The organism is Moraxella sp. 179-F 1C4 NHS (assembly GCF_045370505.1).
In the GTDB taxonomy this organism is placed as follows: Bacteria; Pseudomonadota; Gammaproteobacteria; order Pseudomonadales; family Moraxellaceae; genus Faucicola; species Faucicola tetraodonis.
Window position 1 is genome coordinate 115,343 of the sequence record NZ_JBIQEC010000005.1, and the last position, 45,823, is coordinate 161,165.

Here is a 45,823-nt window from a genome sequence, read left to right on the forward strand (position 1 = left end):
TCAAGTCAACCTTGCGTGAACAAAAGCTGTATACGGTGTGTGAAGAAGCGGCCTGCCCCAACCTACCCCAATGTTTTGGTGATGGCACCGCGACCTTTATGATTATGGGTGATATTTGTACCCGTCGCTGCCCATTTTGCGATGTGGCGCATGGTCGCCCCAATGCGCTCGATGAGCTTGAGCCGATTCACACCGCTGAGACCATTGCCGGTCTAGGATTAAAATATGCGGTGATTACCTCGGTTGACCGAGATGATTTGCGTGACGGCGGCGCGGAACATTTTGCCAATGTCATTAAACAATCTCGTCAGTTAAGCCCTAATTGTTTGATTGAGATTTTAGTCCCTGATTTTCGCGGCCGTGAGCAAGTGGCACTTGATATCTTAAGTGACACAGCGCCTGACGTATTTAACCATAATATCGAAACCGTGCCACGTTTGTATAAAGCGTTTCGCCCAGGGTCAGATTATCAGCATTCATTACAATTGTTAAAAGATTACAAAGCGCGTCGCCCGGATATCGTCACCAAATGTGGTTTTATGGTGGGTCTTGGCGAGACTGAAGAAGAGGTTTACGCCTTACTGGATGATTTAAAGGCGCATGATGTCGATTTAATTACCATCGGTCAATATTTGCAGCCAAGCAAATCGCACGCCCCAGTTGATAGATTTGTACATCCTGATGAATTCGACCGTTATACTGCACACGGTAAAAAATTGGGCTTTGCGAATATTTGGGCAGGCCCGATGGTGCGCTCAAGCTATTTTGCCGATCGTCAATATTATGGTGAGCCTTGCCCACGTCCTACCCGTGGTGCCAATCCGTTATCAGAAGCGGACATGAAAAAATCAGGCTGTTGATTTGTGAATTTGTGCGTTGATTTAAAGCCGTCATTAGACGGCTTTTTTATGCTACCCTAATTATAAAATAACTCACAGGAAATCTGCGATGAATAATAACTACACATTCTATTTGCCTAAGGTGACGCCTGTTGCTACGTTACTAATTGTACATGGCATGGCAGAACACCAAAGGCGGTACCAACCCTTTGCGCAATTCTTAGCAAATCATGATATTGCGGTGTTGACGTTTGACCATTTAGGTCATGGACAGCAAGCTTATGACAAGGGTTGCTTAGGCTATATGGGTAACCCCAATCCTGCTGAGTTGATGATTGACAATGTGATGGACCATGCGCAGCTAATCGCTGAAAAATACCCTAATATCCCCCATTTTATCTTGGGTCATAGTATGGGGTCATTTATCGTTCGCTGTATTTTGCAGCGCTATGGTGAGCGATTTGCGGGCGCAGTGATTATGGGTACCTCAGATTTTAATCCATTGGCAAACTTGTTTGTGCCTGTAACCAAAAACCTTAATCACTTTACCACGCGCCGCACCAATCCGGTATTGGATAAGATTTTAAACCAATTTAATAACCTACCCTTTAGAAAAGAACCCGATTTACAAGGGTTTAATTGGCTCAATTCAGATCCCAAGCAAGTAAAAGCCTATATTGATGACAAGCTTTGCGGCTTTCAGTTTACCAACAATGGCTATTTTGCCCTCATGTCGTTGATGCAAGCAGGCACCAATAAGCATTGGTATCAACAAGTACCCCGGCAGTTACCGCTGCTATTTGTCAGCGGAAAAGATGACCCCGTTGGGCAGATGGGAAAAGGCATTCCGCGTATTGTCAAACGTTTGCAAAAAAATAAGTTTGCCTCGGTTAGCATGCAGCAATATGAAGCGATGCGCCATGAAATTTTGCTAGAGCCTAATCACCAACAAGTTTATGACGATATTTTGGCTTGGCTCACTCACCATATCAATTAGCTTAAAACCCCTGAGCCTTATTAATGAGTCTGACTGTTCAGTGTTTAAGCAGCGTTTTATATCTGTCATGATGAATAGACTATTAGCCTTGCTTTGACACGCCAGTTGCTTGTTAGAAATATCGATGTGATGTATTGAAAGATTCGAAAAAACAACCATTTAATCTAAAGTTATTCATGAAGTTAAGTTATAGGAAATGTCATTGAGTACAACTGATAAAATTAAAGTACGTTTAGATAAATGGCTATGGGCAGCAAGGTTTTATAAAACTCGCACCCTAGCCAAGGAAGCGATTGAATCGGGACGTGTACACCATTTTGGCAATCGCGTCAAAGTCAGTAAAGAAATAGCGGTGGGTGATGAATTGACGATTCGTCAAGGGTCAGCCAATCATTACACCCAAAAGACGGTCAAGGTGCTAGCGCTGTCTGAAGTGCGCGGTAATGCCACTGCCGCCAGTGTGCTTTATCAAGAGACCGATGCCAGTATCAGTCAACGAGAATTTTTCACCGAACAAAAAAAACTTGCCAATCTTGCCCGCCCCGATCATCGCCCAAATAAAAAACAGCGTCGTCAGCTAAGCCGTTTTAGGGATATTAACCATTTTGGCAGTGATGAAGAAGGTTTTTAATTGGCTGTCATGGGGTCATAAAAATCCCGATTTTCCCTGTCATATTTCGTTATAATAAGCACTTTATCATTGCACTAGTCATTGCACTGGCGATGAGCAACTCTGCCAATTATTAACGATATTTTATGACCAATTTTTTTGAACCTAACCCTGTGCAGGCTAATGCTAGCTATGTGGATATTAGCGCATACAATACCATGGCATTAGCCTGTCAAGCCAAACAATTCATTCGCCTAACTGACCTGTCTGATATTGAGCCCACTTTTAAACAACTGGCAGCCCATCAACAAGCGTTTGTTGTGCTATCTAATGGCAGTAATATCATTTTGCCCGAAGTGTTGGACGCGGTTGTCGTGTCACCTAGTCTTAAAGGTAAAACCATCCTGTCTGAAGATAGCCAAACAATAACACTTGAGGTGATGGCTGGCGAGGATTGGCATACGCTCGTGGTAGACACGGTCAATCAAGGTTGGTATGGACTGGAAAATTTGGCGTTAATCCCAAGCTGGGTCGGTGGTAGTCCCGTACAAAACATCGGTGCGTATGGGGTACAAGCTGAAGATGTGATAGACAGCGTGAAAGCGTTTCACATACCGAGTTTAACGTGGCATCATTTAAGCAAAGCTGATTGCGAGTTTAGCTACCGTGACAGCCTGTTTAAACAGCAAGCAGGACAGTGGCTCATTACCAGCGTGATTTTTACCCTCAGTAAAATCGCCAAACCCAATACCCAGTATGGGGATGTGGCAAAAGTTGCACAGCACTATGCTAGCCTGGCGGGTCGTGATGAAGTCACACCCGTGGATACCATGAATGCCATCATCGACATTCGTCAAAGTAAACTGCCCGATACCAACGACTTGCCCAATTGTGGCAGCTTTTTTAAAAACCCAATCGTCGCCAAATCTCAAGTTGACCAGTTACTACAGAGCCATCCCAATCTGGTGCATTATCCTGTCAAAGATGCCCAAGGCAATTTGACCGATTACTGTAAAGTTGCAGCGGGCTGGCTTATTGACCAATCAGGGCTTAAAGGCAAAGGCATTGCCCCAATTTTAACGCATGTAAAACAAGCCCTAGTATTGACTAACCATGCGCCAAAAGTTGCAACGCAACGTGATGTTGCCAAAACTATGCAATTTATACAGAATACAGTGCTTGAGAAATTTGGGATAAAATTGGAAGCTGAACCGGTTTGGATTGAATCTGATGGTAGCATTCGCCAAACTCATTAACTACCTTGAGCGATTTTTTTCAATCATCAAACGGATTTTGACTGTTGTTGTATTGGTGGGGTGTTTGGTCACGCTCAGTTTTTTCACACCCCTTTTTTCTACCATTGTATTGTTTATCTTAGATTGCTATCGCCTGCCAGAATCGGCGGTAAGCGTCAATCCTGCAACGGCGATTGTGGTGTTAGGTGGCGGATTAACCAATAACCAGCAAAATGAGATTGTGATTAATCAATTTACCGAAAGTCGATTAATTAAAGCCAGTCAAGTTTATCAGCAGACTGACTTACCCATCATCGTCAGTGGTAAGGAGGCGCCATGGATGGCAAAGTGGCTGCAAAAAAAAGGTATTATGTGGGTCGTGGCAGAAAAAAATAGCTTTAATACCTGTCAAAATGCAAAATATACCGCAGAAATGGTCAATGTCAAACAGGTAATTTTGGTAACCGATGCGTATCACATGAACCGCTCACGCAGGCAGTTTGCCCTCAATGGTGTGGCTACCATTGCAAGTGTCGCGCCATTACCAAAGGCAAATGATTGGCAGCATTTTGATCAGAATCTGCAGCATTCAAGACGTGCCTTGTATGAATTGTTGGCATTCGCTCGCGATCTTGTTAAACCCCAATACGACTGCCAACCCACCAATAAATGAGTTATTTTTGAATTTCCACATTGGTATAGCCAGCTGATTGTAAGGCAGACTTGGCTTGTTCGGCACGACCGCCTCCACGACTATACACTTTAATAGTATCTGATTTTGCAATGCCTTGCGCCGTTATTTTGGCAAGTAATTCATTGTGTGGAATATTAATCGCACCCGTTGGATGATTCACAGAATACTCTTCTGGGGTACGTACATCAATGACCACTGTCGCAGCGTTTGCTGTTGGCATCAATAATGCGCCCACCATGACAGCCGCGCCTAAGGCAAGCAACTGTTTTTTTGAAAGCTTCAGGTTCTTTGAAAGCTTAAAGATTTTAGGCATCAACATCATAATTTCCTTGTAGAATTTTGAGTTTTAAAACCAAGTTAAACCTCAATGTTTAACCCACTATGATTATAGCATTCATTGTTCGCACTCAAATCACTGAGTTGCTTTGATTTGCAACCCATGTGTTTATTTTGTAAGCATACATTCGGCTATTGGATGACTCTTTGATTACTCATGAATTACTCAGGCCACGCTGCGACATTTTGCCGCATTTATTTATATCAAAATAAGCGTATAATAGTTTTTTTAACTTAATTCGTTTGTTTACGCCAAGTAATGGGGATGCACGATGCAAAGCATGTATTTTTTGATTCCTATTAGTCTAGTGCTATTTGTATTGGGTATTTTTGCGATTTATTACGCCATCAAATCACGCCAATTTGACGATTTGGACAATGAATCTCAGCGGGTCATTTTGGATGACAGACAATTTCGCCGCGAACAATTGGGGCAACATCCCGCTAAGCATTCATCTTCTCACCCCCCAAAAATACAAGACCCTACTGACGAGCAAAAATAACGCGTTGGTGTTATCTTTCTTCCTGCTGATTTCTTTCTATTGATTTATTTACTTTTTTTGAAAAATTTTTAGACTTTTTTGGAGCATTTTATGACCTGGGCATTATTTTTGGCAGCCTTTAGCATGGGATTGTTTGGCTCACCGCACTGTCTGGGGATGTGCGGTGGCATTGTGACGGCTTTTGGGCTGTCTATGCAGCATGTATCGGACAGCAAAAAAAATGGCTTGATTTTGACTTATCATTTGGGACGCCTCATCAGTTATGCCTTGCTTGGATTGATTGCCAGTCTTGTTGGTGTGGCAATCTTTCAGTCCATTATGAGTAACAGTGCGCCAAGAATTGTACTGGGTGCGGTCTTGGTGTTGATTGGGCTTGCGATGCTTGGGTTACCGCTTTTTAATCAGTTAGAAAAAGTAGGGATGCGCTTTTGGCAATCGCTCGCCCCGATACGCAAAAAAGTTTTTCCGATTGATAGCTTTGGTAAAGCCTTGGTTGCTGGCTTGCTTTGGGGATTTTTGCCGTGTGGATTGGTGTATGGTGCGCTCATGATGGCGATAGCTGGCAATAACATCGCTACAGGAGCGGCTCTGATGTTTGTATTTGGACTGGGTACGATGCCGATGTTGATTGCCACGCAAAAAACTGTGGGAATGCTACAGTCGAGTATTAAAAATTTTCGCCTTCGCCAAATTAATGGGGTGATTATGATGTTGTCTGGGCTTGCGGTGATTTTTATTCCGATGATGATGCACCATAATCATAATCATGGTTCACACAGTCATGCCAGTCATAGCATGAATGAGATGAGTATGAACCACGATATGTCGACAATGAATCATTCGGCGTCTAATCCTGCTTCTATGACAGCTTCGACTACCATGCCGACTAGTATGCCTATGAACCATAGTATGAGCCATAACATGAATCACGACATGCATAATATGGAGGATATGAACGATAAGCACCATGAGGTGGCGATGCCTGCCAGTACCAGTCATAATCACTAGTCACTAATCATTCATTTCTATTGCCCAAAAAAAACAAACCTCTTAATCGGTATATTAAGAGGTTATCGGTTGCGAATTTTTACGTTTTACGCTTAACTTATAATTTACATTTCTACCGCATCATCGCCTTCGTCAAGATAGATGATATCGGTTTCATATTCAAACGCTTCATTTAACATATCTAACATTTTTTACTCCTATCTTTCTTTATCCAATATCCCATAGTGGTGGATTTTTTATTCATTTTAAGGCTTTTGCCATTTTTTAGTTGTTTACTTACTATTTTACGTTATCAATGCAACTTCATAACGTTATGATATTTAACGTGAGTTTGATGACATTAGCATGAAATTCCTGTGACAGGAATATGAATTTACAAAAAATTACTTTTATTGAGGAATCCTCCCGTTACTGTGAAGGTTTGTCGGTGTCGCAAGTAGTTTTAGGCATGTTTTTGAGTCGCTGTTGCTGTTCTTCATAGGCTTGTTTTTGAACGCGGTAAATTTCATACACGCATAGTTCTTCGCAGCCGTTGTTGCAACATTCCCAATCTTCAGGATAAGTAGGTTCTTCAATCAGGCGCTCGCCATTAGGTAATTGATTTTCCATCATTTTATAAATCTTCTTTTTCGCTATAACACGCTTATGATGAGTCAATAATTATTTATTATCAGGTCATTATCACGCTTTTAAAGATAATTTCTCTATGAGATTTTTCACCGCGTCAATCCGTCCTTCTGCTGTAGCAAGGGCTTTGTCATCCATCATTTTTAGCCCTGTCGCGCCATTCATTTTAAATTTTTTCGGATTCGACTGAATAAGCCCAATAATGGTAATGGCTTCTACAGGGGTGCTGGGTGAAAACTCAAAGGTGACTTGCCGCTCATTGCCATCAATTTTGCTAATCTCCAGCGCTTCAGCCATTAAGCGGATTTGGTGAATGGCAAATAGATTTTTGGTCGGCTCGGGCAAACTGCCAAAACGGTCTAGCATTTCGCTGCGGATACTAATTAGGCTGTCATAGTCTTCAGCATTGGCGATTTTTTTATAAAACAATAGCCGCTGATGGACATCACCCAGATAATCTTCAGGGATGAGTGCCGACAAATGCAGATTAATGTCACTGGTTAGTGATAATGGGGTGTTCAAATCAGGTTGTTTACCTGCTTTGATGGCTTTGGTGGCACGGTTTAACATATCCATATACAGGTTAAAACCAACCGCTTGCATATTGCCGCTTTGGTTTTTGCCCAGCAGCTCGCCCGCCCCACGAATCTCAAGGTCTTCACTGGCAAGCATAAAGCCTGCCCCCAATGTATTGGCACGGCTAATGGCATCTAGGCGCTTTTGGGCGTCGCTGGTCAAGCCTTTAATAGACGGTACAAGCAGATAACAGTAAGCTTGGTGGTGACTACGCCCGACTCGACCCCGCAGTTGGTGAAGCTGGGCTAGCCCAAATTTATCGGCACGGTTGATGATAATGGTGTTGGCATTGGGGATATCAATGCCTGTTTCGATAATGGTGGTACACACCAGCACATTGTGTTTTTTGTGGTAAAACGATTGCATGATTTGCTCAAGCTCACGTTCTTTCATCTGACCGTGAGCCACTGCCACCCGAGATTCGGGCACAAGCTCTCGCACGGTTTCTGCCATGCGCTCAATGCTTGCCACATCGTTATGCAGTAAAAACACCTGTCCGCCACGCAATAATTCACGCAAAATCGCTTCTTTGAGTAAGTTATCAGACTTTTGCATGACAAAGGTTTTAATTGCCAACCGCCTTGCCGGGGGCGTGGCGATAATCGACATATTTCTCATACCCGATAACGCCATGTTCAGCGTGCGCGGTATGGGTGTTGCGGTCATCGATAGTACATCCACATCCGATTGCATGGCTTTGATACGCTCTTTATCTCGCACGCCAAAACGGTGTTCTTCATCGACAATCATCAGACCTAAGTTGGCAAACTTGACATCTTCTTGCAAAATACGGTGCGTACCGATGACGATATCAATTTTACCTTCGGCTAAGCCTTTGAGAATCGCATCGTGTTGTTTTTTGGTGCCAAACCGAGAAAGCGACTCAATACGAATCGGCCAATCGGCAAATCGATCCAAAAAGTTGTCTTCGTGTTGCCCAGCAAGCAGCGTCGTCGGTACTAGCACTGCCACTTGATACCCTGCTTGCACTGCAATAAAAGCGGCACGCATTGCCACTTCGGTTTTACCAAAACCGACATCACCGCACACCAGCCTGTCCATGGGTTTATTTTGCTTCATATCAAACTTAACCGCCTCAATAGCATTGGCTTGATCAGGCGTTTCTTCAAACGCAAATTGACTGGCAAATAAGTCATATTGGATTTGGTCAATTGGGAAGTTAATGCCCACTTTGGCATCACGGCGGGCTTGCACGTTGAGCAGTTCCGCCGCCACATCATGAATTTGGCTGAGTGCTTTGGCTTTGGCTTTATCCCATTTACCGCTACCTATGGTATGAAGCGGTGCGGTTGACGAGTCGCCACCCGCATAACGGCTGATAAGCTGCAGATTTGCCACAGGCACATACACACTGGCATCATCTGCATAGGTAAGATGGATGAATTCTTGCAGTTGTCTATCAATCTCAAGCGTAATCAAGCCTTGATAACGCCCAACACCAAAATCAATATGCACCACAGGGTCGCCGATGTTAAGCTCACTGACTGATTTAACCAAAAACTCATCAGATACATCGCTTTGGCGACGGCGGCGAGTCTGTAACACCTGCCGTCCAAACAACTGGGTTTCTGAGAGAATCGCAAACTTATCGGGAAGTAACGCGCCTCGTTCAATCGGTGCAATGGTCAAGGCAATCGCAGTACTATGTGCCTCATCCATGTTTGCAAGAAAATCGGTCAATCCTGAAACACTTTGTAAATTAAAGCGTTTTTGCAACAGCTCCGATAAAATCTCCCGGCGACCCGCAGTTTCGGCAACCAATAATATCGGTTTAGCAAACTGATCGCGAAATGCCATTAGTCTTTGCAGTGGCTCAGCAAGTTTATGGTCAACGGTTAAATCAGGGGGTGTGTCAACCAATGCATTGATTGCCCCAGCTTTGGTGTCATCAATTGGCTGTTCGCTGGTGATAATGCGAGGATATTGGGCAATTTTTTCGTTAAAGATATGTTCTGCTAGATACAAATCTTGCGGTGCCACAATCGGTTTTTCGATATCGTGCCTGCGGTCATTGTAGCGAGTTTGGATTTGTTGCCAAAAATTTTGGTAAGCCGTCTCTATTTGGTTATCGACGATAAACAAGCTATCTTTGGGCAAATAACTAAAAAAATCCGAGCCATTTTGCCAAGTATCCGTTTCAAAAAATAACGGCTGATAATACTCCACTCCCGCTGGTGCAATGCCGTTCATCACATCGTTAAACAGCTCAAAACGGCGGGCGGATGTGTTGGCAAAGGTGCTGGCAAAATTGGCGCGAAACGTTTCTTTACCCTCATCCAGGGGAAATTCTCGCGCCGGTAAAATTTGAAAACTGGTGATTTTACCGATAGTTTCACCCGATTTTTTTTGACTATTGATAAACTTGATATATTGATGAGGGTCACTGTCTTTTAATTCGTCCAAATCCGCTTGGGTCAAGCTACGCTGGGTTTGCGGGTTAAAAAAACGGATACTCTCAATCTCATCATCAAATAAATCAATGCGCACTGGAAACGGCTGACCAATGGCAAACAAGTCAATCACGCTGCCACGCACCGCAAATTCCCCGGGCTCAAAGACATTATCTACCGCATGATAGCCCGCGGTTGCCAGTTTTCGACGTTCGGTTGCCACATCAAAGGTGTCACCCACTGACAAATCAAAGTGTTGACCCAATAGCCATGATGCAGGGGCAACGCGGTGCATTAAGGTCTGCACCGAAATCAGTAAAATACCATCAGTTGGCATATGGGTAAGCAAATGAATCCGCTCAGAGACAATGTCATGGTGCGGTGACAACTCGTCATAGGTAAGCGTTTCCCAATCAGGAAACACATGGGCATCGACCCCACTAAATGCCAACTCTGTTTCAAGCTGATTGAGCTGATTTTGGTCACGGGTGACGACGACTTTAAGTCGGTTTTGCTGACCGCTATCGCTGCTAGTAAGGCTGGCAAGCCATAAGGCTTGCGTCATGCCTTGAAGGTTGCCCAGCCATTTTTTATCATGTTTAGCATTGTCAAACAAAGATTGGTTAAGGCGAAAGGAAAGATGAGACAGTGGGTGCGTAGCATTCGTCATTGTTATCGGTCTTTTGGTTATAAGTCTTTTGATTAAAAAAGGCAAAAAAGAATGACGTTATTGTGGGGGTTTTTGCCGAAAAATTAAAGCTAAAATAGCAGTGTTTTAGCAGACTTTTTGGCAATAACACTTTAACACTTTATCCCTGTAATGCAGCAATCTAGCTTCTTTTACCAAAGTGATATGCAAAAAAACACCGCCAATTTGACGGTGCTTTTTTGTCAAGTTGACGTTATTTTTTGAGCCATTTGGTGATTTGGGCTTTAACAAATTTGGGATTTGAGTTACCCCAGTTGGCGTAGATTTCGGTAAAGAGTGTACCTGTAATATCTTCGATTTCCGACTGGGTGATTTCGACATTGCCTTGTTTACCAAAGATAACCACCTCATCCCCTGCCTTGACATCGGGGTAATCGGTGACATCGACCATAGTGGTATTCATCGAGATTTTGCCCAATGCAGGGACTTTATGACCATTAATTAAGACATGACCTTTGTTGGTAAAGGCGCGACGGTAGCCGTCTGAATAACCGAATGGTAAGTTTGCCAAATAGCTATCTCGTGTCAAGGTATAAGTACGGTCATAGCCAACAGTTGAGCCTTTAGGATAGAAATTGACGCTAGCCACACGGCTTTTGAACGACATAATGTAGTTGAAATCTGGACGTTCATAGTAAGGCTCGCCAAACAAAATCCCTCCTGGACGCACCATATCAAACCAACCTTCTGGCACGTTCAGTGACACAAATGAGTTCGCCGCATGGATGGTGAGTTTTTTACGGTCGAGTTTGGCGGTTTTAATCAGCCAATCGGTGTTTTGTTTAAAACTAGCCAACCCTTTTTGTACATCGGCTTTATCTTCAACAGGAAAATGGGTCATGATACCGACGATGTGGAGATTTTTAAGCTTGGTAATTGCCAAAGCGTCTTGTCTAGATTTCTCAATGCTCAAATCTAAGCCGTTACGGTCCATGCCACCGTCGTTGAGTGCCATATGAAAATTAATGACCACGCCCGCTGCTCGTGCGATATCACTGGCAGTTTGGGCTTGTTTAAGGGTACCAAATAACTCTTCGACATTGTATTTTAAGCCGTCTTCAATTTCTTGGTTGGTCGCCGTACGCACCCGCATCACTCGTCCTTTGTAGCCGTGTTTGCGGGCGATACGGGCTTCCTCGTTACTGGCAATGCCGATACAAGGCACTTGATGTGCAATCACGGTAGGCATCAAATTATCAATGCCAAAGCCATAAGCATCGGCTTTTAAAATCGCACAGATTTGGGATTTACCGCCTAAATGCGCGCGCATCGCTTCAATATTATGCCCGTACGCCTCAGTATCTATTTCAAGCCAAGCATTGGTATTGGCAAGATTAACGATATGAGGATTATCTCCAGCATACGTTAGCGCGGGCGCGGCTTGCGCGGGCGCAGCGTGATACATAACGGTGGCGATGGCAAGCGATAGCAGAGTTTGATGTAGTTTCATAATAATTCCCAAAATGATATGACAATAAAAAATCAGAAAAAGTACGCGCTTTCATGCGCTGATGTTACCGCAGTCAAGCTATATAATCAGTTAATATATCAACAATTGATACGGTTTTTTAACCAACCTAGGTTGCTTTTTAGTTTAGTAGCTTAACTTAGCTCATTAAAGCAACGATGTCGTACTCACAATCATGCCATTATTATCCGCATACACATACATGCCAGAGTTGATAGTTAGACCGCCAAAGCTGATTTCGATATCCGTCTCGCCCACACCCTTGCGATTAGATTTGCGGGGAATGGCGCCGAGCGCTTGTACGCCAATTGGCATTTTGCCCATATCATCTACATCTCGCACACAGCCATAAACAATCACGCCAGCCCAGCCATTATCAACCGCACTTTGTGCAATCATATCACCCAGCAAGGCACAGCGCATTGATGCTCCACCGTCTACCACCAAAACTTTGCCATTGCCTTTCTCATCTTTGCCATACGTGGCTAACAGCTCTTTAACACGGCTATTGTCTTCAAAGCATTTGACGGTTACCACTTCACCGCCAAATTTTGTGTTACCGCCATAGCTAAAAAAGCGTTTGCCTTCCATGTTGGGTGCACAAACCTGACATTCTGGATTATCATCTAATAAATCGCAGGTAATAAAATTTTGTAACGTCATGTCGCTCATCATGGCTCCTTAAGTCAATCGTTTTTTGGGAAGGTTAGTTTCTAAACCGCGTCATCGCTAGCATTTCGCCATTGCTAATGATTTGGGTTTTCTTGGCGGTATCGACGCTATTAGCACATTTTTCATAGGTATGTTTGATGTGCCAATTGTTGCTCACCAGCGCCATTGCCATCGCTACCCTATCGGCTTCTATGGGACGGACAGGCAGTTTTTTAGGCACAATAGGTTTGATGAGTTTATACGCCGTCTGCGCGATGGTTTCAAGTTTACGGTCATCGTGTTTGCCAAGCAGCAAAGAGGGACGAAAAATTGCCAATTCTTGAAAGCCTAAATTACCAATCGCCGTCTCAAGCTCACCTTTGACACGGTTATAAAAAAAGCGACTGTCGGCATTGGCGCCCATTGCCGATAACAAAAAAAACCGCTCTACGCCTTTTTGTTTGCAAGCTTTTGCAAATTCGACATTATAGGTAAAGTCGATTTGTCGAAAAGCCGCTTCACTACCCGCTTCCTTAATGGTGGTACCCAGACAGCTAAAAGCATCGGTGTCTTTACCAATCGACAGCGCAGACACAAATTCATGCATTTGATTAAAATCTTTAAGCTGGTAAAAATGCATCGAATCACTCAACCCTTTTGGCTGAGAGCGCGCAATGATAATGACTTTTTGATAGAGACTGCCAAGCTGAGTGAGTAATGAATTGCCTACCAACCCGGTTGCACCGATAATTAATGCTGTGCGCTGCATAAAACAATGACCTCAGTATGAATATTTTATGAGTTTTTAATGTCATTTTATTTAATCACAGATAATCAAAACTTTCACCTACAAATACGTTTTTTTCAGCGTTGGTGGGCATTGCGCGATGGTTTTTTGGTCAACAGACGAAATACGCTGAATAATCTGCCGAATAAGTTGTCATTGTAGCGTGAGTTTGCTAAAATAGCGGGCTTTAAATCCGCTTGATATCGTTAATTGTGTTTCCGTGTCTAGTGATTCAAGGATTCAAGCAACCCTAACTACCCGTGTCTGTAATAAGCGAATGGCTGCTCACTTACTAACAGATCGATTTATATTGCAAATCCAAGGAGATTTACGTGGCAAATTCTGCACAAGCTCGCAAACGCGCTCGTCAAAACGTTAAACGTCGTCAATTAAAAGCATCACAACGTTCTATGGTTCGTACTTTCATCAAACATGTGGTAAAAGCCGTTGAAGATAAAAACTACGAAGCAGCGACTGAAGCTTACAAAAAAGCAGTTCCAGTGATTGACCGTATTGCTGACAAAGGCGTGATTCACAAAAACAAAGCAGCACGTCATAAAAGCCGCTTAAACAAAGCAATTAAAGCCCTTAAAACTGCTTAATTGTTTGTTTAAAACTTAAAAAGCCAATTCATATTGAATTGGCTTTTTTATTGAGACTGATTTAGCTATAAAATTGATTTAGTTATAAAAAAAAGCTGAAATCAAAATTTCAGCTTTTTATTTAGCTTACCTAATATTAATTTTCTTAAAAACCCATTGACGCTTTTAATCATGGTTTTAATTATGCTTTTAACTCGGCAAGGACTTGTTCACTGACTTTATCAATCGCTTGTGTACCATCAAATTTAGCATAGCGCGGCGCATTTTGACCTGATTTTGCCAAGTCTTGATAAAAACCAACCAAAGCTTCTGTTTGGTTATGATAAGTCGCTAAACGATCGCGGATGGTATCTTCTTTATCGTCATCACGCTGAACCAAGTCTTCACCGGTTTCGTCATCTTTACCTTCCACTTTGGGTGGATTATAGACCACATGGTACACGCGACCTGAAGCAGGATGAGAGCGACGACCTGACAAACGAGACACGATGTCTTCATCAGGTACGGCAATTTCTACCACGTTATCGATGTGTACGCCTGCATCCGCTAACGCTTGCGCTTGTGGAATGGTACGCGGAAAGCCATCAAAAATACAGCCGTTGGCACAATCTGGCTGCGCAATACGGGCTTTAACTAGGTTGATAATTAAATCATCTGAGACAAGTCCGCCGGCATCCATGATACTTTTGGCTTGTTTGCCAAGCTCAGTACCTTCTTTGATAGCGGCACGTAGCATATCACCTGTTGAGATTTGTGGAATATTAAATTCCTTGGTGATGATTTGTGCTTGGGTACCCTTACCAGCGCCAGGTGGCCCTAAAAGAATAATACGCTTCATAAACCTATTCCTTAAGTCGAAATTATTAAAATCGCCCTATCTCATTACTGCAATAGCAAAAAAGACCCACAAATGGTGTGTTCGAATAACTAACAGTTTTGAAATACTGGGTTAACAATACTCGTTAACCGCTAAAATCTCAAGCAATTTTTGCAAAATAATTTAAATTGATAGGGGTATTAAAAATAAAAATGTGGCAAGATTTAATTCACTTCCTAATCAATTAAGCCCCTATTCAATCGAGAGATTTTTCATAACCATTTAAGGCACGATTTTATCAATCAATACCGTTGTCGAGTCAGCCGTTTTCTCTAGCGGTACGGGGTTACTCGTCAAGTCGCCACTTTGCGGCATGGCGTCACCTGAAGCACTAACACGGGCAGTAATCACCAATGGCTCATTCGTGCTAATCGCCGAACTTAAGGTCATGGTCGGCATGATGCTATCGTTATCGCTGATATTGATTGCCATACCATTGATGGTTAAGCTATCTGCTGACAGTTTTTTGGCAGCAACAGGGGGACCACCTGCCATCTTGCGCACATTAACAAATAAGCTTTCGCCTTTTTTCACCCGCCCTAATATCTCAGGGGTGACTTTGACATTGACTGTAATCGCCTGTTCGCCTTGGGCTTCACGCTGATTGATAGTCTGCTCAAGTTCAGATAGGCTGCTTAAGGCTTGGGTATGATCGCCAGGACGCGCTTGGATTTCGGTGCGTAGCAGTTCTACCCATTTTCGAGACTGCGCGTAATTGCCCGCTCGCATTTCACCCATTGCCATCAGCATCTGTGCGCCTTGGTGTTTGGGACTTTTGGCTAGAATATGCTCAACCACTTGACGGGTTTTGTCATCCATTACCCCGCCTTGGGTAAAAAAGCTAGTTTGCGCGTAGGTAATGGCGATTTTTTCATCATCAGGATTGAGACGATACGCCCTTGCCAAAGCTTCAATTGCTTGCTCGGGTGCTTGCAAGGCTACAAACACTTCAGAGAGACGAAACCAACGTAGCGGATCGGTGGCATGATGATGCACGTTGGTTTGCATGGCACTAATCAGTCCCACACTGTCTTTGGTTGCCCATTCTGGCGGGGTATCGATTTTTGCGGTCAGCAAATCATCCGCCACTTTTCCCAAGCGATTTTGTGCATCCCATAATTGATAGACGGGCGTGCGATCGCCAATCATCACATAAGCCATCACAGATAATAGCGGAATCCAGATGATAACTATCAGACGGCTTTTCCAATTGGGGGTAAAATGGCTGGTATCTTGATTGTCACTGATGTCTAGTAATTGACGCTCTAACGCCAGTTTTTGGGTTTGATAAGTCGCCTCATCGATTTGACCCTCGTCAAAATCGGCATCAAGTTCTACCAACCGTTGTTTAAATACTTCAATATTGAGCGTTAGTAACTGATTATCAGCGCGATTGGCGATGGCATGATGGTCTTGGGTTTGCAACCAAGGTAACAGAATAAATACCGCAAGCGTGATAGCAAACAAAAGTGCGACAATGATAAAAATAATTAGCGTTGACATTAATTTTCCTTACCGACTGCTTGATTGATTTCACTAGTTTTAGCATTGGCAGCGTTATCATTGGCGTTTAACAAATCTTGTAATCGCTGTTGTTCGGCGGCTGAGAGTGGCGCATAACCCTCTTCTATGGGATTGGCGATGACAGCGGCACGTTTTGACGAATTACGGTTACGAATAAACCAAGCCAGCATCACAAACACCAACAACACAGGCGGAAAAAACCATAAAATCCAGGTGGATGGGCGCACAGGTGGTTTGTAGCTAATAAAGTCACCGTAGCGCTCATTCATATACTGGCGAATTTCGGCGTCGGAACGACCGTCTTTGACCATGTCATAAGTCTTTTGTTTTAAATCTTGTGCAATTGGCGCATCGGAACCTGCCAAGTTTTGATTTTGACATTTTGGACAACGAAACTCTTCAATGAGCGCACGATACTGGGCTTCTTGGCGCGGGTTGTCAAATTGGTAGGTATCAATATTTGCCCAAGCCGATATGGATAACCCTGCGACTAACAATACCATAGCCATCGCCCTGACTATCAAATGAAGAGTTTTTGAAAATGTGATACTCATTGGCACACCTCACGGATTTTAGCATCGGCGGCTTGTTCACGCAGCGCAGTCATACAAGGCAATACTTGCTTATTGTAGCGATCTTCGTTGATTTCACCCAAGATATGCTGGCGCACATTGCCTTTGCCATCAACCACAAACGACTCTGGCACACCCGTCAGACCCAAATCAATGCCAAAATTCCCTTCTTTGTCTTGCACATTGAGGGTAAATGGGTCTTCATGGGTGTTGAGATAATCAAGCGCGTCTTTGGTTTCATCTTTATAATTGACTCCAACAATCGGTACGCCTGTCTTTGACATTTGCAGTAAAAACGGGTGTTCAACTTTACAAGTCACGCACCAAGACGCCCATACATTGAGTAAAAATGGCTGTTTGGGTAGCTGTGCTTGGGTAATCATTTGTGACGGGTTACCCAAAGACGGTAAGCTAAAACTTGGCAAAGCGCGATTGAGCGAGGTATTGGTTACTACGGTGGTATCTTTGCCCAACCGCGTATAAAACAGCGCAATGATAATCAAAAAAAGCACCAAAGGAATTAAAAACCAAAGTTGTCTTTTACGCATTGCCATGAGTACTCTCCTGACCTAACTCACTGTCATTTTTTACTAACACGGGGGCGTTTGCCGCTGCTGTGTTAATCGCTGCTAAATTCTCCGACTTATTATCATTCATATCAGCAAGTCTCGGCAGTTTACGATAACGTTTATCAAACATACTTAAAATCGCACCGAGCGCCAGCACAAAACCGCCCCACCACACCCAGCGTACGCCAGGTTTGATATAGATACGCACCGCCCATTTATCGGCAGTCGCTTCCGTTTGATTCACCCCTAAAATCGGCTCACCCATTGCCATGTAGATATCTCTTAATGGGTTGTACTGGATAGAAGCTTCGGTCATGGGCATTTGACTGACCACATAATGGCGTTTTTCTGGATAAAGGGTCGCGACCACTTGGTTGTTTTTACGAACACTGACCACCGCTTGGGTGGCATCAAAGTTGGCGCCGCGAATTTTTTTTAGCTCATCCATGGTGAACTGGTAGCCCTGTACTTCAACCGATTGGTTTTTTTGCATGGCAATATCTTTTTCGATACTTAGGCTTGTGGTAATGGCAATGCCCATCACGGATAGCAAAATACCCAAATGCGCCAGCTGCATTCCCCAATAGCCCATGTGCAGACGTTTCAGCCCAGCGCCCAGCGAGCGAGCATTACGGGTTTTGTCTTTGATATCAATCACCATCCATACCAACACCCATAAACACAATGCCGCTGACATAAATATGTTGATGTTAATGTTACTGGCCAAGAAATAGCTTAAAACCCCGGCTAACACAAAACAGCTGGCTAAAATCGCTAGACCTGTACCTAACAATGGACGGGTGTCTTTTTTCCAACGGCTGACAGGTCCAATGGCTAAAAATAACAACAACAACCAAGTTAATGGCACAAATAACGCATTAAAGTAAGGCGCACCGACCGATACTTGACCCAGTTTTAACGCATCCGCCAGCATTGGGTAAAGTGTGCCAATCACCACCACGATGGTTGCGACTAATATAATAATGTTATTGATGACCAATAATGTCTCACGAGATTTAAGCTGATAATGGCTTTCTTGGGTTAAACGCCAACCGCGCCACGCAAACATCGCCAGACCGCCACCGATGACCACGCCCAAAATCACCAAGATAAACAGACCGCGGGTGGGATCTGCGGCAAATGAGTGAACCGAGGTAATGACCCCCGAACGTACCAAAAACGTACCCAATAAACTCAAGGCAAAAGTGAAAATCGCCAACATAATCGTCCAAGCTTTGAACACGCCGCGCTTTTCGGTAACTGCCAATGAGTGTAATAATGCGACCCCACCGAGCCAAGGCATAAACGACGCGTTTTCCACAGGATCCCAAAACCACCAGCCGCCCCAACCAAGTTCGTTGTATGCCCACATTGAGCCAAACACGATCCCTAAGGTCAAACAACACCAAGCCGCTAGTGTCCAAGGACGCGACCAACGCGTCCACACCGCATCTAACCGACCTGCCCATAATGCTGCCATGGCAAAAGCAAACGGTACCACCGCGCCCACATAGCCCATATATAGCATCGGTGGATGAAAAATTAATCCAGGGTCTTGCAGTAGTGGATTCAAATCTTTGCCATCCACTGGGATGCTGGGTAGACTGCGATTAAAAGGTGACGACACAAAAATCACCATGCTTAGCATCATCATTTGCACAAAGGCTATAATCACCAACACGCGTGCGCGCATGGCAAGCGGCAAGCTTCGACTAAAAACGGCCACCGCCGCGCCCCAAGTCGCCAAAATGGTGACCCACAATAACAGTGAGCCTTCATGCCCGCCCCACGTGGCGGATAGGCGATAGTACCAAGGCAGCAAAGAATTTGACTGATTGGCGACATAAATCAACGTAAAATCATTGGCATAAAACCCATACATCAGGCACAAAAATGACGTACCGGTTGCCAAAAACTGAGCAATGGCAAGACTTCCCGCCAGTCGTTGCCAAGCAGGTTGGTGTTTGAACACCCCCACTGCTGGCAAAATAACCTGTAAAATGGCAATCACCAAGGCTGAAATAAGCGCAAAATAGCCCAATTCAGTAATTAACATACCCACTGCTCCTATCGCTGTAGTGGTTATCACACTGTAGAATTTTCACCAAAAAAATGGGTAAAACTAATAAAACACTAATATCAAATGTATCCAGCCCGCCAAAAACCCTGTCACACCGCCCAAAATAATCAGTGTTAATTCATCTTCACGAAAGGCAGGACGCAACAGATTTTGAAATTCATTGGGCGTCAATGCGCGAATACGGTCTCGAAACAGCCCAAAGATTTTTTCTGCGCGGCTAAGGTTTAGCTCAGGATTACTCATCGGCACCATAGTCGCTGCAATTGACTTATCAATAATCACGTGTCTGAGCTGACCAAACTCTTTACGACCCAAACCAAATTTCAAGCTTGTTTGAATCACCTGTGATTCCAACATTGGGTTTAGGTGTTTTTTAATCAGCTCACGCGTTTGCATCGCACGGCTGCCATACATCATTTCATGCATGATGTTTTTGAGCGTGACCAAATCTTTGACCACAATCTCAGCAAACACCTCAGAGACCTCAGGTTGGCGTTTCATAAAACCACCTTGCCAGTTAAATTGTCCCATGTGTGGTTTTTCAAAGCGAATAAATGGCAGCGATTTGCTAAAACTAAAAAATTTGGGATAGCGATAATAATGCGGCTCAATCGGATTAAACACCATCCAAATGGCAATCCAGTTGGTCAATAGCCCCCAAATCGCGGCAAAAAATGGCACCGTCCAATGCTGCGGCACAAACCAAAAAATCGCCATCTGCAAAATACCAAATACAAACCCAATCAGCGCACTGATATGCCAAATAAAATTAATCTCTTTTTGACCTACTTTGAGAAACATCCGCACCATCAGCGCACGGTCGCTTTCCATCTTGTTGACAATCATCTCGCGCATATCAACCAAGTTTTCGACATTGTAGGTCAAGTCGAGCACCAGATTTTTCAGGATAGCTGGCAATTGCTCGTGTCCATAGGCATAGATACGGCGTTTGACAGCAAAAGGCAGATTCGCCCACAGCGTTGCCGAGCGCTCATTCATAATTTCATCAATCAGCAAATCCAAGTTTTGGTTCATGGTTTGGCTGATAAAATCTGCCACTTCTTCAGGGTGCATGGCTTGGAAAAACTCATCGAGTGAGCCAAGCTTGGATAAAGTTTGGTCAACAATAATCCCGGAGATTTTACCCGCTTTGCGTGGCACAATGCCCTGCCAGCCGATACCGCCGCCTGGGAAACCTTGAATCTTAATGCCCCAAAAATGAATGGGATAAAATAGCATCTTGAGCGCCATCCATACATGCGCCCAAGTCACGACTGCTGTCACAAATGGAATGGTCAGCATGGCGAAAAATTGCGGATGGGTTGCAAGCTTGTGCCAAATTTCTGCAAACATATCAAAAAAGCTCACATAGTGAAAAAGCTAAAATCAAAGGACCATAAAACCGAGATGACATTACAAGGTTTGCTTGACAACGTCTATAGTATGGGTGCGTGAATATGGGTGCGTTCAAACCGCTAGATTTTAGCACAGAAAGATACATTTTACCTGAATAAGTTGTATTTTTAGCGGTTTTGAGTCCGTATGTTATCATCCATATTGCCGTCAATGGTGCTATCATAATTTGATACACTTGTTTTGACAGCAGCCGTTAGTTATTTGCGATTTTGACAGGATTTGGGCATGCTTATTTACCACATTTTATGCTAGTATATCGCTCTTAAATTTTGACTTAAGCCATCAGATTTAAGCCACCCATACTTAAGCCACCCATATAGGAGCTTAGTAGCTGGGTGATATCCCTATATTTGCATTAAGCTAAACATTCATCGCACCGCGACCCTTTTTAAAACCGTTCTAATTGCTGTTACCCGCTTATGAAACCACCCCATTCTTCAGATATGCAACGTGAAAATCTCATCTTTCGCCGCCGGGTAATTTTGGCATCGGTGTTTGTGTTTTTGGGCTTGGTTGGCTTGATTGTACGCTATGCTTATCTACAAATTTATACCCACGACCAGTACGTCACCCAGTCTGACAATAATCGTATCAAGCTGGTTTCTGCGCCGCCCAGTCGCGGCTATATTTATGACCGTAACGGCGTGATTTTGGCGGATAACCAGCCTGTTTTTACCGCTGTTATCAGTCCTGATGAAATTGACAATCCTGACAATACCTTGGCACTACTCACCCCGATTTTTCAGTTGACACCTGAAGAAATCAGTGAAGCTTCAAAAGCCCTTAAAAAAAGTAAAAATGAACCTGTCACCATTAAAATTGGACTTACCGAACAGCAAGTTGCCCAGTTTAGTGAACGCAAACCGTTTTTTAAAGGCGTGACGATTCAAAGTAAACTCACGCGCACCTATCCCTACAGTGACTTATTTGCCCATGTGATTGGCTATGTTGGGCGTATCAGCGACAACGATAGTAAAAAGTTGGATAAAAAGCTGTATGCAGGCACCGATTTGATAGGTAAAACAGGGATTGAAAAATATTACGAGTCGCTGCTACTGGGCAAACCTGGTTATCAATCAATTGAAACCAATGCCTATGGCGATATCATCAAAAAACTCGATACCAAACCGCCCATTCCCGGTAATGATATTTATCTAAGCCTTGATTATGGCTTACAAAAATTGACCAGCGATTTGTTAAATGGTAAACGCGGCGCAGCGGTGGCTATTGACCCCAACACTGGCGAAATTTTAGCCTTTGTCAGCAACCCAAGTTTTGACCCCAATCCCTTTATCACTGGAATTAGTAGCAGAGAATACAAGGCACTGCAACAAGACCCCGACATGCCACTGTACAACCGTGCGCTACAAGGGCAATACCCCCCGGGTTCTTCTATCAAACCGATTGAGGGTTTGGCAGGGATTCATTACGGAATAATGGGATGGGACAGTAGTATTTATGATCCGGGTTATTTTAGTCTGCCTGGCGATAGCCATAAATTTCGTGACTGGAAAAAATCGGGTCATGGTAACGTCAATTTGCATAAATCCGTGGTCGAATCTGTCGATACCTACTACTACAAGCTGTCTTATCAACTGGGTATTGACCGGCTTCATGATTGGATGACGCGTTTTAATTTTGGTAGTAAAACAGGGATTGATTTGCCGGGAGAAAAAACCGGGGTCTACCCTTCTACTGAGTGGAAAATGAAAACCTATAAAAAAGCCTGGTTGCCTGGGGAAACCATTTCTGTGAGTATCGGGCAAGGGTATTTTTTGGCGACACCCTTACAGATTGCCAACGGTATCGCCATGCTAGCCGGTGATGGACAGCATTTAACCCCCCATCTGCTCAAAAAATCCACCGGTGCCGAACATGTCACCCCTATTGAAAAGCCCGATGGTAAAATTCAATACAACGGTAACCCCAATGATTGGCAGCGTATGCACCTAGCCATGGAAGATGTGGTCAAAAAAGGCACAGCGCATAATATTTATACGCCAACTTATCGCATCGCTGGCAAAACAGGCACAGCGCAGGTCAAATCTATCGCACAAGGTAAACGCTATAACGAAGCCGCGCTTGACTCGCGTCACTGGGATCATGGCTGGTTTGTTGGTTTTGCCCCGGTAGAAAACCCGCAAATTGCCATTGCCGTTATCGTAGAAAATGGGCGCCATGGTGGCTGGGTAGCGCCAATTGTGCGTAAAATGATGGATTACTGGCTCATTGATAAAATCAAAAAACCGATTGTGCCACCGTCGCCTGAAGAACTTGTCAAAATCAATGCCGAAAAACAAGCCGCCAAATTGCAACGGGCAGCGTTAGTTTTGTCGGGTAAACCTATTATCGCAAAACCCAATACCGCCAAACTCACTGCAGTGGGTGGCGCTGACTAACGTAATGTAGATGTCCAAACTATGATGTCCGAACCATGATGTCCAAAATTAGCAAACGAGCCAATAAAGCCACCAAATCCCCCTCTATTTCTCACGTCCGTATCATCGGCGGCGAGTATCGGCGGCGTTTGGTAGCGTTTATCGATGCCGATGGGTTGCGGCCGACCCCTGACCGTGTCCGAGAGACGCTATTTAACTGGCTTGCCGATGATTTAGTCAATGCCAAGGTACTAGATTGCTGTGCGGGTAGTGGGGTGCTCGGTTTTGAAGCCTTATCGAGAGGTGCCAAGCAGTTAACTTCTATCGAGCCTAACCATGAGCAATTTAGGCAAATTAAAGCCACCCAAGCCATGTTAGGTATTGCTGATACAAAAATTGTGACAATGGAAGCTACGATACAACATGCCTTAACACAATTGGCAAACACTGAGCCGTTTGATGTGGTGTTTATCGACCCGCCTTATCAACTAGCGTTATGGGATACAATTTTGCATGGGTTAATAAACCATCAGTTAATCCATCCGCAGACATTACTGTATATCGAAAGCGATCAAGATCATAGCCACCTGTTAGAATCTTTTACCGCGTCACTTGAGCCACTTAAATATAAAAAAATGGGGCAAATTTTTGCCGGCATTTACCAGCCCAAAGCGCTTTAATTTAAAGCATTTTAATTCAAAGCCCTTGAACTTAGGCATTAAAAAACCGATAGGCATTAAAAAACCGACTGGATTAACCCAGTCGGTAAAATCAATAACTATTCACGTCTAATAGCAAACCCACTATTAGCTTTTAATGCATATACCCACTTGTACGGCAGAAGCTGACGGACATAAATATTTTGATGACTGTCCTTTTAAGTTGTTGGCTTCATACAGATAACTGACCCCAACCACCATCAAAAATGTCACCACGAGCGCTAACATAATCACCAGCACAACACTATGAATGTTGATTTTGGATTGATGGCGCGTCACTTCTACACTATCATCGGCATCTTTATCGTTCGTATTGTTAGCTTGATGGATCATAAATTGTGTCCTAAAAAATTTGAAATTTAACCGATTAAATTTCATTGTGTTACTTTTTTTAGCAAACAACCATGGGCTAAAGCTATGGGTTGTATTGCCACAAAAGCTATGTACATATGTACAAAGGTCATCAAACATTACATTTATCTTACATTGATTACATTCTACAATGTATTTGTTACTAAATTATAACAATAATAAAAAATTACACAATTGTTTTATCAGAAAAATTCCTATTTGGTCATTTTTTTGCGATAAATGGTATAGTGTCATCAAACTTTTGAAAAAATATTCATCCAAACTGGTTAATAATCAATTATCTAGCTAGAATTAATTAGCTAGTTAGTTAATCCCATCCACCCCATTTTTCTGTAAGACTGAAAATAATAATGAAAAAAAATACACACAAGCAATGGCAAGCGCTGTTATCTGCCAAACCTATCTATCATGGCAATCAGTTCACCCAATCCAAGACGTCAAGGACGGCATTTCATAAGGACTATGACAGGCTGGTTTTTTCGCAATCTTTTCGCCAATTGAATCAAAAAACCCAAGTGCATCCGTTAACCCATGAGATGGGTATTCATACCCGCTTAACCCATTCGCTTGAAGTGTCTTGTATTGGTCGCTCGCTAGGGATGATGAGCGCGGAGAAACTCGGTAATGACTTGCCAAGCGGCTTTACGATTTCGGACATGGGAGTCATTGTGCAGGCAGCTTGTTTGGCACATGACATCGGTAATCCCCCGTTTGGGCATACGGGTGAACAGGCGATTCGAGATTGGTTTTTTCAGCCTGCCCAGCGCCAGTATCTAAGGCGGCTTACCCCACGCCAGCAAATAGATTTATTAGCGTATGAAGGCAATGCGCAAGGCTTTCGACTGCTGACTCGTAACGAGCATCATCCCGATGAAGGTGGCATGCGCCTGACAGCGGCGACACTGGGCGCTTTTATGAAATACCCTTATCTTTCCACCCCTATCAACCCAGTCAGTGACAGTGACTCACTGCCCTCGCCGCTGACGCTCAAGAAATTTGGCTGTTTTGAAAGTGAAGCGCCGTTTTTGCATGATTTGGCGGCGCAGCTGCGACTACCCAAGACCCAAAGAGGTTATGCGCGTCATCCATTGGCTTATTTGCTAGAAGCCGCCGATGACATTTGTTATGCGCTGATTGATTTGGAAGATGGGATTTTACTGGGTATGTTAGCGTATCATGAAGTTGAGCCACTGCTGCTCAAACTCGTCGGTAAACGGCTTGGCGTACCATCTGAAGTCACGACCAATGCGCCTATCAGCCAAAAATTAGCCGCACTACGGGGACGAGCAATGCGGCGATTGGTAGACAAAGTCACTGATGCCTTTGTTGCCAACCAAGCTGCTTTATTGGCAGGTGAGCTGACGGGCAGCTTATTTGACTACTGCCCGAATAATGTACGCAGTAGTATCAGTGAAGCCAAAAGCCTAGCCCATACCCGTATTTTTCAACATCCAAGCAAAGTACGGGTTGAAATCATGTCAAACCGCTGTTTACATACGCTACTTGATGCGTTTATGCCGCTGGCGTTGACGGGTAATTCCACAGACAGTATCTCTCAGTTTGAGCAATTACGACTGCTTAATCTATTAGATGCCCATTTAAGCAATGTTAGTCGGCAGTTAGGGGATGATGTTTATCAAAATATATTGTGTATTTTAGACATGCTGACTGGCATGAATGATCATGAAGCCTATCGGCTCGCGCAAGCGTTAAAGGGCAATTGGTCGGTGAATATTTAAATCTCATCGCTGAGCTTCAATCGTCAATCGTCAATCGTCAATCGTCAACGATTGTATATTTGGCGTTTTCGGCTTAGAATATTTTTCCTTATTTAACACGCTGATTGGATACCAAATGACTAGCCGTGACTTGCAAAAACGCCAAACTCGTCAAGCCTTTTTTCAATCGGTGCTTCAGTTATCGAGGTCAGGGCATGCGTTTTCGTCGATTTCACTTCGTCAGATTAGCCGCGAAGTGGGCGTAGTGCCAACGGCTTTTTATCGACATTTTCAGGATATCGATGAGCTTGGCACCTGCTTAGTCAATGAAGAACTCGGTCACACCCTGCAAAGTCTACGCGATCATTTGCAGCTGGGTCGCACCCGAACGCATGAAGGTCAAATTGCCTCAAGCGTGGGTTTCTTTTTGGAAAGTGTGGAGCACGCGTCATTGCACTGGCACTTTATTGTCTCTGAGCGCTATGGCGGCAACCAAGCGGTGCAAAATGCGCTCGATGAACAAATCAGCTTGTTTGCGCAAATCATGACCGATGATTTGGCCATGCAGCCTGCCTTTGGTCATTTAAATCAAGAAGTGCGCCTGTTGATTGCGGATATGGGCGTGAATATGTATTTTTCTTGGGTGTATCAATGGCTCAAATTTGACCCCACCGAGGTACAAGGTAAACAAGATTATCTCAATCGCTGTATCAAACAGGCGCAAGTGCTGTTTTATGGTGTCCGTAATTGGTGCCCTTAATAGAAAATTAAGCTAAAAAACAGTAAAACCAACAAACCGTGAAACCAACAAACAGTGAAACCAAAAAAGGCTGAGCATTAACTCAGCCTTTTTACTGTTTATCAACCCATTAATAGCGCCAGTTATAAATCAAATCGACAGAGTTATTGATGGCAGATTTAGACTCAATATACAAGCGTCTTGTTAATTGATAACGCATACTGAGCTCAGGCTGCGAGGTGAACACGCCTACCCCATAACGTATAAACAAGTCTGGGGTGATATACCCCGTTAGACTGACCAAGGTGTCATTGCCCGAGCCATTGGCATCTAACGTTAAACGCTGCAACCCAAACGCCCGACCAATTTGGTTGGTAAATTGGCGCGTCCCGCTTAAGCCATAACTTAACCCTGCTGCGGCAATGGTATTGTCGACGCGGTTTCTAAAGTCTTGTTCGTTGGTATTTTGACCTGAATTGTTATTTAGACTACCTGTCACCCACGCATTCATCGCCTGCTGTTCACTGAGTCCGCCATTATTAAACACGGTAATATTTGGCGCACTGGTGCTGCCTTTGACTTTGACACCCACTTGTACGCCTTGCACGTCTTTTACTGCCTCTACGTTTAGCAGTGGTTTCATCACTTCACCATTGAACCGAACTTGCGCAAAGTTTAGAGTCAAGCTTTGCCCAAATACTTCGACTTTTGAGCGGCGTGATACTTGTACCACCCCTTCTGCTTTCATGGTGCCTTGACCGCGCTGGGTAATATGCAGTGCACCCGCCAATGGCAAGCGTGCCCCAAAACCTTGGAAGCTTACGCGCTCGCCGAGATCCACACCCACATCTGCGTTGATGCTCCAGGGTTGAGTGACTTTTAGCACATCATCAATCTGACCCATCAAGCGTCTATCAATCACGTTAACATCTGGGGATTTGCTCACCACATTGCTTGTGGTTTCAGGTGGGCGAATGGTGGCACGAGGCACATCAACCACGCCTACGATATTCACGTAGCGCTGGCTAGGTTTGACAATCACATCAAAAATTGGATTAATAATAGCAGTAATTTCAGGTGGCTGACTCACTTGCAGCGCTTTACCTTGCAACTTCAGCTTGGCCTGCAGCTCATGTGTCCAGTCAACTGTACCGGTAATGGTGCCTTGACCATCGCCTGCACTGGCAAAAGACCCATTGATAGAGGCTTGATTGCCTGCCACGTGCGATAACACATTAATCTTATCAAAGCGCATCGGCACGCCTGTGATGCTAAGACCGGCATCTTGTAGCTCAATATCCCCAACAAATTTGGGCTGCATTAATGAGCCGCTGATTTTACCTGCCACTAGACCGTTACCTGTCAAGCGTTCAAACGATGGAAAGAAAGGTTTAAATACCGCCAAGTCAATATCTTGAAAAACAACGGTGCCTGAAATCGGTTTTGACTGTACGTAGGAATTGACGGTGGCGTCCAAATACCCATTGCCCGCGCCATTGGCGGTTTTGATATCTGCGCGAAGTTTTAGCCCTTCTGCGGTTGAACGGGCGATGACACTGATACGCTCATAGGCAATGGTCGTTGGATTTTCTTCAGGGGTTTGTGCGGCGGTACCAAATACGCCATTATCAGTAAAGAAGCTGGCATTGATACTGGGTCTTTGGTTCTTCTGCCAGTGAACGAGTGCGGTGCCGTTGAGTTTTCCTGACCAAGCGATATCACGCGGCATCACCACAGAGAAAATTTGGCTATCAATTTGTTGCACGCTGACATCGACATCGCCTTGCCCATTACTGACCACGAGGTTGTTTTTTAGACACAGACTGCCGTTTTGCCCCACCATTTTCCAGCAGTGTGCCGCCATTTGTACATTTAGGTTTTGCCAGCCAAATAGCATTTGGGCGGGTTGTAGCTGTTGCAACTTGGCATATTTGGTACCAATTTGTCCATTACCGAGCATACCCGACCACTGTTTTTTGGCAAGATCGATACGACCTTTGAGCGTCGCTTGTACCTGTCCTTTTGTACTATCTGCTTTGACATCCAAGGTGTGATTGTCTTGGGTGCCGTTAAGATACAGTTGCAAAGAGCGCAGCGGTTGATTGGCGATGTTAATACCCGTTGCAGTCAATTGCAACTGACTGGGTGATTTGGCAAAATTGACCAATTTGCCGGTGACTTTGGCATCGAGTACCACAAAGTTTGGCAGTGAAATGTTACGCCCGACTAAATCCACATAGATATTAGGTAGGGCTTGGTTGTTATCTTGGGTTAAGACAATACCGCCTTTAACGATACCTTTTAGCTGTGGCATGAGCTGATTGAGTGTGCTGATATCGACACTGGTCACCAGTTGATTTTGGTTGCCATTGGCGGTGATACGATTGCTACCCCATTGTACCAGCAGATTATTGGCTTGCAGACTTTCAATAAGACGGCGGATTTGACCGTATTTTTGACCATTGGCGCTATTTTCAATGACTTGACGCAGACTACTTAGGTCTTTTGGCAAATTCAGTTTTGCGGTCAATTGACCTGTCGCCAATAACGGTTGGTTTTTTAGCCTGCCTGTGAGATTCATATTGGCGATATGAATGTACTGAGCGCCTGCCCGCCAATAGCCATCGGTATTGATGGTGCCGGTGATTTGGCTTGGCAGACTTGGCACAAAATAGCTGGCATCAAAATTTTTCATGTCAGCATTGATATGCCAGCCGGCACCATTGGTCATATCAATGCTACCGTTGGCATTGATATAGCCTTCTTTACCTTGATGGCTAAATTGATTAATTTTAAGCTGTTGTGGCGTGCCTGCAATATCAAATTTAAACGAGCCTGCGGGTACGTTTGGCGCATTGAGGCTACCATCAAATTTGGCGGCGATATAAGATAATTTATTGCCCAGTAGATCGGCACGTACTTTGCCTGCGCCTTTTAACGCTAAGTGTTTTTTGCTATTGTTGGCGCCCAATAAATCCCCTGTCATGTCAATTTGGTTGATGGTGACATCATGACGGGTCACAACTGCTCGATTGGCTTGGCGAATACGTTGCTGGGTACCGCTGGCAACCACATTGCCCGTCAAGTCTTGCAGCGGGATGCTATTTAAAATGCTGTGGGCATTTAAATGATTGGCTTTGGCATTGATTTGCCAAGCTAACGGCTGATTGCCGCTGGCTAGTTTAATTTTACCATTGCCTGCCAAATTACCTGCCACGCCTTGATACAGCAATTGAGTGATATCAACCAGCTGACCTGTTTTGTTGACATTGACTTGATAATTACCGCTTGGGGCTTGATTGAGCTTTAGTATATTGGCATTGACTTGCGCTTGTACACTGCTGGCTCGCTTGCCGTCTGCCGGCTGAAAAATCACGTGCGCTTTGCCATTGGGACTGTTAAGCTCACCAATACTCGGTAGATTGTGACGTATCAGCTGTTGCCAATTGGCATCGATTGTATAAGGTTTACGGTTGCCTTTGGCTTGTCGGATATCGGCATTGATAATTTCACCATCATCTTGGCGTAAATTTGCCCGTACTTGCATCGGCAATTTATCGGTTGCCACATCATAGACGATGCCTAATTTGCCTGTTAAAGTCTCTGGCGCATAGGGGGCGATGTTTTTTGACAACAACTGACGAATCTTAAAGCCATTACCCGTATTCATCAGGGCAATACGGGTGCGGTCATGCCAATCAATCGTGCCTTGACTCGTCAATGTACCTTGCGCGACTTTAGCCGTGAGGTATTCGATACTGAGTTTTTGATTGGCAATCACGCCGCGACCTTGATAATGCCCATCAGGGATATCTTTGGCGGTCAAATCAGTATTGATACGCAGCTGTATATTATTGGTCACCCCTGTAGCGGTCGCTAAGCCATTTTTTAGATGGATGTTTTGACTGGTGGCATAGGGCAATAACACATCTTTCCATTCAAGTTTGGCATTAAATGGCGCATTTTTATCCATCGGCTGCGCTGTTACATGCCCAGCAACATCCGATTTATTGTATTTACTTTTTATATCCGCGGTCAAAAATTTTAAACTGCCTGTGGCATGGGTATCAAGCGCATCGACATACACTTTTGATAATGAATTGACGATGACCAGTCCTGTCACATCCAGCGGATAATCATGCTGTAGGTCAATTTTGCCTTTGACTTTATCGACGCTTAATAAATTGTTATACGCCAATTTGCCTTCGTCAACCGTGATTTTAGTATCATACCAAGTAAAATTTTGGATATGCGCTTGTTTAAAATCGATGGGGTCGCGGGTCACTTGCTGATAGCGCACTAAATTCGCTTTTACGTCATCTAAAGTTAAGTTAACAGGCAATGCAATGCGTGGGTAATCAAAGGGCTTGTTGGTTGGCGGCTTTTTGTAGGTGATGACCATGCGATTGATGTTGGCTTCACGCAGATGCACTTGTTTATTGATAAGGGCGCGCCAGCCAATTTTGACATAGGCTTTATCGACGGTGACTTCAACATAATTTTTTGGCGGTTTATCAGGAATTTTAAGATCGTAAACCCAAATGCCATCGCGAAGATTGCCTTTACCATATTTTAGGCTGATACCTGTTTCTTGAACGATGGCATTGATAAGTAACCGTGTACCCCACGGGGTGCCGACGGCATAATAAGCCCCTAGCATCACTAAGATTAAAATAAGCGCTAGCACAATGGCAATTTTGGACACAAAGCCAAGCGGATACCAACGTCGTAGCCAACGTGCATCTTTTTGTGCTGGGTCTAAATCATCACTGATTGCCGTATCCGAGTTTTTTATGTCTAAATCTTTTGCTGCCAGATTTTTAGCTGCTGGATTGTTATCTACCAACGATTTATCGTCAGGCTTAGTGACATCTGTATCTGTGACATCTTCGGGCAATGAGTCGTTGTTATTATCGTCTTTCATTAATATCGCAAATCAATCGTTGGCTAACTACAAAAACACAGGTTGTATGCGCTGTATATGGGCAGTATATTGGATAAACCTTACATACTAACAAAGTTTTATCCAAAAATCTTGACTAAAAACCTTGCATAAAATAACGCAGCGGTTTTTAGCCAAACTATTATAGCGGTGAACCGATAAAGAAATGTAAACGGACATCGTTGTTATCCCCGGTCAGACCTTTTGCCACATCGAGCCGTACCAAACCTATCGGTGATTGCCAGCGGATACCTGTACCGATACTGACCGCCGTTGCATTATCATATTCGCCAGTCGTATCATACGCATTACCAAAATCGGTAAACACAGCGCCCCGAAAACTCGGTCTAAACTCATAGTTATACTCTGCCGACCCTACTGCTAACGCATCACCGCCGACTAAGAAATTTTCGCCGCCATAGGTCGGTCCTAAACTATCGGTGTTGTAGCCGCGGATACTAGAATCACCGCCTGCAAAAAAGCGTGAACGGTAAGGCACATCATAAAAATCACCGCTATATAGATAGCCCAAATCCAGTCGCCCAATCACTTGTTGTTTGTTATCTTTGCCAAAAGTATACATCCCAGTACCACCCGCACGTAAAATCGCCATATTGGTATCACTCAGCGCCCCTTTAGCACCGACTTCAAGCGAATAACGTTGGCTATAACCCCACGTTGGCGTCAGCATATTGTCTGCTACTGTTTTATTAATTGCATAACCCGCTAACAAGGCTTGTTGGGTATAATCCGATGCGTAGTTGTTAAAAGGATAAGGCAAGCTATCAGTGCTATATTTTTCAGGATCGACTGTGAGTTTGTCGCCGCGGTAGCGCAGTGAATAGGTGCGATTCCAACCACTATCATGATAAATATTGCGGGCAATACTGGCATAGACCGTGTCCGCCTCAAAGGTATTGACTAGGTCATCAACTTCTTTGTGCTGATAGCCGACTGTGCCTGTCAGCTTATCGTTGAGGGGATGCTTATAGGGTAAACTGGCATTAAATTCCACCGCTTGATCAACTTTAGATAATGCCACTGATGCCCCAGTCTGCAAGCCACTTCGGTTAACCAAGTTATTTTGGTATTTACCGGTCAAGCGCACACCTACGTCCGTTTCATAACCCAAACCCACTTGTGCCTCATGGGGCTTGGTGGCATTGAGTACCACATAGGTTGGGATTTGCTTTCTTTCATACACTTGTCGTGGCGTGAGCTTTGGTATGACTTGGTCTTCTCTTGGTTTGATGGGTAAGTCTTTGTCTTTATCCAGTTTTTTTGCCGTTTTACTGACCGCATTGGCGATGACCACCAGCGGATTTTTACTTTTATTTTCAGCCTCGGGTGATAACTCCATATCTTCGGGTGCGGCCAATAAATTTTTGGCTTTTCGGCTGATGGCATTGAGACGTTGTTCAGTCGAGTCATCGACTTCAAATTGAATCGGCGCGATGTCATTGGGGTCTTGCACCTGATTGACGGTTTTTTGTGTCGTGCTATCGACAGTACCTGCGGATTGAAGTTCAGATGAGTTGCTTTGAGATGATTTAATTTGAGATGCGAGACTTTGATCGGTTGACTTAGTGGGTAAAATACCGGCGGATGTATCAGGTGAAGTGTCCGCGATATTGTCGGCTGGGGTATTGCTGCTGTTGGCAGTGCTGAGCGTCGCCGAGCCCGATTGTTCAAATGCGATATCGCTTGCCGCTTCGTCTGATGGCATGACGACATCCACATCCACCCCATTAAAATAACGGGTGGCAGTCAAATTGTTGGTAAATTCGCTGACAAAGGGTTGATAGTAGGCATCGCCTTTTTGGTACGTCATTAAGGCTTTGAGCAGCTTTGGCTTTAAAGGCAGTTTATCGGGGTCATCGGTCAAATTGCCTTGCTTATCAATGCTATATATCTTCACATCATCAAAGTGATAGCGAGTCTTTGTGTCATAAATTAGGTCAACATCGGCGGTATTGTCCGGCAAAATAATATCTACCGAACTATTGAGCCATTTGGCATCAAAGTAACCATTGGTCTGCCCGACACCCTCAATCGTGGCCTTTGTGGCTTTATAGATACCATGACTGAACACATCCCCTTCTTTGGGCGGGATTTCTTTTTCTATCACAGGATACACCGGCAGCGCGTTATCGCCTTCCCCGCCTTCACCACGGATATCAATGATGCGATTTTGCACGATGACGGGCTTGCCGACCTCTAAGCTGACTTGAATATTGTCTTTGCCTAAATGTTTGAAAGCGATTTTAGTGTCATAAAAACCCACCGCCTCTGCCGCATCTTTGGCAATTTGGCGTAATTTGTTCACACTGGCATTAAAATCCGACACCGATTCGACGGTCACTTTTTCCAACGCCGCTTTGATATTACGCGCAGGCTCGAGTTTGGCATCTGCATTGGCAAAGCTAATATCAATATAGTTTAGCCCTTCGCCGCGACCAATGATTTTGTTCTTCAAGCGCGCCACGATGCCTTGCGGCTCTGCTGTCACGGTTGAGTTGGCTTGTGGGGTGGTCAATGCCGTTGTTTGCTGTTGATAGGCGGGCAAGTAATCATTGGGATTGATGGCGTCGGTGGATTTGATATTGCTGGCATCATTGGCGACGCCTTGATTACTAAGATTCTGATTAGCAATATTTTGGTTAGCGATATTTTGATTAGATAAATTGGTTTGCTCGCTCACCTTTTGATTAATCGCGTCGACATTCTGTTTTTCGGTGGTTAGCTGCTCAGTGATTTGTGCTTGCGCCTGAGTGTTCATGGTTGCCATGGGTGCAGGCTTGCTATTGTTGATTTGATTGGCAACCGACTGCGGCGTGGCTTGATCTAATGCTTTACTGTAGCCGACACTAGGTTGGTTTTGTTTCAACGTCGCCACAGGTTGGTTAAAATTATTAAAGTCTGCCAAGGTCTGATTATCGAGTTGTTGACCAATTTTATCTTCAACGCGCTGCTGATTGAGTTGATACAGATAAGGCTGGGCGGTGTTGGCATCGGTAGTGATGCTATCTTGCGCAGTTGCAGCAGGCGTGGTATTTTGCGTTGCCGTGGTACCCTTGCTGTCATTGGCGGTGGTCTGCGCTGCGCTGTTCGTGGTTAGCGTGCTATTCGTTGCTGAGCTATTAGCTGAACTACTAACAGTAGCTGGCATTGTTATTGTTGGCGTTTGTGCCCCCCAAGCAGGCACCACACCCATACCAACCAAGGTAATTGCCAAACGTATGGGTGTCAAGCGAAACAGCGAATGGTTTGATACGCTAGACTGGACGGGGCTTTGACGAGGATTTGACGGACAAGGATTTGACGATAGTGGGGAAATGGCATGAAAAAAACCAAACGGGTTATCGGCCAATGCGGTTGACGGACGATAGGGTAGCAAATTTATTGGTTTCATGATAAAAATCAAATCCTTGAGCGAGCACTAGGCGATTTTAGCATAAACATTTTACTAACCAAACTTTTTCCCAACCCTTTGTAAAATATTTGTTAAGATAGTCATCATCAGACATTTCTAGGATTGCTCATGAGTACCCAATTTGCGCTTTTTAAATACAAACGGTTTAGTGCCATGTTTGCCACCCAGTTTTTAGGGGCATTTAATGACAATGTATTTAAGCAAGGTTTGATTTTAGTACTGACCTTTATGGCAGCGGCGAAATTGGGGATGCGTGTCAGTTTGCTCAACAATCTGGCGGCGATGCTGTTTGTATTGCCGTTTTTTTTGTTTTCCGCCTTGGCGGGGCAAATCGCTGATAAGTATGAAAAATCTTGGCTGACAAGGCTGATTAAAATCCTTGAAATCGTCATCATGGTCGTTGCCGCATTTGGGTTTGTGTTTGAGATTTATCCGCTCTTATTTGTTGCGTTATTTTTGATGGGTACCCATTCGACGTTTTTTGGTCCTATCAAATACGCCTATTTACCCCAAGCCATGACCACCGATGAGTTGGTGGGTGCCAATGGGCTTTTTCAAATGGGCACGTCACTGGCTATTTTGACAGGGATGATGTTGGCTGGCGTATTGATGAAGTTGGACAGTCCGCTGTTTTGGATATCTGGGGTGACGGTTTTTGTGGCGGTTATGGGCTACTTGGCTTCTCGGTTTATTCCCATCATGACTGCGCCGCAGCCTGATTTGACCATTGACTGGAATATCTTTCGTACTAGCTGGCAAACCATCGCCAATTTATATCGTTTGCCAATTATGTGGTTTACCATTTTGGGTAATAGTTGGTTTTGGTTTTATGGTGCCACGTTTTTGACCCAAGTACCTGAATTTAGCAAGTCTATTTTGCTAGGCGATGAAAGCGTCGTGATATTTTTATTGACGCTGTTTTCTGTCGGTACGGCGCTCGGCTCACTGTTATGTAAAACGCTGACCAAAAACCAAGTGAGTTTAAAACTATTGCCCTTTGGGATTGCAGGATTGACGATTTTTGCGATTGACTTATATTTCACGCTTTCAGCGATGCATTTGCCGCCACTCGCCAACAACGCCCACTATAGTATCGGTATGATTTTTGCCACGCAAGGTGCCATTCGTGTGTTTGTCGATTTGTTTTTATTGGGTTTTTCAGGCGGTATTTATATCGTACCTTTATATGCCTATATGCAAGCTTATTCACCGGAAACAAGCCGTGCTCGCATTATCGGTGCCAACAATATTTTAAATGCGGTATTTATGGTAGGTTCGGCGATTTTTTCGATTGTTTGTTTGACCCTAGTTAACGTGAGCCTGCCGATGCTATTTGCGATTGTCGGTGTGATAAATTTGATCATGGGCATTTGGCTATTTTTAAAACTAAAAAAATATAGCCCTGCCAAGCCCTTTATGATTCATGAATAACACTCTATCGCCCTATTTAATCGCCCCGTTAAATAGTCAGTATAAATAGCTAGCAATGCTAGGCAATGGATGAATGGCAAGCAATGGATAAATAAGGGGTTTTGCGCTATTTTTTCATTTGAGTCCAAAATGTTGCTATTTGTTATCGTTTGGCAAAGAAACGTTGTTGTTAACTTCAGTTACTTTGTAAGTGGTTAAAAGTTAGTTACTATACCCTGACTTGTTGTAATTTTTTTTGTATCACTTGCTAGGAATGACTGTTATGTTTGCCACTTATAAAACACTGTGCACACCCAAACTGGTAAAACTCAGTGCAATAGCCTGTACGGCGGTATTGATGACCGCTTGTGCTTCACAAAAGATCACCACCGTAGACAAACGCCCTGTGTATGTACGGGGTGTGCCCAACTATTATATTGTCAAAAGCGGCGATACTTTAAGCAAAATCACCTCTATTTATGGACTGGATTATCGTCGTGTTGGCGCGCTCAATGGCCTTGATAGCAACTATACCATTTATCCAGGGCAACGCTTGATTTTAACCTCAGCAAGCAATCCTACTTCTTATCGCCCAACAACCATTCGCCCTGTGACGGTCAATCAATCATCTCGCCCGTCCAACCCGACTTATTACCCACCTGGACAAGCCAATAATTCATCAACCCCGTTACCGATGCCAAACCAAGTCATCGTGCCAACCAGCAGCTTGTCACAAGGTTGGTTACGTCCTACCACTGGCAATTTATTGCGACCGTTTAACCAACAAACAGGTACGCTAGGTATGTGGTTTGGCGGACAAGCCGGCGCAAATGTTGTCGCCAGCCAGCCAGGTACGGTGCTGTATGTCGGTAGTGATTTGCCAGAATATGGCAAATTGATACTTATTCAGCACAACAGCGACTACATTAGTGCCTATGCGCATTTGGGAAATTTTGCTGTACAAGAGCGCCAAACGGTGCAAGCAGGTCAAACCATCGGTACCGTTGGAACAGACAATAATTTGAATCAACCTGCTGTAGAGTTCCAAATCCGTTATCGTGGTACGCCAGTGAACCCTGCCAGTTATTTAAAATAATTAAATAGGTGGTTAAAATAATTAATTAAAATAGTTAAACATTTATTTAAAATAATCGCAATAAAAAAGCCAATCTATGACGATTGGCCTTTTTTGTGAGCGTAATTATCGTTAAGGATGACTAGAGAACAATCGCAGTCGCCATGTTATTGGCATAGTCAATCGCATGATACAGACTATCGGCACTCGCTTTGCCTGTCCCTGCCAAATCCAGTGCCGTGCCATGATCGACTGAGGTACGAATATAAGGCAACCCTAAAGTGATATTCACCGTTTCGCCAAACCCATGTGATTTGAGCGGTGCCAGTCCCTGATCGTGATACATGGCGATAATAGCATCGGCAGTGGCGATATGTTTTTGGGTAAACAAGGTATCAGCTGGCATCGCCAAACTAATATCGACACCTTGGTCGCGATAGTGCTGTAACACAGGATTGATGATGTCAATTTCCTCTCTGCCGAGATAGCCACTCTCCCCGGCATGAGGATTGAGTCCACAGACCAATATTTTTGGGTGAGTGAGACCAAATTTTCGCTGACAATCATGGATGACAATATCGACGGTTTTTGCCACTTCTTCGTGGGAAATCGCATCGGCGACCGCACGCAGGGGCAAATGGGTGGTGACTAACGCCACTTTCATCAGGTTATTGGCGAGCATCATCACCACTTTATCCATCCCCGACTGCTGCATAAAAAATTCGGTATGCCCCATAAAATCTGGCAACACAGTCATAATCACCGATTTTTGCAGTGGCGCGGTGACAATTGCAGCGACTTGTCTGCTGATGGCGAGCTTATGCGCCAGTTGCAGCTGTGCGATGACCATCGGCGCGTTATGCGGATTTAGCTGTCCTGCTACCACAGGTTCTGCTGCCGGCACATCCACTACCAAAATAGTGTCATGCGCTGATGGTTGAGCAATTTTCGGTAAATCTTTTAACTCATGTAACTCTTGCGTCGCTAACTGTTGAATCAATAATCCGTGTTTCACCGCGCCTTTTTGTTTGAGCTCACTATACCTCTTTTGCAGCGCTTTGATATCTGCCAACACAATGACAGCGCGATTGGGCAGATTTAATTGCTGTCTGTCGGCAAGCATCAATATGATATCCATGCCAATACCCGCAGGTTCGCCCGAAGTAATCACTAAGGGAAGACTTTGAATGGTCATTTTTATACCTTTTGATAAACACTGATAAAGCTATCAGTTAATATTTTATGAATTTATTACCAATGATGGGGCGCATTGTTAGCTTGATAAAGATAAAATAGTTTCATGTTCATGACGTCAACTAAAACCCTGATTACATCGATTATGGTTAGCGATCACCAATGGTTTGATTAAATGAAATCTGATTATTTGGGTAATGTTAAGTAAGTATTGTATACCCAATGAGTTTGCTATTATTAACTTAATTTAAATCAGTGTATAATAGCACTACACTTTACTGTCAATCCTGTATTTTACCGTTGTTATCAATGGAGTCCCTATGGCTACCTATGAACATATTAACCAAAAAGTTGAAAAAATGTGTCAGCAATCTGAAGATTTTTCAGTTCGCGTACCACAAGTGATGCAGCGCCGCATCTATATGATAGCGAAACAAAATCCCCTCAACAATGCCAAAGAAATGAAAGAAATGGAACGTATGGTGACTGAAAAACCCATCGCATTTTTTGAATCTTGGACGCAAATGGCTTGGCAAGCGCTCGTTGCGCAGCAAAATATTGGGCAATTAATGTTTTCAAACTGTATGAAATTAAGCTTGGGTCAACCGATTTCATTGGAAAACTTCTTTTATACTGTTAATCAAGAAGCGCTGCATGTATTGGAAAAAGGCATGCACCCTATCTATAGCCGCGTGGCAGCCAATGCCAAACGTTTAAGCTAATTTTTACTTTTTGCAACCACACCCAATATTTTTTTATTGGGTTTTTTATTTTTATGGGTTTTTGATGTCAAAAAAACTGGTACGCCCAGCGGGACTTGAACCCACGTCGGTCGCTTAGGAGGCAACTGCTCTATCCAGTTAAGCTATAGGCGTAAAGGTCTGCTATTTTATCATATTAAATCGTAAATGCTTAGCATCCGCTGATACTTTTTAAGCGTTTTGTTGCTGATTTTGTAGGTTCGCAGTTTTGCAATTCATAGTATAATAGCGGGCTAAAGATAAACCGCAATAAAGGCAATCCATGGCATTTGTACACTTTGGTATTCACACCGAATTTTCTATCACTGACTCGATTGTACGCATCAAAGCGTTGGTCAAAGCGGCCAAAGCCGACAACCAACTGGCGCTTGCCATTAGCGATTTATCCAACCTGTATGCCACGGTCAAATTTTATAAAGCTTGCTTGGATGCCGGTATCAAGCCGATTATTGGCTCTGAAGTCTGGCTTGAAAATGATAGTACGACGGTAACGCTACTTGCCAGCAACCAAGTCGGCTACAAGAATTTGACCAATATCGTGTCAAAAGGTTTTGTCGATGGTCAAGTAATGGGCAAACCGATTATTCAGCGTGACTGGATTTTTGAGCGCAGTGAAGGCGTGATTGTGCTATTCACCGAAAAATCAGACGTCGGTCAAGCCATGTTATCATCTCATCCAGAAAAAGCCGATAGCCTACTACAACAATGGCAAACCGCATTTGCCGATCGTGTCTATTTTGCCATTAAACGCACCAAGCGCGCCAACGAAGACCGTTTTATCGAGCAAGCCATTCGCATGTCCAATGCCTTTGATGTGCCTATCATTGCCCATAATGACGTGCGTTTTTTAACAGAAGATGATTTTGAAGCGCATGAAGCACGGGTGTGTATCGCCAATTCGCAAGTGCTTGCCGACCCCAATCGCCCACGCGATTATTCCTCTGAGCAGTATTTAAAAACCCAAGATGAAATGACTGCCCTGTTTAGTGATATGCCAGAGGTGATTGATAACACCTTGGATTTGGCAAAACGCTGTAACGTCATTATTCCTATGGGTCATCACGATTTACCCGAATTCCCCATTCCCGAAGGCGATACCATTGAAACTTTCTTTCGGCGCACCGCCCAAGAAGGTCTAGAAAAACGCCTTGAAAAACTCTACCCCATCGAAAAGCGCGACGACAGTTGGGCAGAAAAACGCAAGCCGTATGATGCGCGTTTGGAGTTTGAACTCACGACGATTTTGAATATGGGTTTCCCCGGTTATTTCTTAATCGTCATGGACTTTATCCGTTGGTCAAAAGCCAATGATGTGCCTGTAGGTCCTGGTCGTGGCTCAGGTGCGGGGTCCTTAGTGGCGTATTCGCTCAATATCACTGACTTAGACCCGCTAGAATATGACCTACTGTTTGAACGGTTTTTAAACCCTGAGCGGGTATCCATGCCAGACTTTGACGTCGATTTTTGTATCGAAGGGCGCGACCGCGTCATTGATTATGTGGCGCAAAAATACGGACGAGAAGCGGTATCCCAAATCATCACCTTTGGTACGATGGCGGCAAAAGCGGTGGTGCGTGATGTCGCGCGCGTTCAAGGTAAATCGTATGGTCTTGCTGATAAAATCTCCAAACTTATCCCCAAAACCCCAGGCATTTCGCTGGCTGAAGCGGTTGAAGCCGAACCGCAGCTCAAAGATTTGCTTAACAATCCTGACAACATGGATTATGAAGATGCCAATGAGATTTGGGAAATGGCGGTACGGCTAGAAGGGATTACCCGGGGCGTTGGTAAACATGCAGGGGGCGTACTTATTGCGCCGACCAAAATCACCGATTATAGCGCAATCTATTGTGATGAAGAGGGTCATCCCGTCAGTCAGTTTGATAAAGACGATGTGGAAGCAGTTGGCTTGGTAAAATTTGACTTTTTGGGTCTGCGCAATTTAACGGTAATTAATGCGGCGGTTAAAAATATCAATGCGCGCCGCGCTAAAGAACAACAGCCACCGCTCGATCTTGAGACTTTACCCTTAGACGATAAGCCCACCTACTCCCTGCTACAAGATGCCCATACCACCGCTGTGTTCCAGCTTGAAAGTACCGGCATGAAAAAATATTTGGCCAAGCTTAAACCGACCAATATTGAAGATGTCATCGCCATGTGTGCGCTGTACCGCCCAGGTCCACTAGATGCCGGGATGGTCGATATGTACATTGACCGTAAACACGGCCGCGAAGAGGTCATCTATGACCATGACCGACTTGAACCGATACTGGAAAATACCTATGGGGTGATTGTCTATCAAGAACAGGTGATGCAAATCTCGCAAGCGATGGCAGGCTATAGTCTAGGCGGTGCCGATATGCTACGCCGTGCGATGGGTAAGAAAAAACCCGAAGAAATGGCAAAACAGCGCAGTATTTTTGTTGAAGGGGCGATTGGTCAAGGCATCGATGATAAACTTGCAGGCGGCGTGTTTGATTTGATGGAAAAATTTGCCGGCTACGGGTTTAACAAATCACACTCAGCGGCATACGGCGTGTTAGCCTATCAAACCGCCTATTTAAAACACTACTACCCTGCCGAATTTATGGCGGCAGTCATCACCTCGGACATGAATAATACTGATGGCGTAGTGTTTTTTATCAATGATTGCCGCGAAAATTTTGATTTAAAAGTAGAAAACCCCAGCGTTAACCACTCCAATTGGGCGTTTGTGCCGATTAACCCGACGACCATTGTATATGGGTTAGGCGGCATTAAAGGTGTCGGTGAAGGTGCCGTAGAGTCTATCGTGGAAGCGCGAAACGCGGGCGGTGAGTTTACCGATTTGTATGATTTTTGCCGCCGTGTTGACACACGAAAAGTCAATAAACGCACCCTTGAAGCATTGGTTAAAGCAGGCTGTTTTGACAGTTTTGCGCCAAAATTACGACCTGATTTGCCTGCGGATGAAGCTTATCACATTCGTGGCGCGTTACTTGCCGAATTGCCAAAAGCGGTACAAGCAGCTGAGCAACAGCGCAGCAATGACAGCCTAGGGATGATTGATTTATTTAGCGATATACAAGAAGTCACTGCGCCGCCCCCATTGCCCCGTGAGCCTGTCTGGACAGATGCTGAGCGCTTAAAAGGCGAAAAAGACACGCTAGGACTTTATCTCACCGGTCACCCGATTGATAGTTATCGCGATGAGTTAAAACGCTATACGCCAAAGACATTGGGCGATTTAAGCGAAACCAGCTATGGCGAAACCGTATTTTTTGCAGGCTTGATACTCGATGTGGCAAACTTTGGTAATCGCTCAGTGATTACGCTCGATGACGGCACAGGTCGTATCGAAGTGAGTTGTTATGCCGAGCGTTTTGCCCGCGTCAAAGACAAGCTTAAAGTGGAAACCGTAGTGATTATCGACGGCTCTATTCGTGAACGCGATGGCACGTTTTATGCCAGCCTACAAGAGGTAATGACCTTAACCGATGCGCGCAAACGCTGGCTAAAAAAAATCAGCATCAAAATTGCAGGTCATGATATGGCACTGTTTGAACAGATACAGCAATTATTAGCGACCGCCAATAACTCAACAATTCACTATTTATCGCATCAGTTGAATCACCCTTCCGACAATGCCCAATTTGTGGACAGTCAGCCCGCCAATGCATCGGGTCAATTAGGGGTACCGATTAACCTATGTGTATATAACGACTATGCGATTGCCCATCTTAATATGCCAACGCATTGGCAAATTGTGCCGACAGAAGAGAATTTTGGCAAACTCAAAAGCTTGGTCAATGAAGAAGATTTGCATTTACATTTTAGTTAGCGTCTGATTTTGGTGAATTTGGCCGATGAACCCACCCTGTGATAAACGTTTGTATCCCTTAATCTGACTTTCATCAAAGTTTTGATAAAATTCAATGAGATATGGGCTAAAATAAGCCAATCAAATTTAATGAATGATGTTTTATTTAATGTCCCATCAACAGGAAACTCATATGACTCAGCCATCCCATATCAACTTGCCACAGTTTGAAGAATTAAGAGCGTTACTTGACGAAGATTTTGTCGATTTGATTCATACTTATATGCAAGATAGCTTACAACGTTTATCGGAAATGGAAACAGCTTATGCCAACTTAGACAACCGTTTGGGGTATAATGCAGCGCACGGCTTAAAAGGCGCTAGCTCTAACCTTGGCGCTACCGAGCTGACCGAACTTTGTTATAAACTGCAAGAAATCTGCCGCACAGGTCATATCCACCAACATGAACAACTGATTGAAGAAATCAAAGCGGAATGCCATGCAGTGAATGACCAAATACAATCGCTTATTGCGTAACGACTGACTAAAATTTGATAACCCATGGTAACGACTGACACTAACGCTTCTCCGCAACCCTTCTCAACCCTTGCGGCATTTTTAGCCGGTATTCGCATTGTGATGGTAAATACCACCTTGCCTGCCAATATCGGTTCTGCCGCCCGCGCCATGCACACCATGGGTCTAACACAGCTCACGGTAGTGGCGCCCAAACTACCGATTGACGAAGATGCCTATGCCCATGCCGCAGGTGCCAAAGCAATTTTAGATACTGTGACCATTTGCGACACCCTTGAGCAAGCCTTGCAAGATTGCCACTGGGTGATTGCTACCAGTAGTCGCCAACGCCATATTCCAAGACCCGTGTTATCGCCCCGCCAAGCGGCTGAATTGATGGTCACTAATTTTCACAACCTTGGCGATTTAATGACAGATGCTGCGCATCGCAATTGGCAACTTGCCATTGTGTTTGGTCGTGAAGATCGGGGTTTAACAAATGAAGAGCTGCAATTGGCTGACTACCATATTCAAATTCCTGCCAATGCTGAGTATGGGGTGTTAAATGTGGCCGCTGCGGTTCAAGTGATTGCCAGCGTTTTTTACGAAACCGCCGAATTAGCATTGACAGCAAAAACAGCGGCTGAAAAATCCATTGATTTGACTTTTCGCCAGCAGTGGGATGAGCCACCTATCTCAAATGAGCAGCGTTTACAGCTAGAAAATAGGCTGTTGGCATTGCTGGAGAATTTAGATATATACAATCCTGCCCAATCTAAAGTGATGCCTCAGCGTATTAATCGACTGCTTAGTAGATTACAGCTTGATATCAAAGAATATCAGTTACTGCAAGCCACCATCGCAAAATTACTCAAACGATAAAGCATTACTTAAACGATAAATTAATAACCCGTTAAGCGCTCAAAGTTTATGTCTGCCACTGTTTTGCTTGCTGTTGTGTTTGTGCTGAGCTTAACGCTTGTCACTTGGCTACTTAATCAACTTCCCCAACGGATGATTGTGGGGTTTGATGCCAGCCATCGTCATTCCCCATTAGATGGTATCCGTGGCATTTTAGCGTTATCGGTGTTTACTCATCACTTTTTTAAAAATTATTTCTTTCAAACGACGGGGCGCTGGCAGTCACCCAATATTGATTTTTTTACCAACTTGGGTAGTGTGCCGGTATCACTGTTTTTTTTAATTACCGGATATTTATTTTTTGGTAAGCTCAGACAGCCGCGGATGGATTGGCAATATCTTTATCGCTCTCGGCTGCAGCGCATTGTGCCACTGTATTTATTTTTGGGCGTCTGTATCGTCGCTATCTATTTCACCCAGCAACATCCGCCGTTACCCCTGTCTGAATGGCAGCAATGGACGCTGCGCTGGTTAAGCTTTAACAATCAATCGCTTAAAGATTTTTACGCTTGGCCGCTGGTCGCAGGCGCGGCTTGGACGCTGCTTTATGAGTGGGGTTTTTATTTTAGCTTACCGTTACTGTTTGTGTTGGTGCATCCCAAACAACTAAGCCAGTGGCAAAATATCGCGATGCTGATGATAAGTTTGCCTGTGTTGTATTATGTTTTCACACATATAGTTAAAACCGAATTATACCAAGCAACTTTCAACACAATCCTTAAGCGTATCAAACTTGCTTAGCGTTAAACGA

General features: G+C 44.2%; 35 protein-coding genes and 1 tRNA gene (1 of these 36 only partly in view). 19 read left to right on the forward strand and 17 right to left on the reverse strand.

Annotated features, from left to right (window positions below):
* From lipA to ACH0AB_RS04000, 5 genes are all read left to right on the forward strand, one after another.
* On the forward strand, positions 1-860 hold the 3' portion of the coding sequence (lipA, locus tag ACH0AB_RS03980; RefSeq protein ID WP_406877274.1) for a lipoyl synthase. It extends 229 nt beyond the left edge of the window; 860 of the gene's 1,089 nt are visible here — the last part of the coding sequence; its start codon lies off the left edge, out of view; its stop codon occupies positions 858-860.
* Positions 861-948: 88 nt separating this feature from the next.
* The gene (locus tag ACH0AB_RS03985) at positions 949-1,836 is read left to right on the forward strand and encodes an alpha/beta fold hydrolase (protein ID WP_406877275.1); all 888 of its coding nucleotides are present in this window, start codon (positions 949-951) and stop codon (positions 1,834-1,836) included.
* A 196-nt stretch (positions 1,837-2,032) separates the two neighbouring features.
* Positions 2,033-2,467 carry an RNA-binding S4 domain-containing protein gene (locus tag ACH0AB_RS03990; protein WP_036598052.1) on the forward strand — a complete coding sequence of 145 codons (435 nt, stop codon included), beginning with the start codon at positions 2,033-2,035 and terminating at the stop codon, positions 2,465-2,467.
* A 125-nt stretch (positions 2,468-2,592) separates the two neighbouring features.
* Positions 2,593-3,702, forward strand: coding sequence for a UDP-N-acetylmuramate dehydrogenase (gene murB, locus ACH0AB_RS03995; protein ID WP_406877276.1), 1,110 nt, complete (start codon positions 2,593-2,595; stop codon positions 3,700-3,702).
* Positions 3,677-4,354, forward strand: coding sequence for a YdcF family protein (locus tag ACH0AB_RS04000; protein ID WP_406877277.1), 678 nt, complete (start codon positions 3,677-3,679; stop codon positions 4,352-4,354). The genes murB and ACH0AB_RS04000 overlap by 26 nt, the downstream gene beginning before the upstream one ends.
* A 1-nt stretch (position 4,355) precedes the next feature.
* On the opposite strand, the gene ACH0AB_RS04005 is transcribed toward ACH0AB_RS04000, so the two are convergent.
* Complete coding sequence (locus ACH0AB_RS04005) at positions 4,356-4,694, reverse strand: rhodanese-like domain-containing protein (protein ID WP_406877278.1); 339 nt, start codon at positions 4,692-4,694, stop codon at positions 4,356-4,358.
* 289 nt (positions 4,695-4,983) lie between these two features.
* Here ACH0AB_RS04005 and ccoS point away from each other — a divergent pair, with 289 nt between their 5' ends.
* Together ccoS and ACH0AB_RS04015 are read left to right on the forward strand one after the other, a co-directional pair.
* Positions 4,984-5,214: a cbb3-type cytochrome oxidase assembly protein CcoS gene (gene ccoS / locus ACH0AB_RS04010; protein WP_406877279.1), complete on the forward strand. Its 231-nt coding sequence runs from the start codon at positions 4,984-4,986 to the stop codon at positions 5,212-5,214.
* Between the two features lie 90 nt (positions 5,215-5,304).
* Positions 5,305-6,222, forward strand: coding sequence for a sulfite exporter TauE/SafE family protein (locus ACH0AB_RS04015; protein ID WP_406877280.1), 918 nt, complete (start codon positions 5,305-5,307; stop codon positions 6,220-6,222).
* A 408-nt stretch (positions 6,223-6,630) separates the two neighbouring features.
* Here the strand turns inward: ACH0AB_RS04015 and ACH0AB_RS04020 are convergent, their stop codons facing one another.
* The 5 genes from ACH0AB_RS04020 to ACH0AB_RS04040 all read right to left on the reverse strand — a co-directional run bounded on the left by ACH0AB_RS04020 (position 6,631) and on the right by ACH0AB_RS04040 (position 13,433).
* On the reverse strand, positions 6,631-6,834 hold the full coding sequence (locus tag ACH0AB_RS04020; protein ID WP_406877281.1) for an oxidoreductase-like domain-containing protein: 204 nt from the start codon (positions 6,832-6,834) through the stop codon (positions 6,631-6,633).
* A gap of 69 nt (positions 6,835-6,903) precedes the next feature.
* Positions 6,904-10,506 (reverse strand): transcription-repair coupling factor, encoded by a 3,603-nt coding sequence (mfd, locus tag ACH0AB_RS04025; protein ID WP_406877282.1) that lies wholly within the window; start codon positions 10,504-10,506, stop codon positions 6,904-6,906.
* Positions 10,507-10,738: 232 nt separating this feature from the next.
* Positions 10,739-11,995, reverse strand: a complete 1,257-nt coding sequence (alr, locus tag ACH0AB_RS04030) for an alanine racemase (RefSeq protein WP_314027694.1) — start codon at positions 11,993-11,995, stop codon at positions 10,739-10,741.
* Positions 11,996-12,160: 165 nt separating this feature from the next.
* Positions 12,161-12,676 carry a ribonuclease E activity regulator RraA gene (gene rraA / locus ACH0AB_RS04035; protein WP_201666241.1) on the reverse strand — a complete coding sequence of 172 codons (516 nt, stop codon included), beginning with the start codon at positions 12,674-12,676 and terminating at the stop codon, positions 12,161-12,163.
* Between the two features lie 43 nt (positions 12,677-12,719).
* A complete protein-coding gene (locus ACH0AB_RS04040; protein ID WP_406877283.1) occupies positions 12,720-13,433 on the reverse strand; it encodes an NAD-dependent epimerase/dehydratase family protein in 714 nt (237 codons plus the stop codon).
* 350 nt (positions 13,434-13,783) lie between these two features.
* Here ACH0AB_RS04040 and rpsT point away from each other — a divergent pair, with 350 nt between their 5' ends.
* On the forward strand, positions 13,784-14,053 hold the full coding sequence (gene rpsT / locus ACH0AB_RS04045) for a 30S ribosomal protein S20 (RefSeq protein WP_007117302.1): 270 nt from the start codon (positions 13,784-13,786) through the stop codon (positions 14,051-14,053).
* 181 nt (positions 14,054-14,234) lie between these two features.
* On the opposite strand, the gene adk is transcribed toward rpsT, so the two are convergent.
* The 6 genes from adk to ACH0AB_RS04075 form a co-directional block, all read right to left on the reverse strand.
* On the reverse strand, positions 14,235-14,891 hold the full coding sequence (gene adk, locus ACH0AB_RS04050; RefSeq protein ID WP_096489041.1) for an adenylate kinase: 657 nt from the start codon (positions 14,889-14,891) through the stop codon (positions 14,235-14,237).
* A 261-nt stretch (positions 14,892-15,152) separates the two neighbouring features.
* The gene (gene ccmI / locus ACH0AB_RS04055) at positions 15,153-16,433 is read right to left on the reverse strand and encodes a c-type cytochrome biogenesis protein CcmI (RefSeq protein ID WP_406877284.1); all 1,281 of its coding nucleotides are present in this window, start codon (positions 16,431-16,433) and stop codon (positions 15,153-15,155) included.
* A complete protein-coding gene (locus tag ACH0AB_RS04060) occupies positions 16,433-16,957 on the reverse strand; it encodes a cytochrome c-type biogenesis protein (protein WP_406877285.1) in 525 nt (174 codons plus the stop codon). The genes ccmI and ACH0AB_RS04060 overlap by 1 nt, the downstream gene beginning before the upstream one ends.
* Positions 16,958-17,004: 47 nt before the next feature.
* Entirely contained in the window at positions 17,005-17,580 is a 576-nt protein-coding gene (locus ACH0AB_RS04065; protein WP_369626644.1) for a DsbE family thiol:disulfide interchange protein, read from the reverse strand.
* Positions 17,567-19,651 carry a heme lyase CcmF/NrfE family subunit gene (locus ACH0AB_RS04070; RefSeq protein WP_406877286.1) on the reverse strand — a complete coding sequence of 695 codons (2,085 nt, stop codon included), beginning with the start codon at positions 19,649-19,651 and terminating at the stop codon, positions 17,567-17,569. Before ACH0AB_RS04070 ends, ACH0AB_RS04065 begins: the two co-directional genes overlap by 14 nt.
* A gap of 66 nt (positions 19,652-19,717) precedes the next feature.
* Positions 19,718-21,028: a DUF445 domain-containing protein gene (locus ACH0AB_RS04075; protein ID WP_406877287.1), complete on the reverse strand. Its 1,311-nt coding sequence runs from the start codon at positions 21,026-21,028 to the stop codon at positions 19,718-19,720.
* Between the two features lie 482 nt (positions 21,029-21,510).
* On the opposite strand from ACH0AB_RS04075, the gene mrdA reads away from it, so the two are divergent.
* The gene (gene mrdA / locus ACH0AB_RS04080) at positions 21,511-23,490 is read left to right on the forward strand and encodes a penicillin-binding protein 2 (protein WP_096489044.1); all 1,980 of its coding nucleotides are present in this window, start codon (positions 21,511-21,513) and stop codon (positions 23,488-23,490) included.
* 35 nt (positions 23,491-23,525) lie between these two features.
* A complete protein-coding gene (gene rsmD / locus ACH0AB_RS04085) occupies positions 23,526-24,149 on the forward strand; it encodes a 16S rRNA (guanine(966)-N(2))-methyltransferase RsmD (RefSeq protein WP_406877289.1) in 624 nt (207 codons plus the stop codon).
* A 126-nt stretch (positions 24,150-24,275) separates the two neighbouring features.
* On the opposite strand, the gene ACH0AB_RS04090 is transcribed toward rsmD, so the two are convergent.
* Positions 24,276-24,521, reverse strand: coding sequence for a hypothetical protein (locus tag ACH0AB_RS04090; RefSeq protein ID WP_007115268.1), 246 nt, complete (start codon positions 24,519-24,521; stop codon positions 24,276-24,278).
* 389 nt (positions 24,522-24,910) lie between these two features.
* Here ACH0AB_RS04090 and ACH0AB_RS04095 point away from each other — a divergent pair, with 389 nt between their 5' ends.
* Entirely contained in the window at positions 24,911-26,299 is a 1,389-nt protein-coding gene (locus ACH0AB_RS04095; protein WP_406877290.1) for a deoxyguanosinetriphosphate triphosphohydrolase, read from the forward strand.
* A 115-nt stretch (positions 26,300-26,414) separates the two neighbouring features.
* Positions 26,415-27,038, forward strand: a complete 624-nt coding sequence (locus ACH0AB_RS04100) for a TetR family transcriptional regulator (RefSeq protein ID WP_065263795.1) — start codon at positions 26,415-26,417, stop codon at positions 27,036-27,038.
* 109 nt (positions 27,039-27,147) lie between these two features.
* Here the strand turns inward: ACH0AB_RS04100 and ACH0AB_RS04105 are convergent, their stop codons facing one another.
* Both ACH0AB_RS04105 and ACH0AB_RS04110 read right to left on the reverse strand, forming a co-directional pair.
* The gene (locus ACH0AB_RS04105; RefSeq protein WP_406877291.1) at positions 27,148-31,941 is read right to left on the reverse strand and encodes a translocation/assembly module TamB domain-containing protein; all 4,794 of its coding nucleotides are present in this window, start codon (positions 31,939-31,941) and stop codon (positions 27,148-27,150) included.
* A gap of 160 nt (positions 31,942-32,101) precedes the next feature.
* Positions 32,102-35,371: a BamA/TamA family outer membrane protein gene (locus ACH0AB_RS04110; protein ID WP_406877292.1), complete on the reverse strand. Its 3,270-nt coding sequence runs from the start codon at positions 35,369-35,371 to the stop codon at positions 32,102-32,104.
* 129 nt (positions 35,372-35,500) lie between these two features.
* Here ACH0AB_RS04110 and ACH0AB_RS04115 point away from each other — a divergent pair, with 129 nt between their 5' ends.
* Positions 35,501-36,823, forward strand: coding sequence for an MFS transporter (locus tag ACH0AB_RS04115; RefSeq protein WP_406877293.1), 1,323 nt, complete (start codon positions 35,501-35,503; stop codon positions 36,821-36,823).
* Between the two features lie 262 nt (positions 36,824-37,085).
* On the forward strand, positions 37,086-37,898 hold the full coding sequence (locus ACH0AB_RS04120) for a peptidoglycan DD-metalloendopeptidase family protein (RefSeq protein ID WP_239742585.1): 813 nt from the start codon (positions 37,086-37,088) through the stop codon (positions 37,896-37,898).
* 121 nt (positions 37,899-38,019) lie between these two features.
* On the opposite strand, the gene pdxA is transcribed toward ACH0AB_RS04120, so the two are convergent.
* Complete coding sequence (pdxA, locus tag ACH0AB_RS04125; protein ID WP_406877294.1) at positions 38,020-39,072, reverse strand: 4-hydroxythreonine-4-phosphate dehydrogenase PdxA; 1,053 nt, start codon at positions 39,070-39,072, stop codon at positions 38,020-38,022.
* A gap of 319 nt (positions 39,073-39,391) precedes the next feature.
* On the opposite strand from pdxA, the gene ACH0AB_RS04130 reads away from it, so the two are divergent.
* Positions 39,392-39,793, forward strand: a complete 402-nt coding sequence (locus ACH0AB_RS04130; protein ID WP_406877295.1) for a hypothetical protein — start codon at positions 39,392-39,394, stop codon at positions 39,791-39,793.
* A gap of 77 nt (positions 39,794-39,870) precedes the next feature.
* Here ACH0AB_RS04130 and ACH0AB_RS04135 read toward each other — a convergent pair.
* Positions 39,871-39,946: transfer RNA gene (locus ACH0AB_RS04135), tRNA-Arg, on the reverse strand.
* Positions 39,947-40,094: 148 nt separating this feature from the next.
* On the opposite strand from ACH0AB_RS04135, the gene dnaE reads away from it, so the two are divergent.
* From dnaE to ACH0AB_RS04155, 4 genes are all read left to right on the forward strand, one after another.
* Complete coding sequence (gene dnaE / locus ACH0AB_RS04140; RefSeq protein WP_406877296.1) at positions 40,095-43,655, forward strand: DNA polymerase III subunit alpha; 3,561 nt, start codon at positions 40,095-40,097, stop codon at positions 43,653-43,655.
* A 172-nt stretch (positions 43,656-43,827) separates the two neighbouring features.
* Complete coding sequence (locus ACH0AB_RS04145) at positions 43,828-44,172, forward strand: Hpt domain-containing protein (protein ID WP_406877298.1); 345 nt, start codon at positions 43,828-43,830, stop codon at positions 44,170-44,172.
* Positions 44,173-44,196: 24 nt separating this feature from the next.
* Positions 44,197-45,033 (forward strand): RNA methyltransferase, encoded by an 837-nt coding sequence (locus ACH0AB_RS04150; RefSeq protein WP_406877299.1) that lies wholly within the window; start codon positions 44,197-44,199, stop codon positions 45,031-45,033.
* 48 nt (positions 45,034-45,081) lie between these two features.
* Positions 45,082-45,813, forward strand: a complete 732-nt coding sequence (locus ACH0AB_RS04155; protein ID WP_406877301.1) for an acyltransferase family protein — start codon at positions 45,082-45,084, stop codon at positions 45,811-45,813.
* The last annotated feature ends 10 nt before the right edge of the window (positions 45,814-45,823 follow it).

What these genes read in the sequence shown, in the direction of transcription:
- ACH0AB_RS03985 (WP_406877275.1), top strand. Translation starts at nt 949, where the DNA reads ATGAATAATAACTACACATTCTATTTGCCTAAGGTGACGCCTGTTGCT.
- ACH0AB_RS03990 (WP_036598052.1), top strand. Translation starts at nt 2,033, where the DNA reads ATGTCATTGAGTACAACTGATAAAATTAAAGTACGTTTAGATAAATGG.
- murB (WP_406877276.1), top strand. Translation starts at nt 2,593, where the DNA reads ATGACCAATTTTTTTGAACCTAACCCTGTGCAGGCTAATGCTAGCTAT.
- ACH0AB_RS04000 (WP_406877277.1), top strand. Translation starts at nt 3,677, where the DNA reads ATGGTAGCATTCGCCAAACTCATTAACTACCTTGAGCGATTTTTTTCA.
- ACH0AB_RS04005 (WP_406877278.1), bottom strand. Translation starts at nt 4,694, where the DNA reads ATGTTGATGCCTAAAATCTTTAAGCTTTCAAAGAACCTGAAGCTTTCA.
- ccoS (WP_406877279.1), top strand. Translation starts at nt 4,984, where the DNA reads ATGCAAAGCATGTATTTTTTGATTCCTATTAGTCTAGTGCTATTTGTA.
- ACH0AB_RS04015 (WP_406877280.1), top strand. Translation starts at nt 5,305, where the DNA reads ATGACCTGGGCATTATTTTTGGCAGCCTTTAGCATGGGATTGTTTGGC.
- ACH0AB_RS04020 (WP_406877281.1), bottom strand. Translation starts at nt 6,834, where the DNA reads ATGATGGAAAATCAATTACCTAATGGCGAGCGCCTGATTGAAGAACCT.
- mfd (WP_406877282.1), bottom strand. Translation starts at nt 10,506, where the DNA reads ATGACGAATGCTACGCACCCACTGTCTCATCTTTCCTTTCGCCTTAAC.
- alr (WP_314027694.1), bottom strand. Translation starts at nt 11,995, where the DNA reads ATGAAACTACATCAAACTCTGCTATCGCTTGCCATCGCCACCGTTATG.
- rraA (WP_201666241.1), bottom strand. Translation starts at nt 12,676, where the DNA reads ATGACGTTACAAAATTTTATTACCTGCGATTTATTAGATGATAATCCA.
- ACH0AB_RS04040 (WP_406877283.1), bottom strand. Translation starts at nt 13,433, where the DNA reads ATGCAGCGCACAGCATTAATTATCGGTGCAACCGGGTTGGTAGGCAAT.
- adk (WP_096489041.1), bottom strand. Translation starts at nt 14,891, where the DNA reads ATGAAGCGTATTATTCTTTTAGGGCCACCTGGCGCTGGTAAGGGTACC.
- ccmI (WP_406877284.1), bottom strand. Translation starts at nt 16,433, where the DNA reads ATGTCAACGCTAATTATTTTTATCATTGTCGCACTTTTGTTTGCTATC.
- ACH0AB_RS04060 (WP_406877285.1), bottom strand. Translation starts at nt 16,957, where the DNA reads ATGGTATTGTTAGTCGCAGGGTTATCCATATCGGCTTGGGCAAATATT.
- ACH0AB_RS04065 (WP_369626644.1), bottom strand. Translation starts at nt 17,580, where the DNA reads ATGGCAATGCGTAAAAGACAACTTTGGTTTTTAATTCCTTTGGTGCTT.
- ACH0AB_RS04070 (WP_406877286.1), bottom strand. Translation starts at nt 19,651, where the DNA reads ATGTTAATTACTGAATTGGGCTATTTTGCGCTTATTTCAGCCTTGGTG.
- ACH0AB_RS04075 (WP_406877287.1), bottom strand. Translation starts at nt 21,028, where the DNA reads ATGTTTGCAGAAATTTGGCACAAGCTTGCAACCCATCCGCAATTTTTC.
- mrdA (WP_096489044.1), top strand. Translation starts at nt 21,511, where the DNA reads ATGAAACCACCCCATTCTTCAGATATGCAACGTGAAAATCTCATCTTT.
- rsmD (WP_406877289.1), top strand. Translation starts at nt 23,526, where the DNA reads ATGATGTCCAAAATTAGCAAACGAGCCAATAAAGCCACCAAATCCCCC.
- ACH0AB_RS04090 (WP_007115268.1), bottom strand. Translation starts at nt 24,521, where the DNA reads ATGATCCATCAAGCTAACAATACGAACGATAAAGATGCCGATGATAGT.
- ACH0AB_RS04095 (WP_406877290.1), top strand. Translation starts at nt 24,911, where the DNA reads ATGAAAAAAAATACACACAAGCAATGGCAAGCGCTGTTATCTGCCAAA.
- ACH0AB_RS04100 (WP_065263795.1), top strand. Translation starts at nt 26,415, where the DNA reads ATGACTAGCCGTGACTTGCAAAAACGCCAAACTCGTCAAGCCTTTTTT.
- ACH0AB_RS04105 (WP_406877291.1), bottom strand. Translation starts at nt 31,941, where the DNA reads ATGAAAGACGATAATAACAACGACTCATTGCCCGAAGATGTCACAGAT.
- ACH0AB_RS04110 (WP_406877292.1), bottom strand. Translation starts at nt 35,371, where the DNA reads ATGAAACCAATAAATTTGCTACCCTATCGTCCGTCAACCGCATTGGCC.
- ACH0AB_RS04115 (WP_406877293.1), top strand. Translation starts at nt 35,501, where the DNA reads ATGAGTACCCAATTTGCGCTTTTTAAATACAAACGGTTTAGTGCCATG.
- ACH0AB_RS04120 (WP_239742585.1), top strand. Translation starts at nt 37,086, where the DNA reads ATGTTTGCCACTTATAAAACACTGTGCACACCCAAACTGGTAAAACTC.
- pdxA (WP_406877294.1), bottom strand. Translation starts at nt 39,072, where the DNA reads ATGACCATTCAAAGTCTTCCCTTAGTGATTACTTCGGGCGAACCTGCG.
- ACH0AB_RS04130 (WP_406877295.1), top strand. Translation starts at nt 39,392, where the DNA reads ATGGCTACCTATGAACATATTAACCAAAAAGTTGAAAAAATGTGTCAG.
- dnaE (WP_406877296.1), top strand. Translation starts at nt 40,095, where the DNA reads ATGGCATTTGTACACTTTGGTATTCACACCGAATTTTCTATCACTGAC.
- ACH0AB_RS04145 (WP_406877298.1), top strand. Translation starts at nt 43,828, where the DNA reads ATGACTCAGCCATCCCATATCAACTTGCCACAGTTTGAAGAATTAAGA.
- ACH0AB_RS04150 (WP_406877299.1), top strand. Translation starts at nt 44,197, where the DNA reads ATGGTAACGACTGACACTAACGCTTCTCCGCAACCCTTCTCAACCCTT.
- ACH0AB_RS04155 (WP_406877301.1), top strand. Translation starts at nt 45,082, where the DNA reads ATGTCTGCCACTGTTTTGCTTGCTGTTGTGTTTGTGCTGAGCTTAACG.